The organism is Arthrobacter sp. K4-10C, from assembly GCF_059090085.1.
The window spans coordinates 223,444-280,150 of the sequence record NZ_JBNHFI010000006.1 but is presented as its reverse complement, the minus strand read 5'-3'; the positions used below and the strand labels follow the sequence as shown (position 1 = coordinate 280,150).

General features: G+C 65.8%; 51 protein-coding genes and 1 pseudogene (2 of these 52 running past the window's edge). 24 read left to right on the top strand and 28 right to left on the bottom strand.

The annotated features are described in order from the left end of the window. The 3 genes in view from AC5RUU_RS10670 to AC5RUU_RS10660 are tightly spaced (at most 17 nt apart) and all read right to left on the bottom strand, a layout consistent with a single transcriptional unit that may run on beyond the window. Positions 1-547, bottom strand: partial view of a LacI family DNA-binding transcriptional regulator gene (locus tag AC5RUU_RS10670; RefSeq protein WP_493975173.1) — the 5' portion only. The gene continues 470 nt to the left of window position 1, outside the view; only the first 547 of its 1,017 coding nucleotides appear in the window; its start codon is at positions 545-547; the stop codon falls past the left edge of the window. 17 nt (positions 548-564) lie between these two features. Next, complete coding sequence (locus AC5RUU_RS10665; protein ID WP_493975172.1) at positions 565-2,142, bottom strand: glycoside hydrolase family 43 protein; 1,578 nt, start codon at positions 2,140-2,142, stop codon at positions 565-567. Beyond that, complete coding sequence (locus AC5RUU_RS10660) at positions 2,139-3,005, bottom strand: DUF6807 family protein (protein WP_493975171.1); 867 nt, start codon at positions 3,003-3,005, stop codon at positions 2,139-2,141. Before AC5RUU_RS10660 ends, AC5RUU_RS10665 begins: the two co-directional genes overlap by 4 nt. A 290-nt stretch (positions 3,006-3,295) precedes the next feature. Between AC5RUU_RS10660 and AC5RUU_RS10655 the strand changes: the two genes are divergently transcribed. The 6 genes from AC5RUU_RS10655 to AC5RUU_RS10630 all read left to right on the top strand — a co-directional run bounded on the left by AC5RUU_RS10655 (position 3,296) and on the right by AC5RUU_RS10630 (position 10,362). After that, positions 3,296-4,600 carry an ABC transporter substrate-binding protein gene (locus AC5RUU_RS10655; RefSeq protein WP_493975170.1) on the top strand — a complete coding sequence of 435 codons (1,305 nt, stop codon included), beginning with the start codon at positions 3,296-3,298 and terminating at the stop codon, positions 4,598-4,600. A gap of 55 nt (positions 4,601-4,655) precedes the next feature. Beyond that, complete coding sequence (locus AC5RUU_RS10650; protein ID WP_493975169.1) at positions 4,656-5,609, top strand: carbohydrate ABC transporter permease; 954 nt, start codon at positions 4,656-4,658, stop codon at positions 5,607-5,609. Positions 5,610-5,618: 9 nt separating this feature from the next. Further along, the gene (locus AC5RUU_RS10645) at positions 5,619-6,524 is read left to right on the top strand and encodes a carbohydrate ABC transporter permease (RefSeq protein WP_493975168.1); all 906 of its coding nucleotides are present in this window, start codon (positions 5,619-5,621) and stop codon (positions 6,522-6,524) included. A gap of 87 nt (positions 6,525-6,611) precedes the next feature. Next, positions 6,612-8,615, top strand: coding sequence for a pectinesterase family protein (locus AC5RUU_RS10640; RefSeq protein WP_493975167.1), 2,004 nt, complete (start codon positions 6,612-6,614; stop codon positions 8,613-8,615). Position 8,616: 1 nt separating this feature from the next. Further along, positions 8,617-10,068 carry a pectate lyase family protein gene (locus AC5RUU_RS10635; RefSeq protein ID WP_493975220.1) on the top strand — a complete coding sequence of 484 codons (1,452 nt, stop codon included), beginning with the start codon at positions 8,617-8,619 and terminating at the stop codon, positions 10,066-10,068. 81 nt (positions 10,069-10,149) lie between these two features. Then, on the top strand, positions 10,150-10,362 hold the full coding sequence (locus tag AC5RUU_RS10630; protein WP_009357757.1) for a dodecin: 213 nt from the start codon (positions 10,150-10,152) through the stop codon (positions 10,360-10,362). Between the two features lie 83 nt (positions 10,363-10,445). Here the strand turns inward: AC5RUU_RS10630 and AC5RUU_RS10625 are convergent, their stop codons facing one another. Together AC5RUU_RS10625 and AC5RUU_RS10620 are read right to left on the bottom strand one after the other, a co-directional pair. Then, positions 10,446-10,664, bottom strand: coding sequence for a hypothetical protein (locus AC5RUU_RS10625; RefSeq protein WP_493975166.1), 219 nt, complete (start codon positions 10,662-10,664; stop codon positions 10,446-10,448). Positions 10,665-10,793: 129 nt separating this feature from the next. After that, the gene (locus tag AC5RUU_RS10620; protein ID WP_493975165.1) at positions 10,794-11,696 is read right to left on the bottom strand and encodes a helix-turn-helix domain-containing protein; all 903 of its coding nucleotides are present in this window, start codon (positions 11,694-11,696) and stop codon (positions 10,794-10,796) included. Positions 11,697-11,889: 193 nt separating this feature from the next. On the opposite strand from AC5RUU_RS10620, the gene AC5RUU_RS10615 reads away from it, so the two are divergent. The 8 genes from AC5RUU_RS10615 to AC5RUU_RS10580 all read left to right on the top strand — a co-directional run bounded on the left by AC5RUU_RS10615 (position 11,890) and on the right by AC5RUU_RS10580 (position 21,828). After that, positions 11,890-12,711 (top strand): aldo/keto reductase, encoded by an 822-nt coding sequence (locus AC5RUU_RS10615; RefSeq protein WP_493975164.1) that lies wholly within the window; start codon positions 11,890-11,892, stop codon positions 12,709-12,711. 73 nt (positions 12,712-12,784) lie between these two features. Continuing rightward, entirely contained in the window at positions 12,785-13,756 is a 972-nt protein-coding gene (locus tag AC5RUU_RS10610) for an aldo/keto reductase (protein WP_493975163.1), read from the top strand. Beyond that, positions 13,750-14,775 (top strand): SDR family oxidoreductase, encoded by a 1,026-nt coding sequence (locus AC5RUU_RS10605; protein ID WP_493975162.1) that lies wholly within the window; start codon positions 13,750-13,752, stop codon positions 14,773-14,775. The genes AC5RUU_RS10610 and AC5RUU_RS10605 overlap by 7 nt, the downstream gene beginning before the upstream one ends. 184 nt (positions 14,776-14,959) lie before the next feature. Next, a complete protein-coding gene (locus AC5RUU_RS10600) occupies positions 14,960-17,506 on the top strand; it encodes a rhamnogalacturonan lyase (RefSeq protein WP_493975161.1) in 2,547 nt (848 codons plus the stop codon). A gap of 35 nt (positions 17,507-17,541) precedes the next feature. Then, a complete protein-coding gene (locus tag AC5RUU_RS10595) occupies positions 17,542-18,375 on the top strand; it encodes an aldo/keto reductase (protein ID WP_493975160.1) in 834 nt (277 codons plus the stop codon). Between the two features lie 133 nt (positions 18,376-18,508). Beyond that, complete coding sequence (locus AC5RUU_RS10590; RefSeq protein WP_493975159.1) at positions 18,509-18,775, top strand: GlsB/YeaQ/YmgE family stress response membrane protein; 267 nt, start codon at positions 18,509-18,511, stop codon at positions 18,773-18,775. A gap of 123 nt (positions 18,776-18,898) precedes the next feature. Then, complete coding sequence (locus tag AC5RUU_RS10585) at positions 18,899-19,393, top strand: hypothetical protein (protein ID WP_493975158.1); 495 nt, start codon at positions 18,899-18,901, stop codon at positions 19,391-19,393. 557 nt (positions 19,394-19,950) lie between these two features. Beyond that, complete coding sequence (locus AC5RUU_RS10580) at positions 19,951-21,828, top strand: HNH endonuclease signature motif containing protein (RefSeq protein ID WP_493975157.1); 1,878 nt, start codon at positions 19,951-19,953, stop codon at positions 21,826-21,828. Here AC5RUU_RS10580 and AC5RUU_RS10575 read toward each other — a convergent pair. Then, a complete protein-coding gene (locus AC5RUU_RS10575; RefSeq protein ID WP_493975156.1) occupies positions 21,789-22,673 on the bottom strand; it encodes a putative protein N(5)-glutamine methyltransferase in 885 nt (294 codons plus the stop codon). The genes AC5RUU_RS10580 and AC5RUU_RS10575 overlap by 40 nt on opposite strands. Before the next feature lie 94 nt (positions 22,674-22,767). Here AC5RUU_RS10575 and AC5RUU_RS10570 point away from each other — a divergent pair, with 94 nt between their 5' ends. Both AC5RUU_RS10570 and AC5RUU_RS10565 read left to right on the top strand, forming a co-directional pair. After that, positions 22,768-23,808, top strand: a complete 1,041-nt coding sequence (locus AC5RUU_RS10570; RefSeq protein ID WP_493975155.1) for a lactonase family protein — start codon at positions 22,768-22,770, stop codon at positions 23,806-23,808. A 329-nt stretch (positions 23,809-24,137) separates the two neighbouring features. Further along, entirely contained in the window at positions 24,138-27,146 is a 3,009-nt protein-coding gene (locus AC5RUU_RS10565; protein WP_493975219.1) for an alpha-amylase family glycosyl hydrolase, read from the top strand. 84 nt (positions 27,147-27,230) lie between these two features. On the opposite strand, the gene AC5RUU_RS10560 is transcribed toward AC5RUU_RS10565, so the two are convergent. Both AC5RUU_RS10560 and malQ read right to left on the bottom strand, forming a co-directional pair. Then, positions 27,231-28,193 carry an SDR family oxidoreductase gene (locus AC5RUU_RS10560; RefSeq protein WP_493975154.1) on the bottom strand — a complete coding sequence of 321 codons (963 nt, stop codon included), beginning with the start codon at positions 28,191-28,193 and terminating at the stop codon, positions 27,231-27,233. Between the two features lie 20 nt (positions 28,194-28,213). Continuing rightward, positions 28,214-30,502, bottom strand: coding sequence for a 4-alpha-glucanotransferase (gene malQ / locus AC5RUU_RS10555; protein ID WP_493975153.1), 2,289 nt, complete (start codon positions 30,500-30,502; stop codon positions 28,214-28,216). Between the two features lie 360 nt (positions 30,503-30,862). Between malQ and AC5RUU_RS10550 the strand changes: the two genes are divergently transcribed. Further along, the gene (locus tag AC5RUU_RS10550; RefSeq protein WP_493975152.1) at positions 30,863-31,909 is read left to right on the top strand and encodes an aldo/keto reductase; all 1,047 of its coding nucleotides are present in this window, start codon (positions 30,863-30,865) and stop codon (positions 31,907-31,909) included. A 19-nt stretch (positions 31,910-31,928) separates the two neighbouring features. Here AC5RUU_RS10550 and AC5RUU_RS10545 read toward each other — a convergent pair whose 3' ends face one another. Continuing rightward, entirely contained in the window at positions 31,929-32,228 is a 300-nt protein-coding gene (locus tag AC5RUU_RS10545) for a hypothetical protein (protein WP_493975151.1), read from the bottom strand. A 91-nt stretch (positions 32,229-32,319) separates the two neighbouring features. Here AC5RUU_RS10545 and AC5RUU_RS10540 point away from each other — a divergent pair. Beyond that, positions 32,320-32,514: pseudogene (locus AC5RUU_RS10540) on the top strand (DUF3040 domain-containing protein); the annotation flags it as partial. Here AC5RUU_RS10540 and AC5RUU_RS10535 read toward each other — a convergent pair. Together AC5RUU_RS10535 and AC5RUU_RS10530 are read right to left on the bottom strand one after the other, a co-directional pair. Further along, complete coding sequence (locus AC5RUU_RS10535; RefSeq protein WP_493975150.1) at positions 32,470-33,570, bottom strand: DMT family transporter; 1,101 nt, start codon at positions 33,568-33,570, stop codon at positions 32,470-32,472. The pseudogene AC5RUU_RS10540 and the gene AC5RUU_RS10535 overlap by 45 nt on opposite strands. After that, positions 33,567-34,163: a TetR/AcrR family transcriptional regulator gene (locus AC5RUU_RS10530; protein ID WP_493975149.1), complete on the bottom strand. Its 597-nt coding sequence runs from the start codon at positions 34,161-34,163 to the stop codon at positions 33,567-33,569. Before AC5RUU_RS10530 ends, AC5RUU_RS10535 begins: the two co-directional genes overlap by 4 nt. A 163-nt stretch (positions 34,164-34,326) precedes the next feature. On the opposite strand from AC5RUU_RS10530, the gene AC5RUU_RS10525 reads away from it, so the two are divergent. Both AC5RUU_RS10525 and AC5RUU_RS10520 read left to right on the top strand, forming a co-directional pair. Next, positions 34,327-35,172 carry an SDR family NAD(P)-dependent oxidoreductase gene (locus AC5RUU_RS10525; RefSeq protein ID WP_493975218.1) on the top strand — a complete coding sequence of 282 codons (846 nt, stop codon included), beginning with the start codon at positions 34,327-34,329 and terminating at the stop codon, positions 35,170-35,172. Between the two features lie 144 nt (positions 35,173-35,316). Continuing rightward, positions 35,317-35,616 carry a DUF4193 domain-containing protein gene (locus AC5RUU_RS10520; protein ID WP_493975148.1) on the top strand — a complete coding sequence of 100 codons (300 nt, stop codon included), beginning with the start codon at positions 35,317-35,319 and terminating at the stop codon, positions 35,614-35,616. 174 nt (positions 35,617-35,790) lie between these two features. Here the strand turns inward: AC5RUU_RS10520 and AC5RUU_RS10515 are convergent, their stop codons facing one another. Further along, positions 35,791-36,540: an ANTAR domain-containing protein gene (locus tag AC5RUU_RS10515; RefSeq protein WP_493975217.1), complete on the bottom strand. Its 750-nt coding sequence runs from the start codon at positions 36,538-36,540 to the stop codon at positions 35,791-35,793. Between the two features lie 356 nt (positions 36,541-36,896). Here AC5RUU_RS10515 and treS point away from each other — a divergent pair, with 356 nt between their 5' ends. Then, positions 36,897-39,191, top strand: coding sequence for a maltose alpha-D-glucosyltransferase (treS, locus tag AC5RUU_RS10510; RefSeq protein WP_493975147.1), 2,295 nt, complete (start codon positions 36,897-36,899; stop codon positions 39,189-39,191). Positions 39,192-39,305: 114 nt separating this feature from the next. Further along, entirely contained in the window at positions 39,306-39,758 is a 453-nt protein-coding gene (locus AC5RUU_RS10505) for a DapH/DapD/GlmU-related protein (RefSeq protein WP_493975146.1), read from the top strand. 8 nt (positions 39,759-39,766) lie between these two features. On the opposite strand, the gene AC5RUU_RS10500 is transcribed toward AC5RUU_RS10505, so the two are convergent. The 12 genes from AC5RUU_RS10500 to arfA all read right to left on the bottom strand — a co-directional run bounded on the left by AC5RUU_RS10500 (position 39,767) and on the right by arfA (position 50,156). Continuing rightward, complete coding sequence (locus AC5RUU_RS10500) at positions 39,767-40,819, bottom strand: HoxN/HupN/NixA family nickel/cobalt transporter (RefSeq protein WP_493975145.1); 1,053 nt, start codon at positions 40,817-40,819, stop codon at positions 39,767-39,769. Continuing rightward, a complete protein-coding gene (locus AC5RUU_RS10495; protein ID WP_493975144.1) occupies positions 40,819-41,640 on the bottom strand; it encodes an urease accessory protein UreD in 822 nt (273 codons plus the stop codon). Before AC5RUU_RS10495 ends, AC5RUU_RS10500 begins: the two co-directional genes overlap by 1 nt. A 188-nt stretch (positions 41,641-41,828) precedes the next feature. Then, positions 41,829-42,446, bottom strand: a complete 618-nt coding sequence (gene ureG, locus AC5RUU_RS10490; RefSeq protein WP_493975143.1) for an urease accessory protein UreG — start codon at positions 42,444-42,446, stop codon at positions 41,829-41,831. Positions 42,447-42,472: 26 nt separating this feature from the next. After that, complete coding sequence (locus AC5RUU_RS10485; RefSeq protein ID WP_493975142.1) at positions 42,473-43,141, bottom strand: urease accessory protein UreF; 669 nt, start codon at positions 43,139-43,141, stop codon at positions 42,473-42,475. Positions 43,142-43,270: 129 nt separating this feature from the next. Then, positions 43,271-43,750: an urease accessory protein UreE gene (ureE, locus tag AC5RUU_RS10480; protein WP_493975141.1), complete on the bottom strand. Its 480-nt coding sequence runs from the start codon at positions 43,748-43,750 to the stop codon at positions 43,271-43,273. Between the two features lie 22 nt (positions 43,751-43,772). Then, the gene (gene ureC / locus AC5RUU_RS10475; protein WP_493975140.1) at positions 43,773-45,542 is read right to left on the bottom strand and encodes an urease subunit alpha; all 1,770 of its coding nucleotides are present in this window, start codon (positions 45,540-45,542) and stop codon (positions 43,773-43,775) included. Continuing rightward, on the bottom strand, positions 45,539-45,880 hold the full coding sequence (locus AC5RUU_RS10470; RefSeq protein WP_493975139.1) for an urease subunit beta: 342 nt from the start codon (positions 45,878-45,880) through the stop codon (positions 45,539-45,541). Before AC5RUU_RS10470 ends, ureC begins: the two co-directional genes overlap by 4 nt. 9 nt (positions 45,881-45,889) lie before the next feature. Further along, positions 45,890-46,192, bottom strand: coding sequence for an urease subunit gamma (locus tag AC5RUU_RS10465; RefSeq protein ID WP_493975138.1), 303 nt, complete (start codon positions 46,190-46,192; stop codon positions 45,890-45,892). 88 nt (positions 46,193-46,280) lie between these two features. Then, on the bottom strand, positions 46,281-46,832 hold the full coding sequence (locus tag AC5RUU_RS10460) for a cysteine hydrolase family protein (protein ID WP_493975137.1): 552 nt from the start codon (positions 46,830-46,832) through the stop codon (positions 46,281-46,283). A 68-nt stretch (positions 46,833-46,900) separates the two neighbouring features. Beyond that, positions 46,901-47,905, bottom strand: a complete 1,005-nt coding sequence (locus AC5RUU_RS10455; protein ID WP_493975136.1) for a LacI family DNA-binding transcriptional regulator — start codon at positions 47,903-47,905, stop codon at positions 46,901-46,903. 89 nt (positions 47,906-47,994) lie between these two features. Continuing rightward, positions 47,995-48,585: an HhH-GPD-type base excision DNA repair protein gene (locus AC5RUU_RS10450; RefSeq protein WP_493975135.1), complete on the bottom strand. Its 591-nt coding sequence runs from the start codon at positions 48,583-48,585 to the stop codon at positions 47,995-47,997. Positions 48,586-48,665: 80 nt separating this feature from the next. Continuing rightward, on the bottom strand, positions 48,666-50,156 hold the full coding sequence (arfA, locus tag AC5RUU_RS10445) for an arabinosylfuranosidase ArfA (protein ID WP_493975216.1): 1,491 nt from the start codon (positions 50,154-50,156) through the stop codon (positions 48,666-48,668). 358 nt (positions 50,157-50,514) lie between these two features. Here arfA and AC5RUU_RS10440 point away from each other — a divergent pair, with 358 nt between their 5' ends. Then, the gene (locus AC5RUU_RS10440; RefSeq protein WP_493975134.1) at positions 50,515-51,540 is read left to right on the top strand and encodes an ANTAR domain-containing protein; all 1,026 of its coding nucleotides are present in this window, start codon (positions 50,515-50,517) and stop codon (positions 51,538-51,540) included. A gap of 12 nt (positions 51,541-51,552) precedes the next feature. Here the strand turns inward: AC5RUU_RS10440 and araA are convergent, their stop codons facing one another. Genes araA through araB form a run of 3 tightly spaced genes read right to left on the bottom strand, consistent with a single transcriptional unit; the run spans position 51,553 to position 55,536 of the window. Beyond that, positions 51,553-53,073 (bottom strand): L-arabinose isomerase, encoded by a 1,521-nt coding sequence (gene araA, locus AC5RUU_RS10435; protein ID WP_493975133.1) that lies wholly within the window; start codon positions 53,071-53,073, stop codon positions 51,553-51,555. A 37-nt stretch (positions 53,074-53,110) separates the two neighbouring features. Next, the gene (locus tag AC5RUU_RS10430) at positions 53,111-53,806 is read right to left on the bottom strand and encodes an L-ribulose-5-phosphate 4-epimerase (protein ID WP_493975132.1); all 696 of its coding nucleotides are present in this window, start codon (positions 53,804-53,806) and stop codon (positions 53,111-53,113) included. Next, positions 53,803-55,536 carry a ribulokinase gene (araB, locus tag AC5RUU_RS10425; RefSeq protein ID WP_493975131.1) on the bottom strand — a complete coding sequence of 578 codons (1,734 nt, stop codon included), beginning with the start codon at positions 55,534-55,536 and terminating at the stop codon, positions 53,803-53,805. Before araB ends, AC5RUU_RS10430 begins: the two co-directional genes overlap by 4 nt. A 183-nt stretch (positions 55,537-55,719) precedes the next feature. On the opposite strand from araB, the gene AC5RUU_RS10420 reads away from it, so the two are divergent. Beyond that, a complete protein-coding gene (locus tag AC5RUU_RS10420; protein WP_493975130.1) occupies positions 55,720-56,238 on the top strand; it encodes a hypothetical protein in 519 nt (172 codons plus the stop codon). Here the strand turns inward: AC5RUU_RS10420 and AC5RUU_RS10415 are convergent. Then, positions 56,200-56,707, bottom strand: partial view of an anti-sigma factor gene (locus tag AC5RUU_RS10415; RefSeq protein WP_493975129.1) — the 3' portion only. 242 nt of this gene lie beyond the right edge of the window; 508 of the gene's 750 nt are visible here — the last part of the coding sequence; its start codon lies beyond the right edge, outside the window; the stop codon is at positions 56,200-56,202. The genes AC5RUU_RS10420 and AC5RUU_RS10415 overlap by 39 nt on opposite strands.

Genomic DNA, 56,707 nt, shown 5'->3' with positions numbered 1-56,707 from the left:
TGCCTATCCGCCGGTGGCCAAGTGCCAAGAGATGCCCGACGGCGGTGAGCGCCCCGGAGAAAGACGCCGGGCTGACGCTGGGGATCGCCAGGTCTTCGGTGCCTTCCGGGTCGATGGCGACGGCCGGGATTTTGAGCGTCCGCAAGGTGCCCACCAGCCGGGACCCCTTCCGGGGAGCCAGCAGCAGCACGCCGTCCAGCCGGTTTACGGACGGTTCGCGCAGCTTCCGCCAGCGCTCGGCGGTTGCGTGCTCTGCGCGGGCGTAAGCCACCGCGTAGCCCAGCCGGTCGGCCGCCGCTTCAACGCCGGCCATGGTTTCCAGGATCCAGGGCGAATCAAAGTTGTTTACCACCAGCTGCAGAATGCCAGGCTGGGCTGCAGGCGTGTTGCGTTTGGAGTAATCCAGTTCCTCCAGCGCCTGCTGCACCTTGGCCCGCGTGGCCTCTGAGACATGGGTGCGGCCGTTGAGCACCTTGGACACCGTAGGCACCGAGACTCCGGCGGCCGCCGCGACGTCGGCAATCTTGGGACGCGGGGTGGCGGTCAACGGTACAGTCCTTGGGCTCATATGGTTGCGGCGGCGAGTTGCGGAGCAGTGGCCCGGCGGACGGGCGCGGTGTCCACCCGCACGGGTCCCACGATAACACTGCCGCCTTCCTGTGAACCCAGGGGCGACGCGGAGAAGATGCCCAGCTCGGCACCGATCCACTGCCCTTTGACCACCTCGAAGTTCCAGCCCTGGACCTCCCATGGATCGGCCGGCCTTGAACGCCAGGCAAACGTGGACCTGGGGGTTCCGTCAGTGCGGATCTGAAGCTCGATTTTGGCACCCGGGAGCACAATCCGGCGCCCCAGTGCCTGTTCGTGAGGTCCTTCTCCCCCGGTGCCGTTACCCAGGACAAAGCCGTCGGCAGTCCGCACGATACCCAGCCAGGCGTATTTCTGGCCAAGTACCACCACCCCGGCACGGGTCCCCACCGGAACGTCCCGCAGCTCCAGGGACGTAGTGAACGTGGACGGCGTGCCGGGAAGGATCTGCCCCAGGACGTTGGGAAGCTCCCGCAGGTTGACGGGATCGTTGGCCTGCGGACGGAGGACAAGCTGCCCGCCGCCGCCCTGGTAGCACCATGCGTCGCGCGGATTGGCCTGCCAGTGCCACTGCGGCCCCAGCCATGGCGACGTGAAGTCGTCGCTTGCGGGCGGTGCCACATCCTCGGGAAAAGTACCCGCCGGGTAGGCGTGGCTGGCCACAGGGGTTCCCGGGCCGCCGTCGGACGCCCGCGTGCCCATCCACGGCCAGCCGTCCTCATCCCAGCCCATGGGCTGCAGGTGGACCACCCGGCCGTAGGGGCCGCGGTCCTGGAAGTGCAGGAACCAGTCCTCGCCCTGCGGGCTGGTAACCCAGGCACCCTGGTGGGGACCGTTGACTCCGGTGTTTCCCTGCTCCAGCACCCGCCGGCCTTCGTAGGGGCCGAACGGGGACCTGGAGCGGAACACCGACTGCCAGCCGGTGGCAACGCCGCCGGCAGGCGCGAAGATCCAGTACCAGCCGTCCCGCTTGTAGAACTTCGGGCCCTCGAGCGTGGTGTAGCCGGGCAGGTCCCCGCCATTGATGACATGGGTGCCGTGGTCCAGCAGACGGCTGGCGTCCGGACTCATGCGGTGGACGGTGAGGCGGTTCTTGACCCCCACCCTGCTGTGGGCCCAGCCGTGGACCAGGTAGGCCTGTCCATCGTCATCCCACAGCGGGCACGGATCAATCAGCCCCCTGCCGGCATAGAGCAGGTGCGGTGCTGTCCAGGGACCTTCCGCCCTTTCCGCGCTCAGGACGAAGATGCCATGGTCCGGATCCGGGTAGAAGATCCAGAAGCGGCCGTCGTGATAGCGCAAGGACGGCGCCCATACGCCGCTGCCATGGCGGACCAGGGAGTAATGGCTGCCCTGGGGCAGGTGGGGGAGGGCGTGCCCGGCGTGCTCCCAGTCCACGAGGTTCCGCGAACGAAGGATTGGAAGCCCTGGCACCCGGTTGAAGCTGGAGGCAATGAGGTAGTAGACGCCCCGGACCTGGACCGCGTCCGGGTCCGGCCAGTCGGCGTTGAGGACCGGGTTGGTGTACACGGGGATGGCGTTCCGGGAAGTCATGGTGTCCTGTCTGGGCGGGAGGTCTGGTATTCGGGGTGGTGCCGGAGGAGCTGCGTGGCCTGCGTGGCTGTGGCTACGGGGCCGTCGTGGATGACGGCATGCAGGGACTGCACCAGCGGGCTGGTGGCATCAGCGAAGGCTTTGTCCGACCATGCGACGGCCGGGCCCGCGCCGAGGTAGCCGTCCGTCCTGATGAACCATGGGAGGTAGTTGCCGGTTTGGGCCAGGACCACGCTGACCGGCACTCCGCCCAGGGTGGTACTGATGGCGAGCCAGGGTGAGGTGCTTCCGTGGGCCGCGGCCGCGCCTGCACCTTCAGCTGACAGGACCGTTGGGTCGGCGCAATGTTCGGGAAAGCGCCAGAAGATTCCGCCGTAGCCGGCGCCGGCACGTCCTTTGACGGCCGACGACGACACCTCCAAATGCTCAGCGTCACTTCCGGGAACCATCACCGAGTGGACGGACAGGCTCCAGGTTCCCGGGTGCGGGTGGTGGTAGCACCGGATGCTCCGGCGTTCCGCGGCCACTTCCGCACCGCTCCCGGAGAGCCAGGTGACCGAGCCGTCAGCCCTGGAGGCGGAACTGGTCCAGGCCGAGGCTACCTGGCGTCCGTGGTTCGGCAGCACGGCCGGGCCACGGGCCGTGTACGTGGAGCCGCCCCAGAAGTTGGTGCCGTTGAGGTCCGAAAAGGCAACGGACAATCCGGCGTGGTGCGGATGGTCCTTGGGTGCCACGCCGGTCACCGTGGTGCCGGCCACGGAACGGACCGGATGGAGGTACGGCCGGGGAGAGCTCGACGGCGGGAGGTCCTGCCCGCTGCACTGGCCCGCCAGCGCATGCAGATCAGGATGGCGCGGCGTCACGGTGCCTCCTTCATGGGTTGTGAATCGGGGGATGCAGTTCAGCATAAGCAGAGCAGAAACAAACGGCAATAGTGAGGGAAACTTTCCTAACTTTCTGCAGCGCAGTTTCCAGAGAGGTGTTGACAGTCACCTTCTCGCCTTGCTAGAAATCGTTTACTCGTTCTTTGCTCCCCCCGCTTGCGCCTACCGATCCGCGGGCAGCCAGGCAGGACCAGACCCAACAGAGACAGAAAGTTTCTGCTAATCCTCGCCCGATCCAATCAAAAGCAACCCAAGAGAGGCGTCATTCGATGAAGAAGACAACAAGCACCGGGATCCCCCGCAGGATATTCCTGGGCGCGGCCGTAACAGCAGCGGGTCTGGCCCTCAGCGGTTGCGGCGGAGGAGCTGCCCCCGCCGCCGGCGGCAATGTGGAACTCAACTTTGTTTTCTGGGGTGATGCCAACCGTGCCAAGGTGACTGAGGAAGCCCTTCGGATCTTCGAGCAGAAAAACCCGGGCATTACCGTCAAGACGGAATACCAGGACAGCGGCCCCTACGCCGACAAGCTGGCCACCCGCTTCGCTGGTGGAAACCCGCCGGACGTCCTGGCCATGGCCAACCGCAGCCTCCTGGAATACGCCCAGCGGGGAACGCTCGCCGACCTCAAGAAGCTGCCTGAACTCAACCTGGACAATGTGCCCGAAACGGTCCTCAGCCGCGGCGAGGTGGACGGCAAGCTCTACGGCCTGGCCACCGGCGTGACCACCATCGGCATGGTGGTCAACAAGACCATTACGGACCAGGCCGGCGTCACCATCCCGGACGACAAGACCTGGAGCTGGGAGGACTACGCCAAGTTCGCCACCGAAGTAACGCAGAAAACAGGCGGCAAGGTGTACGGGGCGGGCTACGACGTGGCTACCGAAACAGGCCCCATCCTGCTGGCCAGGCAGCGCGGCGAGGACTTCTACACGAAGGACAACAAGCTCGGCGTCAGCGAGGAAACCATCCGTGACTGGTTCCAGTACAGCGTTGACCTGCGTAACGCAGGGGGCTACCCGCCGGCCGGCTTCTTTGAGCAGATCGGCGGCTCTCCGGCACAGTCCTACCTCGCAAAGGGCACGGTGGCCTCGCAGATCATCCCCATTAACAACTTCCGCGGCTACAACGAGGCTGTCGAAGGTGATGTTGTGCTGCTCCGGATGCCGGGCGAAACAACGGGCAAGCGAAGGGGATATTCGGCCGATCCCACCATGCTCTGGTCTATCGCGGCGAAGTCCAAGCACCCCAAGGAAGCCGCAAAGTTGCTGGATTTCCTGACCAATGACAGCGATGGCGCCGCACACACCCTCACCCAGCGTGGAGTCCCTGTGAACCCGGACGTGGCCAAGTCGATCACGTCCAAGCTCAGCACCGACGACACCACCTTCGTCAACATGATGGCTGCCATCCAGGAAGACGATCTGGCCCCCGCCTACGTGTACCCCAAGGGCGCGAGCGTTGTGGCAGATACCCTCAAGCAGCTTGCCACCGAAGTCGAGTTCGGGCGGATCACGCCGGCGGATGCCGCCAAGACCTTCCTTGAGAAGAGCAATGCAGCCATCAACAAGTAGTTCCGGCTATTGCCTCCGCATGCCGGTACACATGAAGCAGACAGGAGCCTGAGGGATGTCAGTGCTGACCAAGCAAGGCCCCGGCCCGGCCGCAGTCCCCGCCGTCGGCGGAACGGGCAAACCCAGGACGGGAACCCCGCGCAGAAAGAACCAGCGCTCCGGCTACCTGTTCCTGCTGCCGTGGTTCCTGGGCATGCTGTTCACCATCATCCCGTTCTTCGCGTCGCTGTACCTGGCATTCACGGACTACAACCTGTTCATGGAACCGAATTTTGTGGGTTTGGCGAACTTCCAGGCGATGGCCGGGGACCCGCGGCTGTGGCAGTCGCTGAAGGTCACCTTCATCTACACCTTCGTGTCCGTGCCCATTTCGCTGGCCGTCGCCCTGTTGATTGCATTGGTCCTCAACCGCGGTCTGCAGGGACTGGCTATCTACCGGTCCATCTACTACCTGCCGTCCCTGCTGGGCGGCAGCGTGGCCATCGTGATGCTGTGGCGCTACATCTTTGGCAATGACGGCATCGTCAACGGATTCCTGGGCCTGTTCGGGATCACCGGACCTCCCTGGGTCACGGACCCGGACTTCTCTCTAAGCACCCTCATCGTGCTGAACGTTTGGACTTTCGGCTCGCCCATGGTGATCTTCCTGGCAGGCCTGCGGCAGGTGCCCACCATGTACTACGAGGCAGCCTCGATCGACGGGGCGTCCCGTTGGCGGCAGTTCCGCAGCATCACCATTCCGCTGATCAGCCCGATCATCTTCTTCAACCTGATCATGCAGCTCATCGGCTCCTTCCAGACGTTCACCCAGGGCTACGTGATGAGTGGCGGAACGGGCGGGCCTGCGGATTCCACCCTGTTCTACAACCTGTACCTGTACCAGAAGGGCTTCACCGAGTTCGAGATGGGGTATGCCTCGGCGATGGCCTGGCTGCTGCTGATGATCATTGCGATCTTCACCGCCATCAACTTCATCGCATCCAAGTTCTGGGTCTTCTACGACAACTAAGGCACCCCCATGGCACTCCTCGAATTACCGACAAAGCGCAAGCAAGACAAGCCCGGCAAGCAGGCCGACCCGGAAGACGCCCTCACCGGCACCCCGGGTACCCGCTTTTCCCGGCACCTGATCCTCTGCCTGGTGGGCCTGGTGATGCTGTACCCTCTGCTGTGGCTGGTTTCCAGCTCCCTCAAGCCAAGCAACGACATCTTCCGGCAGCTTGGGCTTTGGCCGGAGAACTGGGATTTCAGCAACTACGCCCAAGGCTGGACGGCGCTGGACCAGCCCTTCCACATCTACCTGGTCAACTCCATGATCGTGGTGGTGTTCTCGATCGTCGGCAACATCTTCTCCTGCGCCCTCGCCGCCTACGCCTTCGCACGGATGGAGTTCACCGGCAGGAAGCTGTTTTTCGCGCTGATGCTGGGCACCCTGATGTTGCCGGGCCACGTCCTGCTGGTGCCGCAGTACATCATCTTCTCCCAGCTCGGCTGGCTGGACACCTACCTGCCACTGATCGTGCCGAACTTCATGGCCACCAACGCATTTTTCATCTTCCTGATGGTCCAGTTCATGAAGGCCCTGCCGAAAGAACTGGACGACGCCGCCCAGATCGACGGGTGCGGCCCCTTCCGCACCTTCCTCCGGGTCATCCTGCCGCTGTGCGTCCCGGCCATGGCCACCACCGCCATCTTCACCTTCATCTCCACGTGGAACGAATTCTTCGGCCCCCTGCTTTACATCCAGAACCAGGACCTGTACACCGTCCCCCTTGCATTGCGGGCCTTCATGGATTCTGAAGGCCAAAGCATGTGGGGCCCCATGTTCGCCATGTCGGTCGTATCCATCGCCCCGATCATCGGCTTCTTCATCGCCGGCCAAAAGTACCTCATCAACGGCATCGCCACCACCGGCCTGAAATAGGCTGCCCGTTTTCCGCGCGCATCACTGACACCCCTAATGACACGCCCGGGCTGGAGGCTGCCCGGACACAAGACAAAGGAGTTTTGCATGAGCCTGCGACGTTTCTTAGGCGCGGCAACCGCCGTCGTCATTCTTGGCGGTTTCGCTCCCGCCCCGGCAAGCGCCGCCCCCGCGCTTACATCGGGCGGCCCACAGGTTCCCGCCGCACCATCCGCCCAGGACCCCACAGCCCTGTGGAAGGAGACACCGGACGGGTTCGCGTCGCTGCCCGGCCATGGTCTGGACGGCACCACAGGCGGACAGGCCGGCCGGATCGTCACGGCCACCACCATCGGCCAACTGCAGGAGTATGCGTCCTCCCCTGAGCCTTTGGTGGTCTTCATCGCCGGCTCCCTGCGCGCCGCCGATTACGTCAAGATTCCCGTCGCGGCGAACAAGAGCTTCATCGGGGTGGGCGCCGGGGCGGAGGTGGTCAACGCCGGCTTCAAGCTGATCAACGTCTCCAACGTCATCTTCCGGAACTTCACCGTCCGGGATTCCTACATCCCCGGCGACTGGGACGGTAAGCGCCCGGACAACGACAGGGACGGCATCCAGTTGGACACCAGCCACCACGTCTGGGTGGACCACATGAAGTTCGAACGCATGGGTGACGGCCTGATCGACACACGCAAGGACTCCGATTTCCTCACCTACTCCTGGAACATCTTCGCGGACAACAACAAGGCCCTGGGGGTGGGCTGGACCGCCAACGCCATCACCCGCATGACCATCCACCACAACTGGATCCGGAACACCACGCAGCGGAACTTCAGCCTGGACAACACCGCCGCCGCCCACGTCTACAACAACTACCTCCAGGACATCGGCCAGTACGGCATGATGGGCCGGAACTCGGCCAAGGTGGTCTTGGAAGGCAACTACTTCGCCGCGGTCCAGGATCCGGTAGTGGCCAAGGACCCCGGAACCGAGGTGGTAAGCCGGGACAACGTCTTCAACTCCACCCGCGGCCGCAAGGACAACGTGGGCGCCGCGTTCGACCCCGCGGCCTTCTACCCGTACCAGGAGGACGACGCCGCCCGCATTCCGGACATCGTCAGCGCCGGGGCCGGCCCGCGCCAGGACAGCGCCCCCAACAAGACGGCGGAAATCACGGTCGCCCTCGACGGCACCGGCGACTTCGGCAGCCTCCAGGCCGCTATCGGCTCCATCCCGGCAGGCGATACCCAGCCCCGCACCATCACCGTCAAGCCGGGCACTTACCGTGAAGTGGTGAATGTCTGGGCCGACCGCCCCAACCTCACCATCCAGGGCGCAACAGCCAACCCGTCCGACGTCGTCATCACCTATGACACCCCGGCGAACGGCGTGAAGTTCTTTGGCGGCACCTGGGGTACCGCCGGAAGTCCCACGATGACCATTTCGGCTGCCGGAACCAAGGTGCGGAACCTGACGATTGAAAACGACTACGACGAGGCTGCCAACGGTCCGAGCCAGGCGCTTGCCGTCCGAACCGTTGGGGACAAGGTGACGTTCGAGGGCACCCGGTTCCTCGGCAACCAGGATACCTACCTGGCCGACACTGCCGGCCGGGACGCCACCGCCCGCACCTATCTCAAGGACTGCTACATCGAAGGCGACGTGGACTTCATCTACGGCAGGGGCACGGCTGTCCTGGACGGCTGCACCATCCACTCCCTGGACCGCGGCAGCAGCACCAACAACGGCTACATCGTGGCGCCGAGCACCAAGAACTCCAACCCCTACGGCTTCCTCATCACCAACAGCACCCTCACCTCCGACGCCGCGCCCGGCACCGTAAGCCTGGGCAGGCCCTGGTTCGCCAGCAGCGACCCCGACGCCCACCCCATGGCCGTCATCCGGGACTCCGTGCTCGGGGAGCACATCGCAGTGCAAGGCTGGGCAGACATGAGCGGCCATTCGTGGACTGAAGGCAGGTTCGCGGAATACAACAACAGCGGTCCGGGAGCCTATGTGAACGAGTTCCACCCCCAGCTCACGGCAGAAGAGGCCGCAAAATACACCTTGGAAGCGTTCCTCGGCGACTGGACACCGACGGGACGTGGCTGAGATGCGGGACAGAAAAGCTGCAGCATCCGGCATTCGCCGCCGGACCCTGCTGTCAGCAGCCGGTTTGACCGCGGGTGCCGTGGCTGCGGGTCTGCTCTCACCAGCCCGCGCTTCAAGCATCGCGGTTGGGCGCAGCGGTTTCGCCGATGCCGGACTCCCGACAGGCAATGCACTGGGCGGCACCTGGACTGACGCGCCCCTGGGATTTGCCAGACTCAGCGGCCACGGCCTGGACGGCACCACCGGCGGTGCGGGCGGACAGGTGGTGCGGGCTTCCACTCCGGCACTGCTGCGGGAGTACGCCAAGAGCCCCGGACCGCTGGTCATCGTCATTGACGGCGTACTCGCGTTCACCCAGTACGAAAAGCTGGCCGTCACCTCACACAAATCGTTCCTTGGTTCGGGAACGGGCGCGGCCGTGGTGAATGCGGGCTTCAAGCTCATCAACGCGGCCAACGTGGTCTTCCGGAACTTCACGATCCGGGACTCCTACATACCGGGCGATTTCGTGGGCAAGCGGCCGGACAACGACCGCGACGGCATCCAGATGGACACCTCGCACCACATCTGGGTGGACCACATGCACTTCACCCGGCTGGGCGACGGCCTGGTGGACATCCGGAAGGATTGCGACAACGTGACGCTGTCCTGGAACGTGTTCGCGGACCACAACAAAGCCCTTGGCGAAGGCTGGACCCAAAACGTGGTCACCCGGCTCACCCTCCATCACAACTGGATCCGCAATACCCACCAACGGAACGCCAGCCTGGACAACACCGCGGCTTCGCACGTCTACAACAACTACCTGGAGAACATCTCCAGCTACGGAATGCTGGGACGGAACGCCGCGTTGCTCCTGGTGGAGAACAACTACTTCAGGGATGTCCGCAACCCCCTGCACCACCAGGGTCCCGGCGGGGAGCTCGTGTCCCGCGGCAACGTCTTCGAGCAGTGCAGCGGAAACACCGGGCAGGAACGCGGCAGTTCCTTTACACCTGGTTACCCGTATGGGTTGGCGCCGGCCAGCGCCGTCCCGGCGCTGGTGCAGGCCTTCGCGGGGCCGCTGGGCGGAACGGCGACCCGGCCGGCGGAGGTGATCACAGTTGCCCTTGACGGAAGCGGCGACTACGCCAGCATCCGGGCGGCAGTCGGCGCCATACCATCCAACAACCCGCGCCCTGTGACGATCCGGCTCCTGCCTGGAACGTATCACGAGCCGGCGGTGGTGTGGGCCGACAGGCGCAACGTCACGCTGGCCGGGGCCACGGGGCGGGCCTCCGATGTGGTGCTCACCAACAGCGAGGGCGTCACGCTGTGGGTGGCGGGAGACGGCAGCGCGGTGAGGGACCTTACCGTCACCTCGGACACGCCTCAGGACGGGCATGTTTTGAGGACCTCCGGCCGCAACACGTCGGTAAGCAACGTGGTGGTCCTGAACGGCACATCCGGGTAAAGGCTGGTCAGGCCCTTGGAGTCCTACTAGTCTTCAAGAACGGCCCGCAACCGGGAGCAACGATGACCACGAGGAGCGAAGTTGTCCAACCACACGTACAGCATTTCTGAAATTGTCGGCACGTCGGATCAGGGTGTGGACGACGCCGTCCGGAACGGGATCGCCAAGGCATCCCAGACGCTGCGGAACCTCGACTGGTTCGAGGTCAAGGAGATCCGCGGACACCTTGAGGAGGGCAAGATCGCCGATTGGCAGGTCACCATGAAGATCGGTTTCCGCCTCGAGGAACACTAATATCTTCCCAACTGGCCCGCAGCTGGCGTCGCGAACTCGCGTTCGACGATGTTGACTGCGGGCCAGTTGCGGTTAAGCGGGCTTTAGTTGGCCGAGGCAATGCCTGCCGGACGCCGACGCCAAACTGTAGGGACGCCGTCGAACGCCGGGAACACATGTCCTTCGAAGAAGGACAGCACGGTGTGGGGGTCGTGGTCCGGGCTCCAGAGTCCGGACACGGGGCAATGTGAGCCGGTGGCGGTGGACGAGGCGCCGCTGGCGTTACCCGCCTGGCGTTCCTTCAGCAGGGCGATGCGTTTCATCTTTGAGACCATCCTTGGTGGGTGAAGAGTGTGCTCCTCCAGCCTAGGAACAGCCCCCCACCGCACCAATGGGCGCCTGGCCAGAATTGCCGCCCTGGTCTGGACAGATGTACAGCCGTTCCGCTGCCCTTACACTTCCTCGGTCTCGTGGGGTGCGGCGGCAGGCCCAATGTTCTCCCGCTGCTGCCCCGCCCCGGGCGCGGCAAGGCTGCCGAGCAGGGCAAGGGCGTCCGACGACGGCGAGCCGGGCCGGGCGGAATACACCCGCAGCGTCTGGTCGGCGTCGTCCGGGAGGGCGAAGTTTTCAAAGTTCAGTTCCAGGTCCCCTACTGAGGGATGGTGCAGCCGGACGGTGCCTGCCGACCGCGTCGCCACCCGGTGCCCTGCCCACCAGTGCCGAAAGTGCTCACTGTTCACTGCGAGCTCCCCCACCAGTTGGTTCGCCTGGGGATCGTTGGGGTGCCGCCCCACGTCCAGACGGAGGGCTCCGGCGGCTTCGGCCGCCACCGTTTTCCAGTCGCGGAACAGTTTCCGGGCAGCGGGATCAAGGATCAGCCAGCGGGTGAGGTTGCGCTCCGCTGCCGGAAGCGCCGGAAAATCCGCAAAAAGCAGGAACGCCATCGGGTTTCCGGCCAGGACATCGCTGCGCCGTCCGAGGAGCATGGCCGGAACGTCCCCCACCGCCTCAAGTAGGTGGCGCAGCGCCGGCCTCACGCCTTGCACCGCGGATCCGGCAGGCCGCGGCGACCCGGCACAGTTTTCCAGCAGATCCAGCATGTGCGCGTGCTCGCTGCTGTCCAGCCGGAGCGCGCGGGACACGGCTTCAAGTACGGTCCGTGAAGGGTGGATGTTCCGGCCCTGTTCCAGCCGGACGTAGTAGTCGGTGCTGACTCCTGCCAGCCGCGCCACTTCCTCGCGCCGAAGCCCGGGGACCCTCCGCGCCCCGGGAGTGGACCCGGCACCGGCCACTTCCGGGCTCAGCCGCGACCGCATGGCTTTGAGAAATTTTCCGAACTCGGCGCTTTGACCCATGGTGACCATTGTGCCCGGCGCACCCCGGCCCGTTCTACAACGAAGGTAGGACTGGCAGTCCTAGGAAAAGGAAGATCATCCTCACCTGCTGACGTGGCGGCGAAAATTGCATAGGCTCAGGTTAAGAGCAGCGGAAACCGCTTTCTCGACGTCGAGCAAACGGCACCCTTTCCCAGCACCCCAAGGAGCACCTATGTCAGAGCTGACACTCAACAACGGCGTCACCATCCCCCAGTTTGGCTTCGGCGTATTCCAGGTTCCGCCGGAAGACACGCAGCGGACGGTCGAGGACGCACTTGAGGCGGGCTACCGCCATATCGACACAGCCGCCGCCTACCGCAACGAGGCCGGCGTAGGTGCCGCCATCGCCGCCACCGGTATTCCGCGCGAGGACATCTTCATCACCACCAAGCTCCGCAACGGCGAGCAGGGCCGCGCCCAGGAGGCATTCCAGAACAGCCGCAAGGCGCTGGGCTTGGACTTCATTGACCTATACCTCATTCACTGGCCGGTCCCGTCACAAGGCATGTACGTCCAGGCCTGGAAGGAAATGGAGCGGCTCTACGAGAACAACGAGATCCGAGCCATTGGCGTCTCCAACTTCCTCTCCCAGCACCTGGACACCCTGCTCGAGTCAGCTGAAATCCTTCCTGCCGTCAACCAGATCGAGCTCCACCCGAGCTACCAGCAGGCGGACCTGGCCACGAAGTGCCGGAACCTGGGAATCGCGGTAGAGGCCTACAGCCCGCTGGGACGCGGAGCGGACCTCACCGGAGACGCGGTGACCACCATCGCCAACACCCACAACGCCACCACCGCCCAAGTGGTGCTGGCTTGGCATCTGGCCGCCGGCAACATTGTCATCCCCAAATCGGTGGACCCCGGGCGTATCCGGGAAAACTTCGCGGCCTCGTCCCTCACGCTGTCCGACGACGAGGTATCCACCATCAGCGCCCTCGAGTCCGGCGCCCGCCAGGGTTCCGATCCCGCCGTCGCAAATTTCACCCAGCTCTAGCGGGGTTTCTGCAAGCCAGCCCACGAAGGGCAAGCCCAACCAACCACCGGCGCTACCGCCGAAAGGACATTCCATGGAATACACCCACCTGGGCCGGTCCGGCCTCAAGGTCTCCCGCCTCTGCCTGGGCACGATGAACTTCGGACCCCAAACCGAAGAAGCCGACGCCCACAGCATCATGGATTCCGCCCATGAGAACGGCATCAACTTCTTCGACACGGCCAACGTGTACGGCGGCGCCGGGCACCGCGGCTGGACCGAGGAGATCATTGGGCGCTGGTTCGCCAAGGGCGGCGAGCGCCGTGAACACACGGTGCTTGCCACCAAGCTTTACGGCACCATGACGGACCGGCCCAACGAGTCCAAGCTGTCCGCCCTCAACATCCGCCGCGCCCTGGACGCAAGCCTCAAGAGGCTTCAAACGGACTACATCGACGTCTACCAGTTCCACCACATCGACCGGAATACCCCGTGGGACGAGATCTGGCAGGCCATCGAAGTGGCAGTCCAGCAGGGCAAAATCCTATATTCCGGAAGCAGCAACTTTGCAGGCTGGCATATCGCCCAGGCGCAGGAGGCCGCCCGGCGGCGGAACTACACCGGCCTGGTCAGCGAGCAGTCCATCTACAACCTGTTCATGCGACAGGTGGAACTGGAGGTGATCCCGGCAGCACAGCAGTACGGACTGGGGCTCATCCCGTGGTCGCCCCTCCAGGGCGGACTCCTGGGCGGAGTACTGAAGAAGGAGCGCGACGGCGTCCGGCGCACGGAGGGACGCGCGGCCGAGACACTGAAGAAGCATGAAGACCAGATCCGCCAGTACGAGGACTTTGCCGATGAGCTTGGGCACGAGCCCGGCGACGTTGCCCTGGCATGGCTCCTGCACCAGCCTGCGGTCACGGCGCCGATTGTGGGTCCCCGGACGCAGGAGCAGCTGGACGCCGCCATCAGGGCCCTGGACGTCACCCTCGGCGCAGACGCTCTCAAGCGGCTGGACCACATCTTCCCGGGACACCGGACGGCCCCGGAAGACTACGCATGGTGATCCCACCCCCGGGAGCCGGGACGGTTGGGCCGCGAAGCATCCTTTTCATTGGAGGCACCGGGGTGATCAGCGCGGCGGCAGCGGAACGCGCCGTCGCGCTGGGGCACCGGCTCACCATCCTCAACCGGGGCCGGTCAACCAGGCCGGTCCCGGAGGGGGTGGAGATCCTGCGTGCGGACGTACGGGACCAGGAGTCCGTCCGGGAGGCGCTGGGCGGGCGGGAGTTCGACGCCGTTGCGGACTTTATTGCCTACACTCCGGACCAGGCGCGGACCAGCATGGACCTGTTCCGGGGCAGGACCGGGCAGTACGTGTTCATCAGCTCCGCTTCGGCGTACCAGAAGCCGCCCACCCGGCTTCCGATCCTTGAATCCACGCCATTGAAGAACCCGTTCTGGCAGTATTCCCGGGACAAGATCGCGTGCGAGGACCTGCTGTTCAGCGCCTATCGTGAGGACGATTTTCCCGTGACGGTAGTCCGCCCGTCCCACACCTACGACCGAACCAAGATCGCAATGGTGGGCAGTTGGACGGACATCCACCGGATGCGCGCCGGGCTGCCCGTCATGGTGCACGGCGACGGCACCTCGCTGTGGACCCTGACACACAGCCGGGACTTCGCCAAGGCCTTTGTTGGCCTGCTCGGCCGGCCGCAGGCTGTGGGCGAGAGCTACACCATTACGTCCGACGAGTACCTGCCGTGGAACCAGATCTACCGGCTCTTTGCCAGGGCTGCGGGCGTGGCGGAGCCGGAACTGGTCCACGTGGCGTCCGAGACCATCGCCGCCCACAGTCCAGAACTCGGAGCCAACCTGCTGGGCGACCGCTCCCACTCCGTGGTTTTCGACAACACCAAGATCAAAGCGCTCGTCCCCGACTACACCGCAACCATCCCCTTCGCCGACGGTGCCCGGGAAATCGTGCAGTGGTATGACGCCAACCCGGAACTGCAAGTGGTGGACCAGAACCACATGGAGCTCACCGACAAGCTGACGGCCTGGGCGCGCAGCGGCGCATAATCCCGGGATCGCCACACACCCACCGCGCCCCTCGCAAACATCCGGTGAGGGCGCTTCCGGCCCTTTTCTACAACGTTCTAAATACCGCGCTTCAGGCGCGATTACAAGCCTTGCTTTGCACCCTCCCCCTGCCCTAACTTACTGGGGAAGCGTTTTCCCGTCTCGAAATTGAAAGGATTCATCGATGAATCCCACCAGGACCAGCCTGCGCCTCCTGTCCGTGAGCGCCCTGGGCGCCGCACTTGCCCTGGGCTGCCTCGCCGCGCCCGCCACCGCCGTCGGCCCCGCCCCCAAGCCCGGCAATCCCGCCGTCCAGCTGGACCACCTGGACCGCGGCCTCGTGGCCGCCGGCACGTCTGAGGGTGTCTTCCTCAGCTGGCGGCTGCTGGGCCACGAGGCCACCGGATCCTCAGCCACGGGCCTCACCGGCGCAAACTTCAACGTGTACCGGGACGGCCAGAAGCTGGCTACCGTCACGGACAGCACCAACTACCTCGACACCTCCGGAACCGCAACGTCGAAGTATCAGGTGAGGGCCGTCGTCGGCGGCGTTGAACTGGACCAAAGCGCCGCCGCCACCCCGTGGAGCGGGAACTTCAAGGACATCCCGCTGAAGAAGCCGGCCGACGGTGTCACCCCGGCCGGGCAGGCGTACACCTACTCCGCGAATGACGCGTCCGTGGCCGACGTGGACGGCGACGGGGAGTACGAGTTCATCGTGAAGTGGGACCCCAGCAATTCCAAGGACGTCTCCCAGGTGGGCTACACGGGCAACACCTACGTGGACACCTACAAGGCCAACGGCGCCCTCCTGCACCGGATCGACCTGGGCGTCAACATCCGCTCCGGCGCACACTACACGCAGCTGCTCGTCAACGACTTCGACGGCGACGGGCGCGCCGAGATGATGATGAAGACGGCGCCGGGAACCAGGAGCACCAACTACAACGCGGACGGAAGCGTCGCCTCACAACAGTTCATCACCATCCTGCAGGCGGATATCGACGGCGGTTACGCCAACACGGACGACTACCGGATGAGCGCCGCCGATTACTACCAGCACGTGGTGGAGATGTTCCAGGGCTGGACCGAACATCCGGAGGTGAAGGCCGGCAACTGGCCCGCCACCCTGGAGGAAGCCTTCGGCATCACGCCGAAGTACCAGTACCCGCTGTCCCAGTCCGACGCCAAGGCGCTCGCGGACTACTTCATGGACGTCTACGCCCCCTCCCGCAGCGCGCGGAACAACCTGCGGGCCTTCGAGGGCTTCATCGTGTCCGGCCCGGAATACCTCACCGTCTTTGAAGGCGCCACCGGCAAAGAGCTGAAGACGGTCGCCTACGAGCCGGGCCGGCATGACGACGGCCTGATGTGGGGCGACTACGCCATGGCCCGCATCGAACCGGGCAACCGCGTGGACCGATTCCTGGCCGGCGTCGCCTACCTGGACGGCAAGAAGCCGGCCGCGGTGTTCGCCCGCGGCTACTACACCCGAACCACCCTGGCCACCTACACCTGGGACGGTACCAACCTCTCCCCGGTATGGAACATCGACTCGGGCTGGACACCCATGACAAACCCGTTCAACGACTCGCCGCACGGCCGCGACGGCACCGACCCCGCATTCGGCAAACTCACCACGCAGGGCTTCCACTCCCTGAGCGCCTCGGACGTGGACGGCGACGGCAAGCAGGAGGTTGTCTACGGGTCCGCAACCATCGACGACGATGGCTCCGTCCTGTACAGCTCCTTCGACACCCTGCCTGACGGCAGTGCGGTACCCGGCGAAGAGGCGCGGCTAGGTCACGGCGACGCCATGCACGTGACGGACATCGACCCCAACCGGCCCGGCAAGGAGATGTTCACCGTGCACGAGGGCGGCACCTACGCGCCCTATGGCTACGCCATGCGGGACGCCGCCAACGGTGAGGTGCTGTTCGGCGCCTACTCGGGCAAGGACACCGGCCGGGGCATGATCGGCGACGTCGATCCTTCTGTGCCCGGCATCGAGAACTGGGCCATCGGCATGCAGTCAGCGAACGGCAACAAGCTCTCCACCGCAACCCCCGGCACCAACATGAGCATCAAGTGGGCCGCTGACATGACCACCCAGATCATCAACGGCTCGGGCGACCAGACCCCCACCATTGATGACTGGAAGCGCGGCCGGCTGCTGAGCGCGGAGGGCACGCGCACCAACAACGGCACCAAGGGAACACCAAGCCTGGTGGCGGACGTGGTGGGCGACTGGCGCGAGGAGATGCTGGTCCGGACCGCGGACAGCTCCGCCCTGCGGATGTACATGAGCACGGAGGTGACCGGCCACAAGCTGTACACACTGATGCACGATCCGCAGTACCGCGCAGAGGTTGCCCGGCAGAACACCGCCTACAACCAGCCCTCCTACACCGACTTCTACTTTGCTTCGGACATGGACTTTGGCAACGTGCCGCTGCGCGCAGCCTGGCTTCCGGGCAGCGTGAAGGCGCTGCAGCATGTGCTGGAGGACCTGACGGAGTCAAAGGATGTGGCCGGTCCGGTGGCCAGCCAGCTCACGGCGAACGTCCAGCAGGCAGCGAAGGCCGTGGAGGACGGGGACGTGACCAGGGCGGCCCGGACCCTGGAGCGCTTCGTTGACTTCCTGGCGCAGCAGAAAAGCCCGGACAAGGTTTCGGACACCGCCAGGGCCGTGCTCAACTACAACGCTGAGAACATTCTCCGGGCTTTTTAGGGCTGGGACGGCTCAGAACGGGAGAGACTGTTCACATGACACTTGCACCGCTGATCAAACTCAATGACGGCTACTCCATCCCGCAGGTCGGTCTTGGCACCTGGCCATTGGACGACGACCAGGCGGCTGCCGCCGTCGTACAGGCCGTGGAAGCCGGATACCGGCACATCGATACGGCCGCGAAGTATGGCAACGAGCAAGGAGTGGGGAACGGCATCCGGGCCAGCGGCGCGGAGCGCAGCGAGCTCTTCATCACCACCAAGCTTGACGGCCAGTTCCAAGGCAACGACAGGGCGGTAGAAGGGCTGGAGGGTTCGCTGAAGCGGATGGGGCTGGATTACGTGGACCTCCTGCTGATCCACTGGCCGCTGCCTGCCCGGGATGAGTACATCTCCACGTGGAGGACGTTCGAGCGGCTCCAGGCGGAGGGAAAGGTACGCTCCATTGGAGTATCCAACTTCAAGCCTGCGCATTTGGAACGGTTGATGGCGGAAACCGACGTGGTTCCTGCCGTCAACCAGATCCAGCTGACGCCGGCGGTGACCCGGACGGCGGAGCGGGAGTTCCACGAGAAGCACGGAATTGTCACCGTGTCCTACAGTCCGCTGGGCGGGTCTGGAGCGGGCCTGCTGGACGCACCCATCCTGTCCCAGTTGGCTGAAAAGCATGGCAAAACGCCCGGCCAACTGGTCCTCCGGTGGCATGTTCAGCACGGACTTGTAACAATTCCAAAAACAGCCAATCCGGACCGGCTGAGGGAGAACCTGGACATCTTCGATTTCGCCCTGGATCCGCAGGATCTGGCGGAACTGGCCATCTTGGACGAGGGTCCGGGAGCCGGCAATGATTCGGACGTCACGGGGCACTGAAACCGCCCTGAAATGCACTTTTTCTCTTCCCTGGGGTTGGCAAAGAGATAGTAAGCATGATTACTATTGAGTCAGAAGGATGAAGTGCTTCCGGGATCCGGAGGCCTCCTTTACTTAGGAAGAGGAACGAAAAATGGGATTTATTGCATTTCTGATTCTCGGACTTATTGCCGGTGCGATCGCTAAGGCGATTCTCCCGGGCAAGCAGGGTGGCGGCTGGCTCATCACCCTCGTCCTCGGCGTTGTTGGGGCCCTCCTCGGCGGCTGGATCGGCGGAATGATTTTCAACCGCGGACTGGAGGAATTCTTCTCGCTGCAGACGTGGCTGCTGGCCATCGGCGGCGCTCTCATCGTGCTGCTGGTGTACGGCATGATCACCAAGCGCGGCGTGCGCAGCTAACGCAGCCCGCAAGCCAGGAAACCGGCCTGGGGACACAATCCCCCGGGCCGGTTTTCATATTCCCGGCCCGCGGCCTCCCGAACGGCCGGAACTGAAAACCTTCTCACGGAGCAGGAGTTCATCGTGAAAAACAAGCTTCTTTTGGGTATTGGAATTGCCACCGGGTACGTGCTGGGATCCCGGTCCGGACGCGCAGCTTACGACAAGCTCAAAGCCCGCGCCGCGGGAATCTGGGACAGCAAGCCTGTCCAGGACAAGGTGGCGGTGGCCACGGATGCCATCAAGGAAAAGGCCCCCGAGGTCGCAGACCAGCTGACCGAGGCGGCACGCCGGGCCGGGACCGTGCTTGGCTCTGCAATGCATCGTGAGGGCACGTCGGGCTCCTCCGGTGACAGCAAACCGGCGGCAGACGAGGACGCCACGTCCGCAGGCACCTCTGGCACCGGTACAAGTGGTACTCCGGGCAGTTTTGGAACTACGGGCACAGGGGCTGCAGGGACGTCCGGAACCCTAAGCGATGCAGGCGACCTCGGTGAGGACCACATCCCCGCGCACAGCACGCATCCGGAAACAACCAACCTGGGTACTACGTCCAGTGAAGGCGGTTCCAAGGCCTGATAAGGGCGCTGCGCGTTCGTTCATGACGCGGAAAGCCTCCTTGACACGGAGTCTAGGACTCCCCTGTGTTACAACTGAATCGCCGTGCTGGCCGTCGCGATCCTTGGGGGACGCGGCGGCCGGCAGCTTTTAAGGGCGACTTTTAGCGGCGGTCGCATGCGCCGCGTTACGGGTGCCCTCCCTGATGGCTACCTGCAGACGTCGGGCCACAGGTTCGGATCGTAGCCATTGAGGCCCGGCACTCTTCGCGGCGGTTGATCCTGGCCTGAAGGGCTTTCACGATCCCCTGATCCGCCACTGCTTGGATCCGAGCCTTTCGGCCTTGTCAGTTCTTTCTTACCCGGGCTGGCAGCCCTGCGGCGCTGTGCGTCAACCATCGTTCCCCCTGACGTAGCTGCGGAAGTCCATCTGCCTGAATGGCTACGCCAACCCTAGGGACAGTCTTTGGAATGCCCGCTCAAGAAAAAGGCAAGATTTGCCCGCAAGAGCATTCGCAGGTTTTCCACATAGGGTTTTTGGCTGGCTGTTTTGTCGGTGGTCTTTGGCAGGGTTGTCTTATGGAAGCCATTGGGGAGCAGCTTGGGGAGGTCGGCGGTTCTGCGGGTATGCCGCGGCTTCCTCGTGGTCGTGGCTCTATGCATGATGAGTACGACGGCGGTACGCGGCGCGGGCGGCCGCGCCGCCTTTACGCAGGTCCCACTATTGTCCCGATCAGCATGCCGTCACCTGTGCCAGGAACGTCGCTAGGCCTTGCAGACATAGGTTCGTTGCTCGCCGCCGCAGCCGCAGCGGCTCCACAGTTGCTGGCGTCGTCCGATTATGTCGAGGCGGCTGGTTTCGCCGCCGAGGTCGAGGAACTGGCCCGGTCCGTGGAGTCCCTGCAGGTCCTGGCCGCCGGGGCCGTGGACCGGACCCGCACGCAGGCGATCGCCGCCGCGAGAACGGCCAGTACGGCAAGGATGGCCAGGCCGGGCCGGGGCTGGGTCAGCGGCTGGGACGCCGACGGGGTAGAGACCCTGAATGAAACCGATGCCAACTGGCCCTGCACCAGCCAACCCACACCCACCGCGGAGCCTGCTCGGCCGGTGGTGACGTCCCCGGCCGATGACGGGTGCCGGAACACCGCCGAGTTCCTCAGGCTCCGGCTCCGGATCCCGGTCCGCGAAGCCCGCCGCCGCCTCGCCCTCGCCCACCAGGTCCTGCCCGGCACCACCCTCACCGGCGACCCCCTCCCGCCCCCACGCCGGCACCTCGCCGCCGCACTGGCCCCCATCGGCACTACAACCGGCAAACCCGCAGACGCCACCACCAGCGGTGGCATCGCTGCCCCGGCGGTGTCCTCCCACTCCGCCACCATCATCACCGCCACCCTGGACCGGCTCCAGCACCACACCGCCGCCGAAACCCTCGAACACATCGAACACCACCTCACCACCACCGCCCGGACCGCAGACCCCGACTTCCTCACCCGCCTGGCCCACCGCTGGGCCGGCACCATCGACCCCGACGGCACCGAACCCAGCGAAGAAGCCCTCCGCCACACCCAAGGCGCGTTCATCCGCAAACCCCGCCACGGCCTGCACCACCTCGAAATCTTCGCCACCACCGACCAATACGAATACCTGGCCACCGTTATGAACACCGCCACCAACCCCCGCACCACGAAGCCCCGCACCACCAGCCCCAACACCAGCGGCAGCACCAACACCAAAGCCACCAACCCGGACACCACCGGCCCGGCCCCTGACCCTAGAGTGGACGTGGACCGGGACGTGGGTGTGAGCCTGGACCAGCGCACCCGGCCCCAACAACAACTCGACGGGCTCGTCTCCGCCGTCAAAGCAGGCCTGAGCACCAACCACCTGCCCACCACCGGCGGCAACCGCCCCCAAATCATCGCCACCATCAACTACCAGGACCTCTTCCCCACCCGGACACCAGCCACAGGCACCGGCACCCCTGCACCCCCCAACGGGGTGACCAGCCACCGGGGAACCGGGACCTTCGCATTCACCGGCCCCGTCGCCACAGCCACCCTGCGCAAAACCGCCTGCGACGCCGACATCATCCCCGCCCTCCTGGGCACCCACGGCGAAATCCTCGACCTCGGCCGCAAAACCCGGCTCTTTACCCCCGCCCAACGCCTCGCCCTCACCGCACGCGACCAAGGCTGCGCCTTCCCCAACTGCACCGCCCCCGCACCCTGGTGCGAAGCCCACCACATCACCTACTGGTCACACGGCGGCCACACCAGCACCAACAACGGCGTCCTGCTCTGCAGCCACCACCACCACCTCATCCACAAAGAACAATGGACCATCACCACCGGCAACGGCACCCCAACCTTCATCCCCCCACCCCACATCGACCCCACCCAAAAACCCAAACAAAACCACTACTTCAAACCCCCGCCACCACCCCACCCCTTGGAGTAGCGCGGATACTCCCAGGTAGTCTCCGGGCACTGGTTCCGGGCAGTTCCGACCACCACGGTGCCGTCGAGCTCTTCCGATCGAACAGTCCTGGCAGCAAAGCCGGCAGCCGCGATGATGGACGCTGTTCCTGTCGCCTGCCGCTCACTTGTCTCGATGAGCAGGTGTCCACCGGGACGCAGCCACTCGAAGGCGGACGCCGCCACACGACGGTGGACGTCGAGCCCGTCGGCGCCACCGTCGAGGGAATGGCGTGGTTCGTGCAGCCGCGCCTCCGGCGGCATTGTCCTGATGGCGTCGCTGGGAACGTATGGGGCATTCACTGCCAGCACCTGAACGCGGCTCCGCAGCGAAAGGGGAAGCGCGTCGAACAGATCGCCCGCGTGAACATGGCCGCCCAATGGCTCCACGTTCCGCCGGGCACACTCCACGGCAGCAGGATCAATATCCGAGGCATGGAGTTCCAGCCCTGGAAAGGCATGCAGCAGTGCAGCACCTACGGCCCCGGACCCACAGCAGAGGTCGAGCACCACGGGGGACGGCGGGGAACCAGTGGCGGCAAGCAGTGCCCTCCCCTCGCTGACGAGGAGTTCGGTCCGCCGGCGAGGCACAAAGACACCGGGCCGCACCTCAATACGCCGGCCGGCAAATTCAGCCCAGCCCAGGACATACTCGAGGGGAATACCTTGGCAGCGGCGCTCCACCTTGCGCGCCAGTTCCTTGGGGCCGGAAGCCTCTGCCATAAGGAGCCGCGCCTCATCTTCGGCGAAAACGCTGCCCGCCTGCCGGAGCACTGAAACAACGCGGGGAAATGTCAGGGAAACGGGAGATGATTCAGCAGGTGGCATCGGAACGCACCCACCTCCTCCTGCCGTGAACGAAATTCCAATGCTAGCCGAGGCCGGGTCGCGGCCGAAGCGAAATTGTTGGCAGGATGTGGGTATGACCTCTAGCGACACCATCCTCTGGACCGGTACTTACACCCCGGACGGAGGTGGCCGGGCCGAGGGCATCGGTGCCCTCCGTGCGCACCAGGACGGCAGCCTGGAGTGGCTCGGGACCGCAGTGAAGGCACAGTCGCCGTCGTTCGTTGCAGTGCACCCGATGCTTCCCGTCGTTTACGCCGTGGCTGAGCAGCGCAAGATGGTCCAGGCCTACCGCCGGGAAGGAGTTTCCGGCCTGGCGCCGTACGGCGCGCCGCAGCCCGCTGGTGAGGCTACGTGCCATGTTGCGGTCGACCCGCAGGGCCGCTTCGTTACCGCCGCCTGCTGGGGCGACGGCCAAGTCCTCCTTTACGAACTGGATTCCGACGGCGGCATGACCGGCCGGTTTGCGGCCCCGCCGTCGGTGGACCAACACTCCAGCCTGTCCCCCGGTGAGCCGCGGCAAAGCCGGGCCCACGCAAGCCTGGTGCTCCAGGACGGCCGCATCATGACCACCGATCTTGGCCACGACACTCTCCGCATCTGGAACTTCACTCCCGGCAAGGGCCTGGTCGCCGACCATGAGGTGGCACTCCCGTTCGGTAGCGGCCCCCGCCACCTGGTACAGCATTCCAGTGGCAACGTCTTTGTCGTTTCGGAGTACTCCGTTGAGGTCTTCATAGTCCGGCCTGAAGCGGGAACATTTGAACTGGTGTTCCGGGGACCGGCCACGTCCGGCGGCAGCCAGTCCGGGGACTCGGCAGCCGAGATCTGCCTCAGCGGAGACGGCCGCTACGCCTATGTCGGCGTCCGCGGTACCAACATCATCAGCACTTTGGAGGTCGGCGGTGGCGGAACGGAGCTCCTGCCCATTCAGGACATGGCGAGCGGCGGAAACTGGCCGCGGCATCACCTGGTAAGGGATAACTGGCTCCACGTGGCCCACGAACGCTCCGACAACGTCGCTACTTTCGCCCTGGACCCTGCCACCGGCCTGCCGGGCCCAGTGCTCCATGACGTCCGGACGCCGTCGCCCACCGCTCTTATCCCCGCTGACTGACGCCTGCGGCAGAAGCACGGCCCTCTCCCGGGCAGGCAATGCCTAAACGCTGGAGTTATTGGGTGCAAGCGCTTACAGTTGTGACGTGGTTCACAGGTCGGCATGCTGCCCTGTGAACCGGCACCCGTGCCGCACACCTTTGCCAATGGCAAGCAAGCCTGTACAGCAGCGCCGCTACACCAGGAAGGTCTCAGTCCTTGATATTCCGCACCCCAGGCAGCGCCTTTTCGCGCGCCAGAACAACCAGCACCGACAAACCAGCACCAAAAACAGCGAAAACCCATGCCCTATCCGAGGTCCATACTGCCTGCTTCCGCTCGGCAGCAGGACTGATTGCAGCAGCCATCGCCGTGTCCGCCGCGGTCTTTCCGGCCAACGCCGCACCCGGCAACAAAGAGGGCCCAAAGAACCCGGGCTCGTCAGCCGCTCTCCATTCGCTCCGGGCCCCGGTCACTGACGAGAATTTCTACTTCGTCATGGCGGACCGGTTCAGCAACGGCAGCACCGCCAACGACCAGGGCGGGCTCGGCTCCGATCCCATGGTTTCCGGTTTTGATCCGACAAAGAAGGGGTTCTATAACGGCGGTGACCTGGCCGGGCTCCTGGACAAGATCGACTACATCCAGGGACTGGGCACTACCTCCATCTGGCTCACCCCCAGTTTCAAGAACAAGGCAGTCCAGCCCGAAGACAAGTCCGCCGGTTACCACGGCTACTGGATTACCGACTTCACCCAGATCGATCCCCACCTGGGCACGAACGATGAACTGAAGGCCCTCATCGATGCGGCCCATGCCCGCGGCATGAAGGTGTACTTCGACATCATCACCAACCACACCGCAGATGTCATCGGCTATGAACAAGGCGCGCGCAAGGGTTACGTGTCCAAGGACGCTGTACCGTACACAACGGCAGAGGGACAGGAGTTTGATGACCGCGACTACGCCGGGACGGGCAACTTCCCGGAGCTGGACGCCGCAACCTCCTTCCCCTACGTGCCGGTCCTTGACGAGAACGAAAAGAACCTGAAAGTCCCCCACTGGCTGAATGACCCCGCCCTGTACCACAACCGCGGTGATACCACGTTCGTGGGCGAGGACTCCTACTACGGCGACTTCTTCGGCCTGGACGACCTCTTCACCGAGCACCCCGCCGTAGTGGAGGGCATGAAGGACATCTACAAGACCTGGATCGGCGACTTCGGCGTGGACGGTTTCCGGATCGACACCATGAAGCACGTCAACAACGAATTCTGGCAGGAATTCGGCCCGGAGGTCCTCAGTTACGCGAAAGAACAGGGCAAGGACGAATTCTTCATGTTCGGCGAAGTCTTCGACACCACCAAGAGCTTCACCTCGCAGTTCACCACGCGGAACCAAATGCAGGCGGTGCTGGACTTTCCGTTCCAGGACGCCGCCCGCAACTTTGCCTCCAAGAGCCAGGACACCCGCAGCCTGGAAACCTTCTTCGCCGGGGATGACTGGTACACGGACGCGGACTCCAACGTCTACCAACTGCCCACCTTCCTGGGCAACCACGACATGGGCCGCATCGGCAGCTTCATCGCCGCCGACAACCCGGGATCAACGGACGCCGAGCAGGTGGCCCGCGACCGTCTTGCCCACGAGCTGATGTATTTCTCCCGTGGCAACCCCGTTGTCTACTACGGGGACGAGCAGGGGTTCACCGGACCCGGCGGAGACCAGGACGCCCGGCAGACCCTGTTCGCCAGCCAGGTGCCGGAATACCTCGACGACGACCTGCTGGGAACCGACGCCACCCACGCCACGGACAACTTCAACACCGGCCACCCGCTGTACGCCAGGATCAGCGAGCTCGCGCAGCTGACCAAGGAGCACCCCGCCCTCCGCGACGGCGCGCACCAGCACCGCTACGCCTCCGAGGGCGCGGGAATCTACGCCTTCTCCCGCACGGACGCCAAGGATCAGCGGGAGTACGTGGTGGCGTTGAACAACAGTGAGCAGGCACAGACGGCGGAGGTCCCCACATACATCGCCAAGCGCAACTACACCCGCATCTACGGCGATGCAGCAGCAGAGGCGAAGACTTCGGCAGACGGCAAGCTGGCCGTCACGGTCCCCCCGCTGTCCGCCGTCGTGTACCAGTCCTCAGGCCGCGTCCCGCACTCGAAGGCCGCGCCCGCCGTCGTCCTCCAGGAGCCTGCCGCGGCACCTGGGGACAACGGGCGCCTTAAGGTGACGGCCGACGTCGGCGGTTCTTCGTTCTACGAGGTCACCTTCGAAGCGAGGCCGGCAGGTGGTGGGTGGCAGCCCATAGGCACTGACGACACCGCTCCCTACCAGGTATTCCACGACGTTGCCGGCCTCAAGGCCGGGACCTCGATCGAGTACCGTGCCACCGTCCTGGACAACGGCGGACACACTGCCACCAGCCGGACGGCAACGGCTGGCGTCCCGGTGCCGGTCCTGACCCTGCAGAAGCCCGAAGAGGGCAGCGGCGTCCAGGGTGCGGTGGAGCTCAGCGCCACCGCCGACCCTGAAAAGGCCAGCCACGTGGTGTCCTTCGAGCGCAGCGTGGCAGGCGGCGGGTGGACTGCTGTGGGGTCCGACGATTCTTCGCCGGTGTATTCGGCAACAGATGACGTGTCGAAGCTGGCTGACGGCACGGAGGTGAAGTACCGCGCGTCGATGGCCGGTCCCGGTTTCACCGTTTCCAGCGATGTGCGGACAGTGACCGTGGGCGAGGCTCCGCAGCCTGATTCAGTGACGGTTGCCGGTTCGCTGAACCAGGTCATGGGCTGCGCCGAACCCTGGCAGCCCAGCTGCCGGCAGGCCATGATGACCCTGGACCCCGCCGACAGGATCTGGCGCCTGACGGTGGATCTGCCCGCCGGACGGTACGAGTACAAGGCGGCACTCAACGGCAGCTGGGATGAGAACTTCGGCGACGGGGGCCAGCTCGACGGTCCCAACATCGTGCTGGACCACCCGGGCGGTCCGGTCACATTCCGCTACGACAACAGCACCCACGTGCTCAGCGCGGTGTACCCGTCCCAGCAGCCGGCGTCAGTTGCTGCTGCCGGCAGCATGAACAGCGAGCTGGGTTGCGCTGCCGATTGGGAGCCGGCATGCGACCAAGCGCAGCTCACGCTCGATCCCGCTGGCCTGGTGTGGAGCCTGGATGTACCCGACCTGCCCGCGGGCAGTTACGAGTTCAAAGCGGCCCTGAACCGCTCCTGGGACGTCAGCTACGGGGCGGGCGGCGAGTCGCCGGGTGCCAATATTACCTTTGAGCACGACGGCGGCCCGGTCACCTTCCGCTATGACCACTTCAGTCACGTGATCTCGGCAGGCTAGCAGGATCCACCCAAAGGCGGGGTCCCTTGGCCGATTTCCGAAGCGTCGGGATAGGCTGGAGGGGCCCCGCTGCCGTGTTTCCGGCTAGCTCCGGACGGGGTGGCCGAGGATGCCGATCAACCTCCGGATCGCGTCTTCCGCCGTGGGCGGCTGCCCGAAGACCTCGCGCTGGCGCCTAGTATCGGCAACATACTGCCCGCTCTGGAACCAGGAGATCATGGCTGCCAGGTCCTTCACCGTGGGGTTGAACCGCCCCACGACGGAACCAGCCGCCAGCAGGACCGGCATGGGAACAGAGCGGACCTTGATGGGCCCGCCGGTCATGGAGCCGGCAATGTCGGCGACGTCCTGCATGCCGATCGGCCTGTCCCAGCCGATATCTATCCGCTGCCCCTCGATCCCCGGAGCGTCCACGGCCTCCGCCAGATAGCCGGCCAGATCGGGGGTCAGCACGAACGTCAGCGGAATCCGGGGTGAGCCCATCCACATGAATTTACGTTTGGCTATGGGGTCCCCACCGAAACGGGTGACCTGGTCCAGGAACGCTCCGGGCCGCAGGGCCACGAACGGCACGCCAAGCTGCTCGAGCCTGTCCTCCATGAGCTTCTTGTGCCAGAAGTGGGGGACGTCCGGGGCCCGGTCGCAGGTGAGGATGCTGGTGAGGACGAACCGCCGGACGCCGGCGCGGCTGGCTGCCTCGGCGAGGTTGGAGTTGCCCGTTGTGTCGGTCACCGGGCTGTCCCCCTTGCGGTGCCTGGTGTACCCGGCCGCCGAAGTAACCACCGCGTCCACACCGGCCATGGCACGGTCCAGTGAGTCCGGGTCCATCATGTCGCCGCGGGCAATGCTGGCACCGGCGGCTTCCAGGCTGGACGCATCCGAGCCGGGCCGGACCAGGGCACGCACCTGTTTCCCACGGTTCAGCAGCTCGATGGCCACCTGGCTGCCCAGGAAGCCGGTACCGCCAACCAGCAGCGTGGGCCCACGCCCGCCGGGTTCCCTGGCCGAGCTTGCGAGGTCAGGGCGCGGGTGGGATCCGTCATTCATGGCACCCTCCTCAGGGTCGTTCAGGCGTGCAGAGCCTCCTCCACCGCCGCGAGCAGGTTGTTGAACCGCGCGTTGGCGGGAAGCTCATCAAGGAACACCGGCCTGCCGTCCGGCCCGGCCAGCGGAACCTGCCAGTTCGGGTACAGGGCTTCGGTGGTTCCCGGCTGGTTCTGGACGCGCCGCTCCCCCACCGCGTCCACCAGGGCCACACCCAGCAGGACCGACGGCGTCTGCGTGAGCAGCAGGTGCAGCGCCTCGATGGTGCGCTCCTCTGAACCGGAAGATCCCGCGCCATACCCGCCGGAACCGCCGGCCATGTCACCCTCGGGCAGGTAACCCCGCTCCCGCAGCATGGCGAACATCTTCTCGAGGGACGCATTGTGCTCGGCGCGCTCTTCTGCTTCGGAGCGCTCCAGTAGTCCCAGCCTGCTCCTCAAGGCCACATGGTCGCCGGCCAGGTAACCGGCGGTGGGCGGCAGGTCGTGGGTGTTGACGCTGGCGAGTGCCTGCGTGCGGTACTTTTCGGGCGCCAGGGGGGAATCGCCGTCGTACTCAAACCAGAGGATGGACGTGCCCATGATGCCGCGCGCGGCCAGGTAATCCCGCACCCACGGCTCAAAGGTGCCCAGGTCCTCGCCGATCACCACGGCGCCGGCCCGGTGGGCTTCGAGCGCGAGGATGCCGATCAGCGCCTCGTGGTCGTAGCGGACGTAGGCGCCGTCGCCGGGGGCGTTGCCCATAGGGATCCACCAGAGCCGGAACAAGCCCAGGATGTGGTCCACGCGGATGCCGCCGGCGTGCCGCAGCACCGTGGCCAGCATGTTCCGGAATGGCTGGTAGCCGGCCTCGGCAAGGCGGGCGGGGTGCCACGGCGGCTGGCCCCAGTCCTGGCCCTGCTGGTTGTACATGTCCGGCGGCGCGCCCACACTGGTGGCCGGCGCCAGCACGTTGCGGAGTGTCCAGGCGTCGGCGCTGCTGTGGTCCACGCCGACGGCCAGGTCGTGGACCACGCCCAGGCGCATTCCCGACCGCAGAGCGGCCTGCTGGGCGTTCTCCAGCTGCTCGTCGCAGATCCACTGCAGCCAGCGGTGGAAACCAATCCGGTCGGCGAGCTTTTCCCGGAGGGCTTCGGCTTCGGGTGTTCCCAGGGCAGTGGCGGGGTCGGTCCAGAGCGGATCATCCGGAGCAATGTCCTCGCGGATGGCGGACCACAGTGCGAAATCATCGAGTCCGCTGCCGGAAGTCCGGCAGAAGTCCTCGAACGCAGCCTGCCGGGCGGGCGACCGGCGCGTGTGGTACAGCAGTTCCAGCGCCTGCAGCTTGGCGGCGTAGACGGCGTTCCGGTCCAGCCGCTCACCGTCCCTGTTCAGGCCCGCTACTTCCTCGTGCAGCTTTTCCAGCTGCGCGCGCTTCCGGGGCCTCAGGTAGGCCAGCTCGGGAATGGCCTCCACGCGGATGTACAGAGGGTTGAAGAACCGCCGGGTGGACGGCGAGTAGGGCGATGGCTGGACCGGCGGGACCGGCTCCGCCGCGTGCAGCGGATTGACCAGCACGTAGTCGGCGCCACGGGCACCGCTCAGCGCGGCAAGGTCAGCCAGGTCCGAAAAATCGCCAATCCCCCAAGACCGCTTGGAACGCACCGAGTACAGCTGCGTTGCCAGGCCCCAGCCGCGGCGCTTCTCCAGGTCCTTCGCCGTGTCCAGGCGGGCAGGGGCCACCACCAAGCTGGCTGACGCGCTGGTCCCTTCGGACTTTGCGTGGAGGGTGTGCCAACCCAGCGGCAGGTCCTGCGGGAGGGCAAAAGTGGCCCGTCCCACGGCGACGCCGTCCACGTCCCGCGGCTGCACCCAGACGTCCTGCTGCTCCGCTTCCCGGGTCCCTGCCCCGCCTTCCAGTGCGATGGTAACGCTGGCGGTGGCCCCGTCACGCACGTGCACCGGAACTTCCGCCGGCTCGCCCTGCTGGATCACGACGGCGGGAGGCAGCATCCGCCGCCATGGCGCCAGTTCCGTTTCCGCCAAGGCAGCCTGGATGTGCTCGTTGGTGTGGGCCTGGACGCCAAGGGCAGCCAGCACCTTGATCAGTGTTTCCTCGGCCACCGAATGGGGCAGACCGTCCCAGCCCTGGAACGAGGTGCCCACCCCGTGCGCGTCCGCCAGCTGCTGGAGCAGATGGGAATCCACGGGCTCCCTTGCGGTGGATCCGCTGGCAGCACTTCCCCGCGCAGTCCCCTCGGCAGCTGCAGCGAAGCGCGGTGGATCCGCCGGCGTCCCCGGCTGTGGTGCGTGCTGCTGGTCTGAAGCCGTCATGCGTGTCCGCCTCGTCTGGTGTGATGGGCCCGAACTTACCGTGCTGCCTGTTGCACCGGGCGTTTGCACCCCCGAGCACAACCGTGGGTTCAGATTATTGCAGGGTGGCGCCTAGGCGAAATGCGCCCGCGGTCGCACGGGAAGACGTTCCGGCTCACGGCTCGACGTGCGTGCACCGCCCCGTCGTTCCCGATGCTGCCAGCCATGGCTGCGCACGCGCCATAAAACGTCATTGCCGACCCCTCCGTTACTCCGTGCGTCGAAAAGCGAAGGACTAAGGCACGAATCTTCAGGCGTACGGCGGATCTGTGTAGCCTCGTGACGACCGAGGGCAAGCAAGGCATTGGGAGGAGACCGGGGATGAGCCTCAGCGAACTGCGGGTGTTCGGGCGGTCGGGGACCCCCGTCAGTCCGTTGACTTTGGGCACCATGAACTTCGGCGAAGGGAACGGCGGCCAACCAGGCGCACCCACCGGCGCAGAGGAGAGCATCCGGATCATCCACGCCGCACTGGACGCCGGCATCACGGCCATCGATACCGCCGACGTCTACTCGCAGGGCCAGTCCGAACAGGTGGTGGGCCGGGCCCTCAGGGGACGCCGCGACGACGTTTTCCTCGCCACCAAGTTCCACGGCCAGATGAGCGCCAACCCAGCCCACTCCGGCAACTCCCGCCGCTGGATCACGCAGGCAGTGGAAGGCAGCCTCCGCCGGCTGGAGACCGACCGCATCGACCTCTACCAGGCGCACCGGCCGGACTACAACACCGACGTCCTGGAAACCATCACCACGCTCAATGACCTCATCCGGCAGGGCAAGATCCTCTACTACGGCACGTCCGTCTTCACTCCTGCCCAGCTGGTGGAGGCGCAGTGGCTGGCCACCACCAACCACCTCATCCCGCCGCTGGGCAACCAGGTGCCGTACTCCATGCTGGTGCGCAGCAACGAGCGGGACGTGCTGCCGATCGCGCAGCAGTACGGGCTCGGGGTCCTTGCTTACGGCCCATTGGCCGGCGGCTGGCTGTCCGGCAGCTTCGTGCTGGAATCCGGCCAGCCGCCCACCCGGGTGCACTCCCTGCCCGGGCGGTACGACATCTCCGGGCCTTCCAGCGAGCGCAAGCTCCTGGCCGGGGACGCCCTGGCCCGGCTGGCGGACAAGCTGGAGCTTTCGCTCGTGGACCTTGCCGTCGGCTTTGCCTTGGCCCACCCGGCCATCAGCAGCGTGATCATCGGTCCGCGCAACGAAGCGCACCTCCACGCCTACCTGCGCGCAGCGGACGTCCGCCTGGGCGAGTCCGTGCTGGACGCCATCGACGACATCGTCCCGCCAGGGACCAACTTCGTGGAGCGGGACGCCGGCGCCATTGTCCCGTCCATCGAGTTCGCAGAATTACGACGGCGGTAGCCCGGCTTCCTGCAGAGCCCTACCTCGAACTACGGGCGCGGTACAGGGCGAACCGGTACCCAGCCCAGAACGCCAGAAGGAGCAGCCCGGCCAGGACCAGCATGTAGCCAAGCTTCGCCGTGCCGTCCATGAAGACCAGGTTGGTGCCGGAAAACGGCTCATTCGCGAGCGGCGCATAGGCAAACCAGCCCACGTCCTGCCGTGGGGTCCGCACCAGCACGATCCCGATCACTGCGCTGGCCACTGCGATCAGCGGCAGAAGGAATTTCCGCCAGTTTCGCCGGCCGAACCGTCCGCTGCTACTGTCCCCCGAAGTCATCCTCTCACCCTAGCGCCAGGCGGCCCGGAACTGCCCTTGACTAACTAAGACAAGGCTCCTACGGTCAGTAGCGATACCCGCGTCTCATGGAATGCAGGGGCATAAAATGCCAATGTCCGAAGAGGAGCGGAGGCTGCTTCACGAGCTGGAACTGCGGCTGATCGCTGACGATCCCCACCTGGCTATGGAGCTGCTCTCCGGTTACCCCGCCCGCCGTTTTCCGGCGGGGCTTTTCGCCGGCTCAGCCGTGTGCCTGCTGGGTCTTGTACTCGTCATGGCGGGAATCGGCGGACAGGCGCCGGCCCCCGTCGTGCTCGGTATCCTGCTGCTGGGCCTGGGCGCCTGCCTGTTCCTGAACCGCCCCCTCCCGGGGGGCCGGCGGCGGGAACGGGCTACGGGCTAGGGTGGCTCCCCGCTGACGGCCTTTGGCGCGCGGGGTGCCTGGCGTCAGGATGAACAGGCCGGCCAGCACGACGGCGGCGCCAAGCCAGCCAAGTGCCGGGAGCCGCTCCCCCACCACCAGCACGGCAAGGACCGCCGCCACGACAGTCTCAAGCAGGGAGATGCTGGTGGCGGTGCTGGCGCGGATCCGGGCCAGCCCCCAGCCGAACAGGACGTAGCCCGCGAACATCGGGACCAAGGCCATGTACGCCCCCACGGCGAAGTTTGTCCACGCGTGCAGTAGCGGGCCGCCGGTCACGGCCAGTACCGGCATCAACAGCAACCCGCCGAGTCCGAAGACCGTTCCCATCGCGGCCCGAGATGAAACGCCGCCGCCGATCAGCCGGTGCGCCGCCCACGAATAAAGGGCATACGTTCCGCCGGCCACCAGGCCCAGGAGAATACCGGCGGTGGATGGCCCGGAACCGGCGCTCCCGGAACCGGTGGTACCATGCCCGGCGAAGGACAACAGGGCCGCGCCGCCCACCCCGAGCAGGGCCCCGGCGATCCACCGCGGGGTGAGTGGCTTGTGGTCTTTGAACCGCTCGATCAGCGCCGCGGCCAGAGGGGCGGACCCAATGGAGACGACGGTTCCTACTGCAACGCCGGCAAGGTGCATGGAGCTGTAGAAGGCAAGGGGGTAGACGGCCACTGCTGCCGCAGCCACGAGCACCAGGCGCCATCTGTCCACCAGCCCGGCGCGCTGCGCGGCGATCGATCCGGCAGCGTACAGCGCCTGCAGCAGTCCGCCAACCCCCATCGCCACGGCACCGATGGCCAGCGGGCTGACGGAAGGTGCGAAGGTGGCTGCCGTTCCGGTGGTCCCCCAGAGGATGGATGCCGCTGCCACGCACAGGGCTCCCCACAGTGGCGCGTTGGCCAGCCCGCTTCCTCCCGTCACAGGTTTTCCAGCATCCGGGCGGCGATGAGCCTGGCGTCCCTGAGCCTGGCGTCCCGGCCTTCAAGCCCCGCCCTGGCCATGGCACCTTCCAGCAGGAAGGACAGGTGGCGGGCCACCTCCGCGGCGCGTTCTTCCTCCCCGGGCAGCAGCCTGAGCGCATGGGCGGCCAGCAGCTCTTCGACCTCCTCCTTGTGCCGCCTCACCGCCTCCCGCCCCGCGTGCCCTGCCGGCAGCTCGGCAGCGGCATTAAGGAGCCCGCAGCCCCGGAACCCGTGCTCATACGCGAAGTTGGCGTGGTCCAGGTAGGCGTCGAAAATGGCCAGCACGCGGTCGTGGGCACTCTTCGCATTATCCAGCCGGCTGCGGTACAGGCCCAGCCATTCCCCGTGCCGGGCTTCGAGGTACGCCGCCACGAGATCGGCTTTCGAGGCGAAGTTGTTGTAAAGGCTTTTCTTCGCCACTCCCGCTTCCGCGGTGATGGTGTCGATGCCGGTGGCGGCAACGCCGTTGGCATAGAACAGCCGGGCGGCGGCAGCGAGCAGCAGCTCGCGCGCGGGCCTCCTGGGCGTGACGGAAACGTCCGGAGCGGACATGGGAGACTCCTTGAAAACGGGTTGTAGGTAGACCAGTCTACCTACCTCGCCCAGCTTAACCCGAGGGACGCCCCTTCACCTTCCCCTCCAGGCTATGGCCAGGGCCGGGGATCCGTGCTGGGATTGTCGTACCCAGCGTCAGGAGGCGGTAGCCGTGGCATCGATGAATGGACGAGTTGCGCTGGTTACGGGAGCGACGGGCGGCCTGGCCAAAGCGGTCGCCGCCGGCCTTGCCCGGGAAGGCGCCGCCGTCGTCGTCATTGGCCGGAACCCGGCACGGGCGGACCAGGCGGTGGAAGACATCCGGGCCCGCGTCCCGGCCGCAAACCTTGAACCCCTCGCCTGCGACGTGTCGCTGATGTCGTCGGTCCATGCCGCGGCGGACCATGTCCGCGCCCGCTACGGGCAGCTCGATGTGCTGGTCAACGCGGCCGGCGTTTTCCGCAAGGAACGCCACGAGACTGCGGAGGGGCTGGAGCTGACGTTCGCCACCAACGTGATGTCCTATTTCCTGTTCAGCAACCTCCTGCTGGAAGCCCTGAAACGGGCCGCGGTGTCGGCGGGATCGGCGCGGATCGTGAACGTCGCCTCCAGGTACGGCATTACCCGGCTCGCCTTCGATGACCTCCAGACCGCCAAGGGCAGATACAGCTACCTGCGATCCACTCCGCCCACCATGCTGGCCCGCGTCCTCCTCACACAGGAGCTCTCCGAGCGCCTGCATGGCACCGGCGTCGTTGCCAACGCGGTCCACCCAGGACTGGTCAGGAACACCGGGCTGCTGCAGGACGTGGGCGGGCCGTTCCGGTGGATCACCAACAGGTTCGGGAAGACCGCGGAGCAGGCCGCAGACACACCGCTGTGGCTGGCGATGGGGGACGAAACGGCCGCAGTGTCCGGCAAACTCTGGTTGCAGCGGAAGGAACTGCCCACCCCGGGAATGGGCTCTGACCCGGACGCCAGGCGCCGGCTCTGGGCGGAGTGCTCACGGCTGGCCGGGCTTGCATGAACCAGCAAGGCGGACCGTCCGATGTAGCCTGTCAGGCATGGTTTCCTCACCTGACCGGAGGACGGGAATAACTTCGGGCCGCTGTGGGTTGTCGCTCTGTCCGGAACAATCCGGGCAACTACAGCCGTACAGGAGAACGCATCAATGGCAGTTGACTACGACGCTCCGCGGGTGACTCCGGAGGAAGAACCGAACGTCGCCCTCGAGGAGCTGAAGACTGAGAAGCCGGGACGGCGGGAGGCAACTCCCGACGTTGACGAGTCGGACCTCGCGGACGGCTTTGAGCTTCCCGGCGCGGACCTGTCCAACGAGGAACTGCTGATCCAGGTGGTCCCGGTGCAGCAGGACGAATTCACCTGCATGTCCTGCTTCCTGGTCCACCACCGCAGCCAGTTGGCCCGGGAGAAGGACGGCAAGAAGTATTGCCGTGAGTGCGAGGGGTAAGAGGGGCGAAGGCAGGGCAGGTTGGGGTTCCAACCAGGAAATCACCCAGCCGCAACGAACAGCAGCAGCTTCCGGTAGCCAACGCGCCTACCGGAAGCGGAGTGAGCATTTTTCGGTCCCCGGCCTATCCACCGTCCGTGAAGTGGGGCTCCCGGGGAAGGAACGGGACGCCTTCTATTCGTCGAAATAGGTGAAGGTCTTGCCGCTGCCGGCCACCGAGGAGATGACACCGGAGGCAACGTCCCGCAGCTTGGTGTTCCTGGTGTTGGATGCCTCCCGCAGCACCTTGAACGCCTCAGCCTGGCTGCAGCGGTTTTGGGCCATGATCGCTCCGGTGGCGAGGTCGATCACCGTGCGCGTCTGCATTGCGGCGCTCAGACCGTCTTTGGTGTCCTGCAGTTTTGCCATCCGCAGCGCCAGCCTCAGTCCGTTCGATGCCTGCCGAACGAAGGCGTCGGCCAAGGCGATGCTTTCACTGCCGAACCCGTCAGGCTGCCCGGAGTAGAGGCTGAGGACCCCTTGGTCGTCACCCTCGAGAAGCAGCGGGATGCTCAAGACAGAGAGGACGCCCTGCCTGCGTCCGGCAAGGACGTATTCCGGCCAGCGGTCTTCCTGCCGCAGGTCGGGAACAACCACTGTTTCCGAAAGCCGCATGGCTGTGGCACCCGGGCCGTCCGCGTACATGCCCTCTAACTGGTTCATCAGCCGGGCCAGCGAACTGCTGCCTACGCCGGCGGCCGGTTTCTTGGGGCGGGCCAGCGTGATCCCGCAGGCAAGTTCGCGGCCCGGGCCGCCGAGCTTGCCGGCCGCGTACTCCGCCAGGTTGTCCAGCAACTGGGCTACGGCCTGGTTTTCCAGCATCAGGTCCTGCAGGCGTACTGCAACATCGGCGAAAATGGTGCCGTCACAGACGTCGCAGTTCATCACAAGCTCTCCTTCCGGACACAGTTAAGCCACAGCATCATGGCCGCCCACTGCCGGACGGTACGCTCCAGCCTACCCGCGCGGACGCCGTAACGTTTCAGTCATGAAACTTGCCACCTACCGCACTGTCGGGTATGCGCCGACGTCACCCGCCAGTACTCCAGGGGCCGCCGTCTGACCAGGTGCACACCGGGCAGGCAACTCCGTGTCCTGGTACGGACCGCTCCTGCCCTCGTCTTGTGACGCCGGCAGATCCGGCCTCGCGAATACTCCCGGCCCTCTGGGGTACGTTGGCATGAGCAGGGTGACCTGGAAATGAATACCAGGAACCACGTGAACTACCTGTAGGAGAATCTATGCGGGAAATCAGTGCCAGTGACGGTTTTCTTGAATCGGATACCCTTGCCGGCGAGGACGAACAGATAGCTCCGGCCATTCAAGAACCGCTGGTGGACCCGGACATCAACTACGACGAACAGTTCTACCCTGCCCGCCCCAAGGCGCTCCGGCCGATTGCGCGGCGGCGGCAGTACCTTGCCACCAGGCCGTCCTTCGAATTCGATGGGCGTAACACGGCGTATGTGGAGTGGCTGCGGAACCAGGCAATGCTGGGTGACGCGAACACACTGGCCCGGCAGCTCTCCGGACAGGCCAGCATGTGGCAGAACTCCTATGCGCACCCCAACCCCCGCGCCGCCGTCGAGCGTGCACCCGTGTGGTTCACCGCCTATCCCCTGTCCTTCATCACGCGCACTGGCGAATCCTTCCTCAGCGCCCTCGGTGACCCCACCATGTGGGACGCCTTCCGCGAGATCGGAATCCGGGCCATCCATACCGGGCCCGTCAAACTTGCCGGCGGCATCAGCGGCTGGACCCAGACCCCGAGCGTGGACGGGCACTTCGACCGGATCAGCATGGCCATTGATCCCGTCTTTGGCACCGAGGACGAATTCCGGCGGATGTGCGAGGTGGCCGCCGACCATGGCGGCACCATCATCGACGACATCGTGCCGGGCCATACCGGCAAGGGAGCGGACTTCCGCCTCGCCGAGATGAACTTCCGGGACTATCCCGGGATCTACCACATGGTGGACATTCCCGAGGAGGACTGGCACCTGCTGCCGGACGTTCCCGACGGGCAGGACTCCGTCAACCTCAGCCCTGAATCCGAACAGGCCCTGCAGAAGGCCGGCTACATCATTGGCCGGCTGCAAAGGGTGATCTTCTACGAGCCCGGGGTCAAGGAGACCAACTGGAGCGCCACCCGACCTGTGGTGGACACCACCGGCAAAACCCGGCGTTGGGTCTACCTGCATTACTTCAAGGCCGGCCAGCCGTCCATCAACTGGCTGGATCCCACCTTCGCCGGAATGCGACTGGTGGTGGGCGACGCCCTGCACTCACTGCTCGACCTTGGCACCGGCGCGCTGCGGCTGGACGCCAACGGCTTCCTGGGTGTGGAGAAGAGCGCCGAGGAAGAGCCCGGCTGGTCTGAGGGTCACCCGTTGTCCGAGGCCGCCAACCAGCTCATCGGCTCCATGATCCGCAAAGTGGGCGGGTTCTCGTTCCAGGAACTCAACCTGACCATCGACGACATCAAGGCAACGTCCGAAGCCGGCCCGGACCTGTCCTACGACTTCATTACCCGGCCCGCGTACCACTACGCGCTGGTCATGGCTGACACCGAACTGCTGCGGCTGACGCTCCGCCTGTCCATGGAGATCGGCGTCGACCAGGCGTCATTGGTCCATGCCCTGCAGAACCATGACGAACTCACCTACGAACTGATGCACTTCGCGTCGGGCCACAGGGACGAGATGTTCGAGCTTCATGGCGAGGAGCTCACCGGGGCCGAGCTGGCAGAGAAGGTCCAGCAGACCATGCGGGAACGCCTGACCGGAGAAAACGGGCCGTACAACGCCCTGTTCACCACCAACGGCATTGCCTGCACGACCGTGAGCTTCATTATGGCTGCCCTTGGTATCCGGGATCCGGAAGCAATAACCCCGGAACAGGAGGCACGGGTCCTGGACGCCCACATCCTCCTGGCAATGTACAACGCCCTGCAGCCCGGCGTCTTTGCGTTGTCCGGATGGGATCTGGCCGGCATCATGGCCCTTGACCGCCAGAGCGTTGCCGAACTCACCGCGCAGGGAGACACCCGCTGGATCAACCGTGGAGCCCACGACATCATGGGCACCAGCCCGGACGCGAAAACCTCCTCGTCCGGCATGCCCAGGGCACGCAGCCTGTACGGTCCGCTGCCGGAGCAGCTGCAGGACGCCAACTCCTTCGCCCGGCGCCTCCAGCGCGTCCTCAGCGTCCGGGAAGAGCACGGCATTGCCACCGGCACCTTGCTCGACATTCCCGACGTATCCCACCGTGGCCTGCTGGTCCTCGTCACCCGGCTGGGCAGCGGTGCGCTTGAGGTCACAGTACTGAACTTCTCCGACCAGGATGTGGCGGGCAGCATCCAGTCAAGCCACCTGGTGCCGGGCTCCACGGTGCAGGACCTGTTCACCGGCGAAGCAATCGGCCAGGTGGACGACCTGTGCAGCTTCTTCCTGGAACTGCCCGCGTTCAAGGGAACGGCGCTGCTGCTGACGGAAGCGGCCGTTCCCGAAGAGGATGAAGGCGTCCCGTTCCAGTAAGCACCCTAGGAGACTGCCGGGAAACCAGCCGTTCCAGGAGCGCCGGGAATCTGTTTGGGTTCCGGACCGTTAACTGACTGTACGGTAAGTTACCGCACGGTACTGAGGGATTTCATGAACACGAAGTTTGAATCAGTTGAGGACGACGCCGGAAAGGTCACCCGCTACGTCCGCCGCGCCAACGGGGGCGGGCTGGTGGCTCCCGGTGCCACCGTTGCCGAGAGCACCCGCATCGGCTCCATGACATACGTGGAGCAGGGTGCGCGGATCGGGCACGGCTGCCGGATCGGGCATGGCAGCTGGATTGACCGCGACGCCACGATCGGCGACCGGACGGTGATCGGCGACGGCGTGCGCATCGGCCGCGGCACCGTTATCGGAAACCGAGTGTACATCGGCAGCCATTCACGGATCGGCTCCAGCGTCCTGATCGAGCATGGGGCACACGTGGAGGCAGACGCCACCGTCCCGGACGGCGAGCAGGTGCTGATCGATTCACGCGCCCCCGCTCCCGCCCAGGCGAGGAACCGGCCGCACCGAAGGAACAAGGGAAGGATGGCTGCCTGAACCGGCGGCTAGGTCAGTGAGCGGCGGGCCCTCTCCGTCAGCACCGCGGCACCCCAGACCGCCAGCAGCAGCGCAATCAGCAGAAGCCCGGCGTGGCCCAGGTCGACCGATCCGAGCCATCCAGTCACCGGGTCCTGGAGGGCGAACGCGGCATTGATGAAGCCGCCAAGGGTGATCACGGCGATGAACAGCGCCGAGACAGTCGAAATCCCGGTCACCACCGCATTGAAGCCCAGCCTCCGCCGAGGGTCATCCAGCGCCGAGCGGTACATCCGCATCATCGCCACTCCGTTGAGCGAATCGCACAGCGTCATGGCGGCAGCGAACGCAAGCGGCAGGGCCAGCAGGGCGAACGGCGGCACCCCGGCCAGGGACGCCGACGTCGTCATCATCAGCAGCCCGATGGTGGTGGCGGTGTCGAAGCCGAGCCCGAACAGGAACCCAATCACGTAAATGTTCCGGGGCCGCCGCACCATGGACAGCGGCTTGGCGAGGAGCCTCGCCACGAGCCCTTGGGGTTCCAAGTCCGGGGCATCGATTGCGGCACCTGTCCGCGCCCGGCGGTAGGCGCGCGCGGACCGGGCAAAGGCGGAGCCGTTGAAGAGGCCCATGGCCAGCAGGAACATGCCGGAAACACCGCTGCCGATCAGCCCTAGCACCAGGTTGCCGGCGGACCCGTCCTGCATGAATTCGCCCACTGCGGCCGCCCCCGCGACGACCAGTACGCCGGCCAGGGCCACCACCGAGCTGTGTCCCAGGCTGAAGGCGAATCCCACGCTGACCGGGTCCTGCCGCTGGGCCACGAACTTCCGCGTCGAGTTGTCGATGGCGGCAAGGTGGTCCCAGTCGTAGCTGTGCTTGACGCCGGCCAGGTAGGCGGTCAGGACCAGGCTCCACGTGAGTGCTTGCGTACCCGCCGCGCCGGCGCTTCCGGAGAGCAGGAATACGACGGCGGCCGCATGCAGGGCAGCCACCGCACCGAAGGTGAACACCAGGCGCGTCCGCAGAGGCAGTCTTTCCCGCTCCCGGTACAGCGTGGCGATGTTTGTCAGGGACGTCATCAGTGCTTCCTCAGGTTGAGCGGTCCTTGCCTGTGCCAGCGTTCCCGCAGGAGGTTGGTGCAGGCAGCAAGAAGGCGGTTCAGTTCCCCGGTGCTGTTGGACAGCGCACGGAGCACCATGCCGGCGGTTCCGGCGGCAGTGCGGATGAGGGACAAGCCGGTTCGGGCGTCGTGTTCCGCCGTGACGGCGTGCAGTTCGTCGGCGAGCGCCTGGTCCACGCGGGCGTCCACCACCACCAGCGAACCCAGATGGCTGTAGCCCTCCATGAATCCCAGCCCGGTGACATCGCCCGAGGGCGGCCGGATCAGCAGGTTGTCCAGCGCCAGGAGTTCCGTGCCCTCGTCCGTCTCAACATGGATCTCGTTCCGCAGCCGGACCTCTTCATACCGGAAAGCCGCCCCGTCTGGCGACCAGCCAGGGGTCACCACCTCGGCCATCACCAACGACGACGACGGCCGCAGTGTAAAGGACGTAACCTGCCGGTAGCTGGCGTCCCGATAGGCGATGAGCTGGTCCGGCATCAGTTCCAGCCGCGCCCCCTCCCCCAGCCGCAGATTCATCCGCTGCTCAGCAAAAGACCCCGGTGTCCGATAGACCTTGGTTGCGGACTGGGTGGTCAACAACAGGTCAGCGCCGTCCCCGACTTCCACGTCCAGCACAAAGAGATCCGCCCCAAGATAGGCACCACCAGGATTGACGACGACGTAACAAACCTGGCCAGAGTCATCCAGGTAGTGCGGCCGAAGAATCCTCAACGCGCCCTGATGAAACTGCCGGGACGCAATGGAACGCGCGCCACGCTTGCTGATGTCGAGCTCCAACCGCCCTCTTACTGGGCGATGAGCGGTCGCGGATGAAGGGGGCCGCGGCGTGGCGGCACTCGTGAGGGGCCCACTGCCGCGAGGGCCCCGACTCGAGCTTGCGAGAGTTGGGAGCGGCTGGGGACGGGCACGGCCCCCTTCATCCGCGGGCGCCGCCCACGCTGAGACGACGACGGAGCTGCTTGTAGTCATGACGTGAGGTCAAGCATCAGGACGTCGCGCCGAATCCAGTCGATGACGTTTTCCAGCCCTTCGTCGGTTTTGAGATTGGTGAAGCAGAACGGCTTAGTGCCGCGGAACTCTTTGGAGTCCCGTTCCATGACTGCCAGGTCGGCGCCGACGTGGGGTGCGAGGTCGGTTTTGTTGATGATGAAGAGGTCGGATTTGATCATGCCCTGGCCGGCCTTGCGGGGGATTTTCTCGCCCTGGGCCACGTCGATGATGTAGATGGAGAAGTCGACGAGTTCGGGGCTGAAGGTGGCGGAGAGGTTGTCGCCGCCGGATTCGACGAAGATCACCTGCAGGTCGGGGTGCCGTGCCTTGAGCTCCTCGATGGCGGCGGTGTTCATGGAGGTGTCTTCGCGGATGGCGGTGTGCGGGCAGCCTCCGGTTTCGACGCCGATGATCCGGTCTACGGGCAGGATGCCGTTGGCGGCGAGGATTTTTGCGTCCTCGATGGTGTAGATGTCGTTGGTGATTGCGGCCATGGAGATGTCGCCGCTCATGTACCGGGTGAGGCGTTCCACGAGCTGGGTCTTACCGGCGCCGACCGGTCCGCCTATACCGATTTTGATGGGTTCAGACATGTGTCCTCCTGAATTTATAAGCACTGCTAGCTCATGAACATCCGGGCACGTTGGCGTTCGTGCCGCATTTGGGAAATTTCCAGTCCGGGGCTGACGGCCCCAAAGTCGTCAAGCGTAAGGCGCTGGATACGTTCGACGGCGGCAGCGACGTCGTCGGCCGCGTTTCGAAGGAGCCGCTGGCCTGCGTTCTGGCCGAGCGGGATGGCGCGGACGGCGTTCTGCGTCAGGGAGGTAGCGGTGGCAAAAAGGTAGGCGGCCAGCCCCTCAGGGAGCGGCACCCCGAGGGAACGCGCGACGACGGCGAACGCCAGCGGCTGATGACCGGCAGCCTGGCCGCTGGTCACCAGGTCCCGGTACAGTTCCAGCTCAGCCGAGGGAAAGACCTCTGCCCCAATCTCAAGCAGCCGGAGCCCCATCTTGACGCTCGCCTCCCGAACCTGCCGTGGCAGCAGCGAAGCAGACAACAACGAGTCCAGCTCACCAACATCCACCCCCTCATAAAGAAACCGAATGGCCAACCCATCCGAATACGTCAGTTGTTGGCCGACGAACACGCTGAGCCAGACTCCATAAGACTTCTCATCATGAACGAGCCCCCGGTCGATGTATGTCTCAAACCCGAGTGAGTGCGCAAAAGCCCCAGTAGGAAGCGCAGAGTCAGTAAGCTGCTGCAGCGCAAGCTGATACCCACTCACTGAACCGCCGCCCAAGGCGAGGAAAGCAAGCGACGCGAGGGATATGGGGCCGCGGCGTGGCGGGCACCGCGGAGCGGGCACGGCCCCACATCCCTCGCGGCGTCCCAAGCCGAGGAAAAGGGGAGAAATTCAGTGCGAGTGCTCAGCATGGCGGAAAGGCACAGGCATGACGCGTTCCTGGCGGGTATAGGGCACGGCAACGTGGCGAAGGTAGTCCTCGACGGTGTGGTCATAGGCGCACACCATGACGTCGGCTTCATATTCGGAGGACGAGTCGAAGAACTGTGCCTGGAGATGCCGGTTGCCGAGGGAATGTGCCACGACGCCCATCTCGTGGATGGACCGCGGCGCGATGACCAGGACGTCGGTAGGCAGCACGGAGACAACGATCATATTGGTGTCGGTGACGTGGAGGATGTCGCCGTCGCGGAGGTCGCCGGAACCGGAGGGAAGGCGGATGCCGATCTCCTTGCCGTGGTCCGTCGTCGCGCGTTGGATGCGCTTGACCAGTTGGGAGCCGGGCAGCACCACCTTCTCCTGGTGGAAGCCGGCGTAGGCGTGCGGGTCCGGCAGTTCGTGCACGTTGCCGAGGACTTTCTCAATGATCATTGCGGGCTCCGGTTGATAAGCGTCAGAACAGGAAGTAGCGCTGGGCCATGGGCAGCACGTCGGCGGGCTCGCAGGTGACGTCCTCGCCGTCGACGCTCACCTGGTAGGTTTCCGGGTCCACCCGGATGTCCGGGGTGGCGTCGTTGTACTTCAGGTCAGCCTTGCTGAGCGACCGGATGCCGGACACCGGCCGGATGACTTTTTCCAGCCCCAGTTGGGCGGGGACACCGGCGTCGATGGCCGCCTGGGACAGGAACGTGATGGAGCACTGCTGCACTGCCTTCCCGTAGGCGCCGAACATTGGCCGCATGGTGCGCGGCTGGGGCGTTGGGATGGACGCGTTGGCGTCCCCCATCAGCGCGTAGGCGATCTGCCCGCCCTTGATCACCAGCTCGGGTTTGACCCCGAAAAAGGCCGGATCCCAGAGGACCAGGTCGGCAAACTTGCCCTCCTCCACCGACCCGACGGAGTCTGCGATGCCTTGGGCAATGGCCGGGTTGATGGTGTACTTGGCTACGTAGCGCTTGAGCCGGAAATTGTCGCTGCCCGAACCCAGGCCCAGCTCGGAGCCGTGGACGCCCGCTGCCCCGTCCCCCCGGGGGTCTTCCAGCACTCCCCGCTGCTTCTTCATCTTGTCCGCCACCTGCCATGTGCGGGTGATCACCTCGCCCACCCGGCCCATGGCCTGCGAGTCGGAGGAGGTGATGGAGAAGATACCCAGGTCCTGCAGGACGTCCTCGGCGGCGATTGTCTCGGCCCGGATACGGGAGTCCGCGAAGGCCACGTCCTCGGGGATGTCCGGATTGAGGTGGTGGCACACCATCAGCATGTCCAGGTGCTCTTCGATGGTGTTGCGTGTGTACGGCAGCGTGGGGTTGGTGGATGCCGGCAGGACGTTGGGCATTCCGGCGATCTTGATGATGTCGGGGGCATGCCCGCCGCCCGCGCCCTCGGTGTGGAAGGTGTGGATGACGCGGCCGCCGATGGCGCGGATGGTGTCCTCCACGAACCCGCACTCGTTCAGGGTGTCGGTGTGGATGGCCACCTGGACGTCGTACTCGTCCGCCACCCGTAGGGAGGTATCGATGGAGGAGTGCGTTGAGCCCCAGTCCTCGTGGACTTTCAGCCCGATGGCACCGGCGCGGATCTGCTCAGCCAGGGGTTCGACGGCGGAGGCGTGGCCTTTGCCGAACAGGCCGATGTTCATGGGGAAGCCTTCGGCCGCCTGCAGCATCCGCTGGATGTGCCACCTTCCGGGGGTGACGGTGGTGGCCTTGGTTCCTTCGGCCGGGCCGGTGCCTCCGCCGATCATGGTGGTCACGCCGCTGGTGAGTGCGGTGGCCACCTGGTCCGGGGAGATGAAGTGGATGTGGGTGTCCACTCCCCCGGCGGTGAGGATCTTGCGTTCCCCGGCGATGATTTCCGTGCTGGCGCCGATCACGATGTCCACACCGTCGGTGATCTGCGGGTTGCCGGCCTTGCCGATCTTGAAGATGTGGCCGTCTTTAAGGGCGACGTCCGCCTTGTAGATGCCTGTATAGTCCAGGATCACGGCGTTGGTGATGACGGTGTCCGGCACCCCGCCTCCAGGACCGCCGTCCCTGGTGGCCTGGCCGTTCTGGCCCATGCCGTCCCGGATTACCTTGCCGCCGCCGAACACCACCTCCTCGCCGTAGACGGTGAGGTCTTTTTCGATCTCGAGGAACAGTTCCGTGTCTGCCAGGCGGATGGCGTCGCCCGTCGTCGGGCCGTACAGGTCCGCGTATTGCCGGCGGGGAATCTCGAAGCTCACCGGGCACCTTCCGTGGATGCGGCGGACGGGGAGGCCAGCGGTCCGTTGACAGCGTTGCTGAGCCCGTACACCTCGCGGGTGCCGGCCAATGCGATCAGCCGGACACTGCGGGAGTCCCCGGGTTCGAACCGGGCCGCGGTTCCGGCGGGAATGTCCAACCGGCGCCCGTAGGCTGCCTGCCGGTCAAAGGCCAGGGCCGGGTTGGCCTCGGCGAAGTGGAAATGGGATCCCACCTGGACCGGCCGGTCACCGGTGTTGACCACCTCAACATCGATGGCTTCCCGGCCGGCATTAGCCGTCACCGGTCCGCCCCGCAGGATGTACTCCCCAGGAATCATGTGGCGCCCCTACCGGATGGGATCGTGGACGGTGACGAGCTTGGTGCCGTCCGGAAATGTTGCCTCGATCTGCACCTCGTGGATCATTTCCGGGACGCCTTCCATCACGTCGTCGCGGGTGAGGAGGGTAGTTCCGTAGCTCATGAGCTCGGCAACGGTACGGCCGTCCCGGGCGCCTTCGATCAGTTCGTAACTGATGATCGCCACCGCTTCGGGATAGTTCAGCTTCAGCCCGCGGGCCTGCCGCCGCCTGGCAAGGTCGGCCGCGACCACGATCAGGAGCTTTTCCTGCTCACGGGGCATCAGATGCATGGGGGGTCCCTTCGACGGCCAGCGGACGGCGTGGGACCCACAGTAGGTGGCTAAGGTTTCCACCACGTTTCAGGAATGCAATGGGCCGTTAGCGGCGCAGCCTGGCCACGATCTCGTCGGTGGACTGTACGCGCTGGCGGTAGGTGGTGGAGAGGATGCGCAGCATGTCCGCCGCGTCCTTATCGTCCTCCGAGGCCATGGCGTCCTGGGCGTAGGTGACGCGGATGTTGTGGGCGAAGGCGTCCGCGCCGGTCTGGGCGATGCAGTTGTGGGTGGAGACGCCGGCGAGCACCACTTCGTCCGCACCCCAGTTCCGCAGCCGGGACAGCAGGTTGGTGCCCACAAAGGCACTGTCCCGCGTTTTGTTAAGCTGGGGCAGGCCATCCTTGGCCAGGCCGGGTACAGCCTCGGCCTGCTTGCTGCCGCGGAAAATGAAGCCCTGGTCGTCGTCGAGCATGTTCAGCGTCCAGGTGGACTTGTCGCGCTCGTGCTCCGTACCCACCAGCAATGCCTTGTGGCCGCTGGACGCGAAAGCCTCCAACAATCTGTTGCAGGAGGCAACCAGCCGCTCCTGCTGGGCCGCCAGTTCCGGTGCCTCGAAATATGCGTTCTGCATGTCGATGACCAGGAGGGCAATCATGGAGGCACCTTTCCGTTTGTTGAACCGGTGCCGGAACCGTACCCGCGGACGGTGCGGGTGAAACCGGCTTAGGGGGCCGACTCCCTGATTCTCAGCTCGAAGCCGGCCTCCACATGCAGGCCCTGCCCCGCGGTTTCGCGGCCGGCGATGCGGTCCAGCAGCAGGCTGACGGAGCGCTCTGCAATCTCGTCCATGCCGGGCGAAACCGTGGTCAGGGACGGCGAGGCGAACCGGGCCTCGTCGATGTCGTCGAATCCTGCCACGGCCACGTCCTGCGGAACCCGGTGCCCGCGGATCAGCAGTTCGTGCAGGGCCCCCAGGGCCAGCACGTCGTTCAGGCCGAACACCGCATCGAACTGCACGCCGCTTTCCAGTAGCCCGGCCACCGCAGCGGCCCCTCCGTCCCGCCGCCACACACCGGGCGCCAGCAGGGCAGGATCGAACGGAACCCCCGCCTCATCCAGGGCCCGCCGGTACCCGTTGAGCCGCAGGCCGGCACTGCCCGCGGATTCTTCCGGGCTGGCGCCAAGCACCGCAATCCGGCGGCGCCCGCTGTCCAGCAGGTGCGCGGTGATCGCGGCGGCAGCCTCCTCGTTCTTCATGGTCACCAGGTCAAAACGGGGGTCCACGATGTGCTCACCGAGCATCACGAGGGGCTTCTTGCCTGCCCGGACGGCGATCGCGTCGGCGTCGATGGCCAGCGGAGTGAACAGCAGGCCGTCGGTGAGCTGGCGGAACGGCCCCTGCAGGGCGTTCAGTTCCGCGTCGCCCTGCGCGTCGGACTGCTCCACCAGGACACGGTAGCCACGCTCCGAGGCAGCCTTCATCAGTTTCGCCGCCAGTTCGGCGTAGTACGGCGCGGCGAGGTCCGAAAGGACCAGCCCCAGCATGGAGGTCTTGCCGGACCGCAGGCTCCGGGCTGTCAGGTTGGCTTCGTATCCCAACTCCGCGATGGCGTCCTGGACCCGCTGCTTGGTGGCAGGACGGATGAACTCGTAGTCGTTCAGGACGTTGGAGACCGTTTTTAGCGACACCCCCGCCGCCCTTGCAACGTCGTTCATGGTGACCGCCATCGTGGCTCCTTCATGTGGTTCTGCCGGATTCTGCGATACATCGTTGCAGAAAACGGCACCGGTACGGCAACCCGCTCTACGGGAGGACGTCAGTCCTTCGTCTTCGCCGCTTTCGCCGCGGCCTTGGCGGCCTGCTTGCTGGCGCGCACCTTGGCCAGCGATTCGGGATCCACGATGTCCGCGACGGACAGGAAGGCACCTTCCTCCCCGTAGTGGCCGGCGGCTTCACGCCAGCCGGGCGCCTGCAGGCCGCGCTGTTTGCCCAGCAGGGCCAGGAAGATCCTGGCCTTCTGCTCGCCGAACCCCGGCAGAGCCTGCAGCCTGCGAAGCACCTCGGCGCCGTCAGGGTTGCCCCTGGTCCAGATCGCGGTGGCGTCACCGTCCCACTCGCTCTGCACGGCCTCGGCGAGCGCCTGCACCCGGGCGGCCATGGAGCCCGGGAAACGGTGGACCGCCGGCCGCTCCTTGAACATCTCCACGAACCCCTGGGGATCGTGGGCGGCGATGGCCTCCGGCTTCAGGGACCCGATCCGGGTCCTGATCTTTTCGGGCCCGGCGAAGGCTGACTCCATGGTCACCTGCTGGTCGAGCAGCATGCCCGTCAACAGTGCGAAGTCATCCTCGCTCAACAGCTTGTCCGCGGCGGGATCCCCCGTGATGTGCAATTCCATGCCGTCCATCCTCGCAGAGGTTGCCGGACGCGTCAGCGCGGCACCGGAAATGTTGCGTCCGACGCCCTGCTGCTGCTCCTGCCCCGCATCTACTCCCCGACGGCGAGCCGGATCATCGACCAGGACACGGCCGGAAGCTCGGCGGTGAGGCGGCCGCCGTCCGCCTTTGCGCTGACGTTCTCCGCGGGCAGCACGGAGGTGGAATCGTCCGCGGTGGCCTGCCAGTACGGGTCCTTGTTGGCGTAGGTGAGGGCCTCCACCACGCGGATGTTGCCGAGCGCGGACACAACGGCGTCCAGGCGGAGCGCGTCCGTCGCGGAGCGGTTGACAGCGAACACCACGGCCTCGCCCTTTTCGGCGTCGTAGGTTGCGACGGCGGACACGGCGGCGAAGTCGGTCGTCTTGCCGCCGCTGACCAGTGGGGATTCGACGGCGAGCTGCAGCACAGTCCCGGACGCGTGCCGGGAAGTCAGCGCGAAGGGGTGGAAGGTGGTCTGCTTCCAAGCGCGTCCGCCCGGTTCCGTCATGATGGGGGCAATGACGTTCACCAGCTGCGCCAGGCTGGCGGAGTGGACCCGGTCGGTGTTGCGGAGCAGCGTGATCAGGAGGTCGCCGACGACGACGGCGTCCGCCACCGTGTAGGTGTCCTCGAGCAGGACGGGGGCCACCGGCCAGTCCTTGCCGGTGGGAGGCCTGGATTCGTCGCGGGTCATGTGCCAGACGTTCCACTCGTCGAAGGAGATGTTCACCTGCCGCGTGGACTTCTTCACTGACTTCACATGATCGATGTGGCTCACGATGTCGTGGATGAAGGCCTGCATCCGGTGGCCGGCGGAGAGGTGTTCCTGAAGATCGCCGAAGTCCTCGAAGTACTGGTGGGCCGAGATCAGGTCCACCAGCTCGTAGGTCTCGGTGAGGACAACCCGCTCCCATTCACCGAAGGTGGGCATAGTGGGTCCGGAGCTGCCACAGGCCACGAGCTCCAGGTCCGGGTCGACCATGCGCATGCCGCGGGCAGTGTCTGCCGCGAGCCGGCCGTACTCGTGGGCGCTCTTGTGGCCGATCTGCCACGGTCCGTCCATCTCGTTGCCCAGGCACCACATCTTGATGCCGTAGCCCTGTTCCGCACCGTTGGCCCGGCGCTGGTCCGACAAGGCCGTTCCGCCGTCGATGTTGCAGTACTCCAGCAGGTCCAGCGCCTCCTGGGTACCGCGGGTGCCTAGGTTGACTGCCATCATGGTTTCCACACCGGCTTTAGCCGACCATTTGGCGAACTCGTCCACCCCCACCAGGTTGGGGTCGCTCGAGTGCCAGGCCAGGTCCAGCCGCACCGGGCGCTGCTCGACGGGGCCCACGCCATCCTCCCAGCGGTAGCCGGACACGAAGTTGCCGCCGGGGTAGCGCACGGTGGACACGCCGAGTTCCCGCGTGAGTTCCAGGACGTCCCCGCGGAAGCCGTCCCGGTCCGCCGTCGGGTGCTCCGGCTCAAAAATGCCGCTGTACACGCAACGTCCAAGGTGCTCCACGAAGGCGCCGAAAGTGCGCCGCCGGACTGGTCCAACCGCGAACGCGGGATCCATGGTGATCTTCGCCGCAGCTGTTTCTGCTGTGCTCACGAAAACGTCCTCGCTTCTCTTCTACAACGTTATAGAAAACCATTGTTGGCACTCACGTCCCGTGAGTCAAGCGGATGGAACAAGGGCATGCGCGGAGACGCCATAATGGTCCCCACGGGCGCACAAGCTGCCCACCTGCGGCGATGGAGAACGCAGGTAGTGGCGGTGCAAAACCAAGTACTACCTAATCTCAAATTCGGGTACCCCTTACGCGTTCTCCGGCGACAGCCGCGGAACTAGGTTCTTTAGGAGAGACAAGAAGTGATGGCTCGCGGTACTTGGCTCACGAGGGGGCGTGAAACTGGCAATGCATGCACGACATATGAGCTCAGGCTTCCCGGTCCGACGGACACGGGTATTGAGCGGGGCCGGCGACGAGGAGGCCTTTGAGACCAAGGCCTCTCCCCCAGCCGTCGCCGGCCCTCTCGTTCCGTCGCGGACCCCGGGCACCCGACCCGCCTCCGCCATCGCCGGAGTGGCCACGCCGGATAGCGGAGGCCAGGACCTCCTGCTGGACCTGGTGACCGGCACGGACTCGTTAGGGGAATCCCTTGCCCGCCTGGTGGCCGCCTCCGCGCAGGCCGTTGTCCGCACGGCAGGCCTCCGCATCGAATGCGGCGTGGTGGTGCCCCAGTCCAAGAAGCCACCAGCCATTACCGGCACCTCGGAAGAGGTTGTCCGGCTGCTGGAATGGGAGCACTCGGCGGCTGAGGGACCTGTCCGCGAGGTGCTGGCCGGCGGCCAGCCCGTGGCAGTGCTCCAGCGCAACGGCGACTTCCGGTGGCCGCGGTACTGCGATCAGCTGCAGGCGGCCGGGTTCGGCAGCGTCCTTGGGGTGCGGCTGCCGCTGAACGGTGCGACAGCACTCCATGACACCAAAGACGGTGACCCCAGGGACGGCAGCACCAAACCCGGCGGCGAGAGGACCTCGCACACAGGCAAAGGCGGCACCACCAGAGGGCCGGACCGGACCATCTCCGAGGCACTTGAGACCCGGGTAAAGCCCGCCGCCCTGGCATTCTTCGCCCAGGACGCCAAGGCATTCCCGCTGCAGGTCATCGCGGAGGCGCGGGCTTTCGCAGGGCTGGCGGCCAAGAGCCTGCAGATGGCGGTCGACCTGCATACGGCCCGGTCGATGGCCTCGGACCTGCGTTCAGCCCTGGACAGCCGCACGTCCATCAACGTTGCCTGCGGCGTCATCATGGCGCAGAACAGGTGCTCGTACCACGAAGCCTTTTCCATCCTGGCGAAGGCCTCGAGCCACCGGAACATCAAGGTGCGCAGGATCGCCGAGGACATCCTGGCGGGGCTACCGGAAGGCACCCCGCGCGCGCATTTCGGGCACTGACAGGCCCACTGCCTAGATCCCGCCCGCCAGCTTGTAGTACGCGGCGTTCCAGTTCAGGTCCTTCTTGAACTGCCGGATGGTGGTGCCTTCGTCGATGGTGAGCAGTTCGGTCCTGGCGATCTCCGCGAAGTCTTCGAACACGTCCATGCCCACCTGGGTGGAGAGGACGGTGTGGTGGGCGGCGCCGGCCGTGAGCCAGGCGGCGGCGGACGTGGCGAAGTCCGGCTTTGGCTGCCACAGGGCGCGGGCCACGGGCAGGTTGGGCAGCGGCTGGTCCAGCGGAACCACGTCCACGGCGTTGGCCACCAGGCGGAACCTGTCCCGCATGTCCGACAGGGCGACGACCACGCCTGGGGAGGCATCGGCGTCGAACACCAGGCGGACCGGGTCTTCCTTGCCGCCGATGCCCAGCGGGTGGATCTCCAGGCGCGGCCTCGTGGCGGTCAGGGACGGGCAGACCTCCAGCATGTGGGCGCCCAGGATCTTTTCGGAACCGGGCTCCAGGTGGTAGGTGTAGTCCTCCATGAGGGACGCGCCACCGGGGAGGCCTTCACCCATCACCTTCGCGGCGCGGACCAGGATGGCGGTCTTCCAGTCCCCTTCGGCGCCGAAGCCGTAGCCCGCCGCCATGAGCCGCTGGACGGCCAGGCCAGGGAGCTGGCGGAGCTGGCCGAGGTCCTCGAAGGAGGTGGTGAACGCGGCGGAACCGTTGGCTTCCAGGAAGCTGCGCAGGCCCAGCTCGATCCTGGCCCCGTACCGCAGCGACTCGTGCCGGGCCGCGCCTTGGCGGAGCTCCGGCACCACGTCGTAAAGGTCCTCGTATTCGGCGACGAGGGCGTCGACGTCGGACTCTTCCGCGCCGTGCACGGCGTCCGCGAGCTCGTTAACGGACCAGGTGTTGACTGCGACGCCGAAGCGCAGTTCGGCCTCGGTCTTGTCGCCCTCGGTGACGGCGACGTTGCGCATGTTGTCGCCGAAGCGGGTCAGCTTCAGCGTGCGGACGGCGGCCCAGCCGGCGGCGGCGCGCTGCCAGGAGCCCACTTGCCGTGCCACTTCGGGGTTGGTTACGTGCCCGACGACGGTCTTCCGGGCGATGCCGAGGCGGGACTGGATGTACCCGAACTCGCGGTCGCCGTGGGCTGCCTGGTTGAGGTTCATGAAGTCGAAGTCGATGTCGGCCCAGGGCAGGTCGCGGTTGGCCTGGGTGTGCAGGTGCAGGAGGGGCTTGCGGAGCAGGTCCAGGCCCTGGATCCACATCTTGGCCGGGCTGAACGTGTGCATCCATGCCGTGACGCCGATGACGGAATCGTCCGAGTTGGCCTCCAGGGCGGTGCGGCGGATGGCGTCGGAGTCCGTCAGGACCGGTTTCCAGACAATTCTGACCGGGACGGTGGAACTGGCGTTCAGCTGGTTCGCGATCTCCTGCGACTGGGCGGCCACCTGCTTGAGGACGTCCTCGCCGTAGAGGTGCTGGCTGCCGGTGAGGAACCAGACCTCGTAGCCGTCGAGGGAGGTGGATGCTGCGGTGCTCATGGGTTCTCCTGGGAAGTAAGTTTTGCTGGCCGGCGTTTTATTGGCCGTAGACGTTCTGGTACCGGGCGTAGAGCGAGTCGATGTGGCTCTGGTCGATGGGTACGGGCTCGCCCAGCTGGCGCGAGATGTGGACGGTGCGGGCCACTTCCTCGCACATCACGGCCGCCTTCACGGCGGACCGGGCGTCCTTGCCGATGGTGAACGGCCCGTGGTTCTGCATCAGTACCGCCGGGGAGTTGGAGTTCTTGAGCGTCTCCACGATCCCGTGGCCGATAGAGTCGTCACCGATCAGCGCGAACGGCCCAACCGGGATGGACCCGCCGAACTCGTCGCTCATCATGGTGAGCACGCAGGGGATGGCTTCGCCGCGGGCGGCCCACGCGGTGGCGTAGGTGGAGTGCGTGTGCACCACGCCGCCCACCGCGGTCATATGCCGGTAGACGTACGCGTGCGCTGCCGTGTCGGACGACGGCGACAGTGCCGGGTTGCCCCACTCGCCGTCGTCGTTGCCCGCCACGGGAGCCCCATAGAGATCGGTGACCACCATCTGCTCCGGAGCCAGGGCGTCATAGGAGACGCCGGAGGGCTTGATGACCATCAGGTCCTTGCCCGGTACCCTCGCGGAGACGTTGCCGGCTGTCCACACCACCAGCTCGTAGCGGGTCAGCTCTGCGTGCAGGGCGCAGACTTCTTCCCGGATCCGGGCAATGGTCTCGACGATTTCGGAACTCACGCGGACACCTCCCTGGCAGCATCGCCGGAAGCCAGGGGCGAAGCGGCCGCCTTGCGCTGGATGGCCTTGAGCCGGTGCATCACATCGTTGCTGCCCCGCCCGAAGTAGTCGTGCAGGGTCTTGTACTCCTGGAAGAGTTCCTCGTAGGCTGCCACGTTTTCCGGGATGGGGGTGTACACCTCGCCGGGCGCGGAGCCCATGGCGGCGGCGGCTTCGCGGATGCCGGCGTACTTTCCGGCGGCGACGGCGGCGTGGATGGCCGAGCCCAGCGCGGGGCCCTGGGCGGAGCCGATGGTGGAGAGCTGCAGGCCGGTGGCGTCGGCGTAGATCTGCATGAGGAGCCTGTTCTTGAGCAGCCCGCCGGCCACGATGAATTCCTTAACGGGGACACCTGCCTCACGGAAGGCGTCCACGATGGTGCGGGTGCCGAACGCCGTGGCTTCGAGCAAGGCACGGTAGGTGTCCTCTGGTTTGGTGGCGAGGGTCTGGCCCACCACGATGCCGGAGAGTTCATGGTCGACCAGCACGGAGCGGTTGCCGGAGTGCCAGTCCAGCGCGATCAGCCCGTGTTCGCCGATGGTCTGGGTAGAGGCCAGTTCAGTGAGGTATTCGTGGATGCCCAGGCCCGCGGCCTTGGCGGCCTGGTGGTATTCGGGCGGCACGCCGTACTTGGTGAACCAGCCGAAGATGTCCCCCACGCCGGACTGGCCGGCCTCGTAGCCCCAGAGACCCTCCACGATGCCGCCGTCCACCACGCCGCACATGCCCGGGACTTCGTGGAGTTCGGTTCCGTTCATGACGTGGCAGGTTGAGGTGCCCATGATGGCCACCAGCTGGCCCGGGTCAACCGCACGTGCCGCGGGGGCAGTGACGTGCGCGTCCACGTTGCCTACCGCCACGGCGATGCCCTCGGGCAGTCCGGTCCAGGCGGCGGCTTCCGCAGTGAGGTAACCGGCGGCGTCACCAAGCCGGCCAATGGTGTGCTCAAGCTTGCTGCTGACAAAGTCTTTGAACTGCGGGTTCAGTGCGGCCAGGAAGTCCTCCGACGGGTAGCGCCCGTCCTGGTAGATCCCCTTGTAGCCGGCGGTGCAGGCATTGCGGACATAGTTGCCGCAGAGCTGCCAGACAATCCAGTCGGCTGCCTCCACCCAGTGGTCCATGGCTGCGTAGGCCTCGGGGTCCTCCTCCAGCAGCTGCAGGCCCTTGGCGAATTCCCATTCCGAGGAGATCAGGCCGCCGTAGCGCGGCAGCCAGTCCTCGCCGCGCTCAGCGGCGAGGCGGTTGATGCGGTCAGCCTGGGCCTGCGCGGCGTGGTGGCGCCAGAGTTTCACGTAGGCGTGCGGCCGGTTCCCGAACCCGGGCACTTCGTTCAGCGGCGTGCCGTCCGCCTTGGCAGGCACCATGGTGCAGGCGGTGAAGTCCGTGGCGATTCCAACCACAGCGGCCGGGTCGATTCCGGCGTCGGCGATGGCGGCGGGAACGGCGTTCCGCAGCACGTCCCGGTAGTCGTTGGGCACCTGGAGGGCCCATTCGCCCGGAAGCCGGGCGCTTTGGGCGCCGGCACCGGTCACATCCGCGGGCAGCGCGTCCGTGACAACGGCATGCGGGTAGCCGTACACGCCGCTGCCCAGCTCCTTGCCGTCGCGCACCCGCACCACAACGGCGCGGCCGGAGAGCGTTCCGTAGTCCACGCCGATAACAAAGACGTCCGAGCCGTCCACTGCGTTCATAAGCTTTCCTCCACATAGCTGCCGCAGCACCGCGGCCTGCTACCAATTGTGAGCGCTAACAAGAATGAAGTCAACAGATTGGAGCCGCACGCTGGAGGCTCTAGGCAGCTGACGTGCAGGACCGGCGCTTAGATGGGTAAGAACAGGAAAGAATGTACTTCCGCCGAACACAAGGGAATCCGCATGCACAACGCCGAGCCTTCAATGCGTGCGCGCAGCCGCTCCCTGGTTTGGTTTGCCGGGCCTTTTGCCACCGGTCTGGGGTGGGCCGCACATGTGGCGGGCGGCGGCCAGTCCCCCGCGGTCCTGATTGTCGTTGCGTTGGCAGCGCTGCTGGGCATGGCGGCGGCCATGATGGGGCGCCGGCGGTTGCCCACGTGGGCGGTCCTGGTGGCGGCGGGACTGGCCCAGCAGCTCCTGCACCTTGGCTTCAGCACATTTTCGTCCGCCAGCGGGTTCGCTTTGCCCGGGCATGGCCACGGCGGAATGCCGGTACTGGATTCCCCGCCGGCACCGGGCCAGGTCTCTGCGTCCCATGACCTGCACCTGATGCTGTACCTTCACACGGCCGCCGCGCTGCTGACTGCCCTCCTGGCCGCCAGCTTGGCTAAGGCGGTGCAATGGCGCAGGCCGGCATGGCCGGCGCGCCGGAGCGTGGAAATGTCAGGAAGTGAGCGTGCCGCGGACGATGCTGACGCTTGAGTGGGCGGGGTTGCCGTCCACGGGCTCGTCCGACACGTCAACAATGGGGTACTCCGAGAGCTCCAGCCCTGCCGGCACCTGGAACGTCCCGGTATCCGCATTCATGACGCCGAGGCTGACCAGCCGCGAAAGGTCGGGGGCAATCAGCCACACTTCCTGGTAGCCCTGCGCCTCGTCCTTGTCGAGCTGTACCTCCAGGGTGCGTGCCCCGTCCCCCGTCTCCACCACCCGGGCGGAGCCAGTGGCGGAAAACGATGGCAGCGGTGTCAGCTGGGCCTCTGCCAGTGCCAGCGGTTGCGGCGGCCGGTTGAGCGCCCAGATTCCGCCGGCGGCAACCAGCACGGCCGCCGCGGCCGCGGCCATCCAGGTTCCGGTGCGCTGCCACCAGGCCGTCTTCCTCCGCGGGGTGGCGCGCGCCTGCTTGATGTCCGACGGCGGGACGCCACCCTGCTGGCCCGCGGCGGCCAGC

Bases quoted from the DNA above. Each gene is read 5' to 3' on its own strand.
- AC5RUU_RS10665 (WP_493975172.1), bottom strand. From the start codon at position 2,142: ATGACTTCCCGGAACGCCATCCCCGTGTACACCAACCCGGTCCTCAAC.
- AC5RUU_RS10655 (WP_493975170.1), top strand. From the start codon at position 3,296: ATGAAGAAGACAACAAGCACCGGGATCCCCCGCAGGATATTCCTGGGC.
- AC5RUU_RS10650 (WP_493975169.1), top strand. From the start codon at position 4,656: ATGTCAGTGCTGACCAAGCAAGGCCCCGGCCCGGCCGCAGTCCCCGCC.
- AC5RUU_RS10645 (WP_493975168.1), top strand. From the start codon at position 5,619: ATGGCACTCCTCGAATTACCGACAAAGCGCAAGCAAGACAAGCCCGGC.
- AC5RUU_RS10640 (WP_493975167.1), top strand. From the start codon at position 6,612: ATGAGCCTGCGACGTTTCTTAGGCGCGGCAACCGCCGTCGTCATTCTT.
- AC5RUU_RS10635 (WP_493975220.1), top strand. From the start codon at position 8,617: ATGCGGGACAGAAAAGCTGCAGCATCCGGCATTCGCCGCCGGACCCTG.
- AC5RUU_RS10625 (WP_493975166.1), bottom strand. From the start codon at position 10,664: ATGAAACGCATCGCCCTGCTGAAGGAACGCCAGGCGGGTAACGCCAGC.
- AC5RUU_RS10620 (WP_493975165.1), bottom strand. From the start codon at position 11,696: ATGGGTCAAAGCGCCGAGTTCGGAAAATTTCTCAAAGCCATGCGGTCG.
- AC5RUU_RS10615 (WP_493975164.1), top strand. From the start codon at position 11,890: ATGTCAGAGCTGACACTCAACAACGGCGTCACCATCCCCCAGTTTGGC.
- AC5RUU_RS10610 (WP_493975163.1), top strand. From the start codon at position 12,785: ATGGAATACACCCACCTGGGCCGGTCCGGCCTCAAGGTCTCCCGCCTC.
- AC5RUU_RS10605 (WP_493975162.1), top strand. From the start codon at position 13,750: ATGGTGATCCCACCCCCGGGAGCCGGGACGGTTGGGCCGCGAAGCATC.
- AC5RUU_RS10600 (WP_493975161.1), top strand. From the start codon at position 14,960: ATGAATCCCACCAGGACCAGCCTGCGCCTCCTGTCCGTGAGCGCCCTG.
- AC5RUU_RS10595 (WP_493975160.1), top strand. From the start codon at position 17,542: ATGACACTTGCACCGCTGATCAAACTCAATGACGGCTACTCCATCCCG.
- AC5RUU_RS10590 (WP_493975159.1), top strand. From the start codon at position 18,509: ATGGGATTTATTGCATTTCTGATTCTCGGACTTATTGCCGGTGCGATC.
- AC5RUU_RS10580 (WP_493975157.1), top strand. From the start codon at position 19,951: ATGGAAGCCATTGGGGAGCAGCTTGGGGAGGTCGGCGGTTCTGCGGGT.
- AC5RUU_RS10575 (WP_493975156.1), bottom strand. From the start codon at position 22,673: ATGCCACCTGCTGAATCATCTCCCGTTTCCCTGACATTTCCCCGCGTT.
- AC5RUU_RS10570 (WP_493975155.1), top strand. From the start codon at position 22,768: ATGACCTCTAGCGACACCATCCTCTGGACCGGTACTTACACCCCGGAC.
- AC5RUU_RS10560 (WP_493975154.1), bottom strand. From the start codon at position 28,193: ATGAATGACGGATCCCACCCGCGCCCTGACCTCGCAAGCTCGGCCAGG.
- malQ (WP_493975153.1), bottom strand. From the start codon at position 30,502: ATGACGGCTTCAGACCAGCAGCACGCACCACAGCCGGGGACGCCGGCG.
- AC5RUU_RS10550 (WP_493975152.1), top strand. From the start codon at position 30,863: ATGAGCCTCAGCGAACTGCGGGTGTTCGGGCGGTCGGGGACCCCCGTC.
- AC5RUU_RS10545 (WP_493975151.1), bottom strand. From the start codon at position 32,228: ATGACTTCGGGGGACAGTAGCAGCGGACGGTTCGGCCGGCGAAACTGG.
- AC5RUU_RS10530 (WP_493975149.1), bottom strand. From the start codon at position 34,163: ATGTCCGCTCCGGACGTTTCCGTCACGCCCAGGAGGCCCGCGCGCGAG.
- AC5RUU_RS10525 (WP_493975218.1), top strand. From the start codon at position 34,327: ATGAATGGACGAGTTGCGCTGGTTACGGGAGCGACGGGCGGCCTGGCC.
- AC5RUU_RS10520 (WP_493975148.1), top strand. From the start codon at position 35,317: ATGGCAGTTGACTACGACGCTCCGCGGGTGACTCCGGAGGAAGAACCG.
- AC5RUU_RS10515 (WP_493975217.1), bottom strand. From the start codon at position 36,540: ATGAACTGCGACGTCTGTGACGGCACCATTTTCGCCGATGTTGCAGTA.
- treS (WP_493975147.1), top strand. From the start codon at position 36,897: ATGCGGGAAATCAGTGCCAGTGACGGTTTTCTTGAATCGGATACCCTT.
- AC5RUU_RS10505 (WP_493975146.1), top strand. From the start codon at position 39,306: ATGAACACGAAGTTTGAATCAGTTGAGGACGACGCCGGAAAGGTCACC.
- AC5RUU_RS10500 (WP_493975145.1), bottom strand. From the start codon at position 40,819: ATGACGTCCCTGACAAACATCGCCACGCTGTACCGGGAGCGGGAAAGA.
- ureG (WP_493975143.1), bottom strand. From the start codon at position 42,446: ATGTCTGAACCCATCAAAATCGGTATAGGCGGACCGGTCGGCGCCGGT.
- ureE (WP_493975141.1), bottom strand. From the start codon at position 43,750: ATGATCATTGAGAAAGTCCTCGGCAACGTGCACGAACTGCCGGACCCG.
- AC5RUU_RS10470 (WP_493975139.1), bottom strand. From the start codon at position 45,880: ATGATTCCTGGGGAGTACATCCTGCGGGGCGGACCGGTGACGGCTAAT.
- AC5RUU_RS10465 (WP_493975138.1), bottom strand. From the start codon at position 46,192: ATGCATCTGATGCCCCGTGAGCAGGAAAAGCTCCTGATCGTGGTCGCG.
- AC5RUU_RS10460 (WP_493975137.1), bottom strand. From the start codon at position 46,832: ATGATTGCCCTCCTGGTCATCGACATGCAGAACGCATATTTCGAGGCA.
- AC5RUU_RS10455 (WP_493975136.1), bottom strand. From the start codon at position 47,905: ATGGCGGTCACCATGAACGACGTTGCAAGGGCGGCGGGGGTGTCGCTA.
- AC5RUU_RS10450 (WP_493975135.1), bottom strand. From the start codon at position 48,585: ATGGACGGCATGGAATTGCACATCACGGGGGATCCCGCCGCGGACAAG.
- arfA (WP_493975216.1), bottom strand. From the start codon at position 50,156: ATGGATCCCGCGTTCGCGGTTGGACCAGTCCGGCGGCGCACTTTCGGC.
- AC5RUU_RS10440 (WP_493975134.1), top strand. From the start codon at position 50,515: ATGAGCTCAGGCTTCCCGGTCCGACGGACACGGGTATTGAGCGGGGCC.
- araA (WP_493975133.1), bottom strand. From the start codon at position 53,073: ATGAGCACCGCAGCATCCACCTCCCTCGACGGCTACGAGGTCTGGTTC.
- araB (WP_493975131.1), bottom strand. From the start codon at position 55,536: ATGAACGCAGTGGACGGCTCGGACGTCTTTGTTATCGGCGTGGACTAC.
- AC5RUU_RS10420 (WP_493975130.1), top strand. From the start codon at position 55,720: ATGCACAACGCCGAGCCTTCAATGCGTGCGCGCAGCCGCTCCCTGGTT.